The organism is Streptococcus sp. 1621 (genome assembly GCF_013276615.1).
In the GTDB taxonomy this organism is placed as follows: Bacteria; Bacillota; Bacilli; order Lactobacillales; family Streptococcaceae; genus Streptococcus.
Genome location: NZ_VMLJ01000034.1, coordinates 1 through 56997, shown reverse-complemented (window position 1 = coordinate 56997; position 56997 = coordinate 1). Strand labels below are relative to the sequence as shown.

63 protein-coding genes, 2 pseudogenes and 1 riboswitch (1 of these 66 only partly in view) are annotated in these 56997 nt (G+C 40.4%); of the genes and pseudogenes, 54 read left to right on the top strand and 11 right to left on the bottom strand.

The window, feature by feature from the left end:
- The 11 genes and pseudogenes from HT697_RS07870 to HT697_RS07820 all read left to right on the top strand — a co-directional run.
- Positions 1-912, top strand: partial view of an MFS transporter gene (locus tag HT697_RS07870; protein ID WP_173262811.1) — the 3' portion only. It extends 315 nt beyond the left edge of the window; the window shows 912 of its 1227 coding nt (coding positions 316-1227); its start codon lies off the left edge, out of view; its stop codon occupies positions 910-912.
- Between the two features lie 273 nt (positions 913-1185).
- Entirely contained in the window at positions 1186-1881 is a 696-nt protein-coding gene (locus HT697_RS07865) for an AzlC family ABC transporter permease (RefSeq protein WP_000659739.1), read from the top strand.
- Positions 1871-2194, top strand: a complete 324-nt coding sequence (locus HT697_RS07860; protein WP_125415531.1) for an AzlD domain-containing protein — start codon at positions 1871-1873, stop codon at positions 2192-2194. The genes HT697_RS07865 and HT697_RS07860 overlap by 11 nt, the downstream gene beginning before the upstream one ends.
- Before the next feature lie 246 nt (positions 2195-2440).
- On the top strand, positions 2441-3271 hold the full coding sequence (locus HT697_RS07855) for an amino acid ABC transporter substrate-binding protein (protein WP_173262809.1): 831 nt from the start codon (positions 2441-2443) through the stop codon (positions 3269-3271).
- A 153-nt stretch (positions 3272-3424) separates the two neighbouring features.
- Positions 3425-4279: a MetQ/NlpA family ABC transporter substrate-binding protein gene (locus tag HT697_RS07850; protein ID WP_049525119.1), complete on the top strand. Its 855-nt coding sequence runs from the start codon at positions 3425-3427 to the stop codon at positions 4277-4279.
- A 96-nt stretch (positions 4280-4375) separates the two neighbouring features.
- Positions 4376-5749 (top strand): M20/M25/M40 family metallo-hydrolase, encoded by a 1374-nt coding sequence (locus HT697_RS07845; protein ID WP_049525120.1) that lies wholly within the window; start codon positions 4376-4378, stop codon positions 5747-5749.
- On the top strand, positions 5742-6803 hold the full coding sequence (locus tag HT697_RS07840; RefSeq protein ID WP_049525121.1) for a methionine ABC transporter ATP-binding protein: 1062 nt from the start codon (positions 5742-5744) through the stop codon (positions 6801-6803). Before HT697_RS07845 ends, HT697_RS07840 begins: the two co-directional genes overlap by 8 nt.
- A gap of 1 nt (position 6804) precedes the next feature.
- Complete coding sequence (locus HT697_RS07835) at positions 6805-7497, top strand: methionine ABC transporter permease (protein WP_023932463.1); 693 nt, start codon at positions 6805-6807, stop codon at positions 7495-7497.
- A 219-nt stretch (positions 7498-7716) separates the two neighbouring features.
- A complete protein-coding gene (locus HT697_RS07830) occupies positions 7717-8496 on the top strand; it encodes an Rgg/GadR/MutR family transcriptional regulator (RefSeq protein WP_240149764.1) in 780 nt (259 codons plus the stop codon).
- Positions 8497-8681: 185 nt separating this feature from the next.
- Positions 8682-9926, top strand: coding sequence for a transporter (locus HT697_RS07825; protein WP_173262803.1), 1245 nt, complete (start codon positions 8682-8684; stop codon positions 9924-9926).
- A 22-nt stretch (positions 9927-9948) separates the two neighbouring features.
- Positions 9949-10149, top strand: a pseudogene (locus HT697_RS07820) (ABC transporter permease); the annotation flags it as partial.
- Positions 10150-10363: 214 nt separating this feature from the next.
- Here the strand turns inward: HT697_RS07820 and HT697_RS07815 are convergent.
- Positions 10364-10933 (bottom strand): MptD family putative ECF transporter S component, encoded by a 570-nt coding sequence (locus HT697_RS07815; RefSeq protein WP_173262801.1) that lies wholly within the window; start codon positions 10931-10933, stop codon positions 10364-10366.
- A gap of 134 nt (positions 10934-11067) precedes the next feature.
- On the opposite strand from HT697_RS07815, the gene HT697_RS07810 reads away from it, so the two are divergent.
- The 5 genes from HT697_RS07810 to nrdI all read left to right on the top strand — a co-directional run bounded on the left by HT697_RS07810 (position 11068) and on the right by nrdI (position 15770).
- Complete coding sequence (locus tag HT697_RS07810) at positions 11068-11682, top strand: YesL family protein (RefSeq protein WP_173262798.1); 615 nt, start codon at positions 11068-11070, stop codon at positions 11680-11682.
- On the top strand, positions 11660-13330 hold the full coding sequence (locus tag HT697_RS07805; protein WP_345789523.1) for a sensor histidine kinase: 1671 nt from the start codon (positions 11660-11662) through the stop codon (positions 13328-13330). The genes HT697_RS07810 and HT697_RS07805 overlap by 23 nt, the downstream gene beginning before the upstream one ends.
- An 11-nt stretch (positions 13331-13341) precedes the next feature.
- The gene (locus HT697_RS07800; RefSeq protein ID WP_173262795.1) at positions 13342-14628 is read left to right on the top strand and encodes a response regulator transcription factor; all 1287 of its coding nucleotides are present in this window, start codon (positions 13342-13344) and stop codon (positions 14626-14628) included.
- Between the two features lie 60 nt (positions 14629-14688).
- On the top strand, positions 14689-15222 hold the full coding sequence (locus HT697_RS07795) for an ABC transporter permease (protein WP_173262792.1): 534 nt from the start codon (positions 14689-14691) through the stop codon (positions 15220-15222).
- A 77-nt stretch (positions 15223-15299) separates the two neighbouring features.
- A complete protein-coding gene (gene nrdI, locus HT697_RS07790) occupies positions 15300-15770 on the top strand; it encodes a class Ib ribonucleoside-diphosphate reductase assembly flavoprotein NrdI (protein ID WP_054367909.1) in 471 nt (156 codons plus the stop codon).
- Between the two features lie 285 nt (positions 15771-16055).
- On the opposite strand, the gene HT697_RS07785 is transcribed toward nrdI, so the two are convergent.
- From HT697_RS07785 to HT697_RS07775, 3 genes are all read right to left on the bottom strand, one after another.
- Entirely contained in the window at positions 16056-17318 is a 1263-nt protein-coding gene (locus HT697_RS07785; protein ID WP_173262789.1) for an NRAMP family divalent metal transporter, read from the bottom strand.
- A gap of 213 nt (positions 17319-17531) precedes the next feature.
- The gene (locus HT697_RS07780; RefSeq protein ID WP_173262786.1) at positions 17532-17990 is read right to left on the bottom strand and encodes a DUF3021 domain-containing protein; all 459 of its coding nucleotides are present in this window, start codon (positions 17988-17990) and stop codon (positions 17532-17534) included.
- Entirely contained in the window at positions 17987-18427 is a 441-nt protein-coding gene (locus HT697_RS07775) for a LytTR family DNA-binding domain-containing protein (RefSeq protein ID WP_173262783.1), read from the bottom strand. Before HT697_RS07775 ends, HT697_RS07780 begins: the two co-directional genes overlap by 4 nt.
- Positions 18428-18738: 311 nt before the next feature.
- Here HT697_RS07775 and mutL point away from each other — a divergent pair, with 311 nt between their 5' ends.
- The 3 genes from mutL to HT697_RS07760 are packed head-to-tail and all read left to right on the top strand — an operon-like array spanning position 18739 to position 21870.
- Complete coding sequence (mutL, locus tag HT697_RS07770; protein ID WP_173262780.1) at positions 18739-20688, top strand: DNA mismatch repair endonuclease MutL; 1950 nt, start codon at positions 18739-18741, stop codon at positions 20686-20688.
- Between the two features lie 15 nt (positions 20689-20703).
- A complete protein-coding gene (ruvA, locus tag HT697_RS07765; RefSeq protein WP_173219189.1) occupies positions 20704-21297 on the top strand; it encodes a Holliday junction branch migration protein RuvA in 594 nt (197 codons plus the stop codon).
- Between the two features lie 9 nt (positions 21298-21306).
- Positions 21307-21870: a DNA-3-methyladenine glycosylase I gene (locus tag HT697_RS07760; protein ID WP_173219191.1), complete on the top strand. Its 564-nt coding sequence runs from the start codon at positions 21307-21309 to the stop codon at positions 21868-21870.
- 84 nt (positions 21871-21954) lie between these two features.
- Here the strand turns inward: HT697_RS07760 and HT697_RS07755 are convergent, their stop codons facing one another.
- From HT697_RS07755 to HT697_RS10380, 7 genes are all read right to left on the bottom strand, one after another.
- On the bottom strand, positions 21955-22218 hold the full coding sequence (locus tag HT697_RS07755; protein ID WP_000166114.1) for a SemiSWEET family transporter: 264 nt from the start codon (positions 22216-22218) through the stop codon (positions 21955-21957).
- A 105-nt stretch (positions 22219-22323) separates the two neighbouring features.
- On the bottom strand, positions 22324-23358 hold the full coding sequence (locus HT697_RS07750; RefSeq protein ID WP_173262778.1) for a S66 peptidase family protein: 1035 nt from the start codon (positions 23356-23358) through the stop codon (positions 22324-22326).
- Between the two features lie 264 nt (positions 23359-23622).
- Positions 23623-24300: a DUF1129 domain-containing protein gene (locus tag HT697_RS07745; protein ID WP_173219197.1), complete on the bottom strand. Its 678-nt coding sequence runs from the start codon at positions 24298-24300 to the stop codon at positions 23623-23625.
- 11 nt (positions 24301-24311) lie between these two features.
- The gene (locus HT697_RS07740; protein ID WP_000815623.1) at positions 24312-25256 is read right to left on the bottom strand and encodes a magnesium transporter CorA family protein; all 945 of its coding nucleotides are present in this window, start codon (positions 25254-25256) and stop codon (positions 24312-24314) included.
- A 160-nt stretch (positions 25257-25416) separates the two neighbouring features.
- Positions 25417-26583, bottom strand: coding sequence for a site-specific integrase (locus tag HT697_RS07735; protein ID WP_173219200.1), 1167 nt, complete (start codon positions 26581-26583; stop codon positions 25417-25419).
- Between the two features lie 160 nt (positions 26584-26743).
- A complete protein-coding gene (locus HT697_RS07730; protein ID WP_078748291.1) occupies positions 26744-27568 on the bottom strand; it encodes a KilA-N domain-containing protein in 825 nt (274 codons plus the stop codon).
- 477 nt (positions 27569-28045) lie between these two features.
- On the bottom strand, positions 28046-28603 hold the full coding sequence (locus tag HT697_RS10380) for a helix-turn-helix domain-containing protein (RefSeq protein WP_240147153.1): 558 nt from the start codon (positions 28601-28603) through the stop codon (positions 28046-28048).
- 207 nt (positions 28604-28810) lie between these two features.
- Here HT697_RS10380 and HT697_RS07720 point away from each other — a divergent pair, with 207 nt between their 5' ends.
- From HT697_RS07720 to HT697_RS07545, 35 genes and pseudogenes are all read left to right on the top strand, one after another.
- Positions 28811-29011: a helix-turn-helix domain-containing protein gene (locus HT697_RS07720; RefSeq protein ID WP_000040966.1), complete on the top strand. Its 201-nt coding sequence runs from the start codon at positions 28811-28813 to the stop codon at positions 29009-29011.
- Positions 29012-29025: 14 nt separating this feature from the next.
- On the top strand, positions 29026-29652 hold the full coding sequence (locus tag HT697_RS07715) for a Rha family transcriptional regulator (RefSeq protein ID WP_173219203.1): 627 nt from the start codon (positions 29026-29028) through the stop codon (positions 29650-29652).
- A 280-nt stretch (positions 29653-29932) separates the two neighbouring features.
- A complete protein-coding gene (locus tag HT697_RS07710; protein WP_173219205.1) occupies positions 29933-30442 on the top strand; it encodes a hypothetical protein in 510 nt (169 codons plus the stop codon).
- Between the two features lies 1 nt (position 30443).
- Positions 30444-30644 (top strand): hypothetical protein, encoded by a 201-nt coding sequence (locus HT697_RS07705; RefSeq protein ID WP_173219208.1) that lies wholly within the window; start codon positions 30444-30446, stop codon positions 30642-30644.
- A 1-nt stretch (position 30645) separates the two neighbouring features.
- Entirely contained in the window at positions 30646-30861 is a 216-nt protein-coding gene (locus HT697_RS07700) for a hypothetical protein (protein ID WP_173219211.1), read from the top strand.
- The gene (locus tag HT697_RS07695) at positions 30858-31199 is read left to right on the top strand and encodes a DNA-binding protein (protein ID WP_173219213.1); all 342 of its coding nucleotides are present in this window, start codon (positions 30858-30860) and stop codon (positions 31197-31199) included. The genes HT697_RS07700 and HT697_RS07695 overlap by 4 nt, the downstream gene beginning before the upstream one ends.
- The gene (locus HT697_RS07690) at positions 31192-31467 is read left to right on the top strand and encodes an XRE family transcriptional regulator (protein ID WP_173219216.1); all 276 of its coding nucleotides are present in this window, start codon (positions 31192-31194) and stop codon (positions 31465-31467) included. Before HT697_RS07695 ends, HT697_RS07690 begins: the two co-directional genes overlap by 8 nt.
- A complete protein-coding gene (locus tag HT697_RS07685; RefSeq protein ID WP_173219219.1) occupies positions 31460-31615 on the top strand; it encodes a hypothetical protein in 156 nt (51 codons plus the stop codon). Before HT697_RS07690 ends, HT697_RS07685 begins: the two co-directional genes overlap by 8 nt.
- A gap of 3 nt (positions 31616-31618) precedes the next feature.
- Entirely contained in the window at positions 31619-32848 is a 1230-nt protein-coding gene (locus HT697_RS07680) for an AAA family ATPase (RefSeq protein ID WP_173219222.1), read from the top strand.
- Between the two features lie 482 nt (positions 32849-33330).
- Complete coding sequence (locus tag HT697_RS07675) at positions 33331-33843, top strand: hypothetical protein (protein ID WP_173262775.1); 513 nt, start codon at positions 33331-33333, stop codon at positions 33841-33843.
- A gap of 420 nt (positions 33844-34263) precedes the next feature.
- On the top strand, positions 34264-34863 hold the full coding sequence (locus HT697_RS07665) for a hypothetical protein (RefSeq protein WP_240147154.1): 600 nt from the start codon (positions 34264-34266) through the stop codon (positions 34861-34863).
- On the top strand, positions 34863-35102 hold the full coding sequence (locus tag HT697_RS07660; RefSeq protein WP_023935898.1) for a hypothetical protein: 240 nt from the start codon (positions 34863-34865) through the stop codon (positions 35100-35102). Before HT697_RS07665 ends, HT697_RS07660 begins: the two co-directional genes overlap by 1 nt.
- A gap of 63 nt (positions 35103-35165) precedes the next feature.
- On the top strand, positions 35166-35432 hold the full coding sequence (locus HT697_RS07655; RefSeq protein WP_023935896.1) for a hypothetical protein: 267 nt from the start codon (positions 35166-35168) through the stop codon (positions 35430-35432).
- A gap of 130 nt (positions 35433-35562) precedes the next feature.
- A complete protein-coding gene (locus HT697_RS07650; protein ID WP_240147155.1) occupies positions 35563-35823 on the top strand; it encodes a replication protein in 261 nt (86 codons plus the stop codon).
- Positions 35810-36058: a hypothetical protein gene (locus HT697_RS07645; RefSeq protein WP_173219231.1), complete on the top strand. Its 249-nt coding sequence runs from the start codon at positions 35810-35812 to the stop codon at positions 36056-36058. The genes HT697_RS07650 and HT697_RS07645 overlap by 14 nt, the downstream gene beginning before the upstream one ends.
- A 303-nt stretch (positions 36059-36361) precedes the next feature.
- Positions 36362-36784 (top strand): DUF1492 domain-containing protein, encoded by a 423-nt coding sequence (locus tag HT697_RS07640; protein ID WP_173219234.1) that lies wholly within the window; start codon positions 36362-36364, stop codon positions 36782-36784.
- Positions 36771-37109: a hypothetical protein gene (locus HT697_RS07635; protein WP_173219237.1), complete on the top strand. Its 339-nt coding sequence runs from the start codon at positions 36771-36773 to the stop codon at positions 37107-37109. Before HT697_RS07640 ends, HT697_RS07635 begins: the two co-directional genes overlap by 14 nt.
- 94 nt (positions 37110-37203) lie before the next feature.
- Positions 37204-37362, top strand: coding sequence for a hypothetical protein (locus HT697_RS07630; RefSeq protein ID WP_173219240.1), 159 nt, complete (start codon positions 37204-37206; stop codon positions 37360-37362).
- Between the two features lie 373 nt (positions 37363-37735).
- Positions 37736-40567, top strand: a complete 2832-nt coding sequence (uvrA, locus tag HT697_RS07625) for an excinuclease ABC subunit UvrA (RefSeq protein ID WP_173262772.1) — start codon at positions 37736-37738, stop codon at positions 40565-40567.
- Positions 40560-41621 carry a Xaa-Pro peptidase family protein gene (locus HT697_RS07620; RefSeq protein ID WP_049515513.1) on the top strand — a complete coding sequence of 354 codons (1062 nt, stop codon included), beginning with the start codon at positions 40560-40562 and terminating at the stop codon, positions 41619-41621. Before uvrA ends, HT697_RS07620 begins: the two co-directional genes overlap by 8 nt.
- A gap of 57 nt (positions 41622-41678) precedes the next feature.
- A riboswitch (M-box (ykoK) riboswitch) is annotated at positions 41679-41829 on the top strand.
- Positions 41830-42023: 194 nt separating this feature from the next.
- Positions 42024-44684, top strand: a complete 2661-nt coding sequence (gene mgtA / locus HT697_RS07615) for a magnesium-translocating P-type ATPase (protein WP_173262769.1) — start codon at positions 42024-42026, stop codon at positions 44682-44684.
- Positions 44685-44819: 135 nt separating this feature from the next.
- The gene (gene spx, locus HT697_RS07610; protein WP_000591165.1) at positions 44820-45218 is read left to right on the top strand and encodes a transcriptional regulator Spx; all 399 of its coding nucleotides are present in this window, start codon (positions 44820-44822) and stop codon (positions 45216-45218) included.
- Positions 45219-45283: 65 nt separating this feature from the next.
- A complete protein-coding gene (locus tag HT697_RS07605) occupies positions 45284-45853 on the top strand; it encodes an SP0191 family lipoprotein (RefSeq protein WP_004269739.1) in 570 nt (189 codons plus the stop codon).
- Positions 45854-45939: 86 nt separating this feature from the next.
- The gene (locus tag HT697_RS07600) at positions 45940-46206 is read left to right on the top strand and encodes an IreB family regulatory phosphoprotein (protein WP_000507059.1); all 267 of its coding nucleotides are present in this window, start codon (positions 45940-45942) and stop codon (positions 46204-46206) included.
- A 3-nt stretch (positions 46207-46209) separates the two neighbouring features.
- Positions 46210-46629, top strand: a complete 420-nt coding sequence (gene ruvX, locus HT697_RS07595) for a Holliday junction resolvase RuvX (RefSeq protein ID WP_004239076.1) — start codon at positions 46210-46212, stop codon at positions 46627-46629.
- 20 nt (positions 46630-46649) lie between these two features.
- Positions 46650-46955: a DUF1292 domain-containing protein gene (locus tag HT697_RS07590; RefSeq protein ID WP_000017620.1), complete on the top strand. Its 306-nt coding sequence runs from the start codon at positions 46650-46652 to the stop codon at positions 46953-46955.
- A 356-nt stretch (positions 46956-47311) separates the two neighbouring features.
- Positions 47312-48562, top strand: coding sequence for a folylpolyglutamate synthase/dihydrofolate synthase family protein (locus HT697_RS07585; RefSeq protein ID WP_173219249.1), 1251 nt, complete (start codon positions 47312-47314; stop codon positions 48560-48562).
- Between the two features lie 83 nt (positions 48563-48645).
- Positions 48646-49110: pseudogene (locus tag HT697_RS07580) on the top strand (SP_0198 family lipoprotein).
- A 251-nt stretch (positions 49111-49361) separates the two neighbouring features.
- Positions 49362-50894, top strand: coding sequence for a cardiolipin synthase (gene cls / locus HT697_RS07575; RefSeq protein WP_173219252.1), 1533 nt, complete (start codon positions 49362-49364; stop codon positions 50892-50894).
- Between the two features lie 254 nt (positions 50895-51148).
- A complete protein-coding gene (locus HT697_RS07570) occupies positions 51149-52687 on the top strand; it encodes a damage-inducible protein CinA (RefSeq protein ID WP_173219255.1) in 1539 nt (512 codons plus the stop codon).
- A gap of 119 nt (positions 52688-52806) precedes the next feature.
- Positions 52807-55014: an anaerobic ribonucleoside-triphosphate reductase gene (nrdD, locus tag HT697_RS07565; protein ID WP_173219258.1), complete on the top strand. Its 2208-nt coding sequence runs from the start codon at positions 52807-52809 to the stop codon at positions 55012-55014.
- Between the two features lie 11 nt (positions 55015-55025).
- Positions 55026-55166 (top strand): hypothetical protein, encoded by a 141-nt coding sequence (locus HT697_RS07560; protein ID WP_000521614.1) that lies wholly within the window; start codon positions 55026-55028, stop codon positions 55164-55166.
- Positions 55167-55209: 43 nt separating this feature from the next.
- On the top strand, positions 55210-55716 hold the full coding sequence (locus HT697_RS07555; protein ID WP_050142609.1) for a GNAT family N-acetyltransferase: 507 nt from the start codon (positions 55210-55212) through the stop codon (positions 55714-55716).
- Positions 55709-56299, top strand: coding sequence for an anaerobic ribonucleoside-triphosphate reductase activating protein (nrdG, locus tag HT697_RS07550; protein ID WP_033678521.1), 591 nt, complete (start codon positions 55709-55711; stop codon positions 56297-56299). Before HT697_RS07555 ends, nrdG begins: the two co-directional genes overlap by 8 nt.
- Positions 56296-56922 carry a phosphoribulokinase gene (locus tag HT697_RS07545; RefSeq protein WP_173219261.1) on the top strand — a complete coding sequence of 209 codons (627 nt, stop codon included), beginning with the start codon at positions 56296-56298 and terminating at the stop codon, positions 56920-56922. Before nrdG ends, HT697_RS07545 begins: the two co-directional genes overlap by 4 nt.
- The last annotated feature ends 75 nt before the right edge of the window (positions 56923-56997 follow it).

Sequence of the window (56997 nt, the reverse complement as noted above, 5' to 3'; positions counted from 1 at the left end):
TTTATTTGTCTGATTAACCTCTTGTCTGACACATTGAGCTATTTTTCAGGCGCCATGCTCACTCCGATTTTCATTAGAATTATTGGGCAAGACCATTTGGCAGAAGCTATTGGGTTTAAACAGTCAACTGTTAGTTTAGTGAAAACAATCAGTAATATTTTAGGAGGAGTCTTACTAGGTATTCTATCCATCCAGTTTATTTCCTTACTGAACGCTCTTACATTTTTGATCGCATTTTTAGGTATCCTATTCATAAAAACTGACCTCTTGAAAGTAGAAAAAACGATTAGCTATCAAAAAGGACTCTCTGTAAAATCCTTTTGCCAGCATTTGCTCCAATCATCGAAATTGATATGGAATATGAATAAGGTGCTCTTGGTTTTGTTTATTATTTCTATTAGTCAAGCAGTGATAAATGTTACAGTTCCTGTTTCTACTCTGTTTTTGAGAAATCAACCCTTTTTGAATTTACAAACAGGTCAATCTCTTGCCTTGCTATCCACTTTTGAACTGTCAGCCCTGATTGTCGGAAGCCTTGTAAGTGGCTATCTGAAAAATATGATTTCTATAAAAACAGCTCTCTATGCCTCACTTGTCATCCAGTTGCTTCTTCTAGTAGGAGTTGCCACAGTTCGTTTTGACTGGATTCTCATCTTTAGTGCCTTGGATGCCTTTTTCGCAGGTGTTCTCTCTCCTAGATTGCAAGAACTCGTTTTTAAACAAATACCTGAGGAGTCAATGGGAGCAGTTCAATCTTCTATCGGTGCTATTACGGTTGTTTTACCTAGCTTATTTACAATAGCTTTGGTAACCATTGCTGCTAGCTTTGGAACTCTGGCAGTTAGCTTTGTTTTATTGCTATTTCTTCTAGTTGCCTTTGCCATGCTCTTGAATATTCGTGAAAGTATTTAGTGAAGAATTTCTATAATTTATGTTTGAGACTGGATTGCCAGTCTTTTTATGATGGTCAAAATCAGCAGACTTTTTTCTCTTTCCTGAATGTGTTATAATAGTCCATGCTATGGCTGGAGCCTTTTCAGCCTACTTATACTCTTCGAAAATCTCTTCAAACTGCGTCAGCTTCTATCTGCAACCTCAAAACAATGTTTTGAGCAACCTGTGGGTAGCTTTCTAGTTTGCTCTTTGATTTTCATTGAGTATTATTAAGACAATATGAGGAGAAAGATGAAAGAAAAAGGATTTTGGGAAGGGGCACAGGCAGCCATGCCAACGGCCCTTGGTTATGTCAGTATCGGGCTTGCCTGTGGGATTATCGGTGCGCCCTATGTGACACCTGTTGAGATGGGCTTGATGAGCCTCTTTGTTTATGCTGGGAGTGCCCAGTTTGCCATGCTGGCACTGATTGCGGTTCAAGCACCTGTGGCAGCTATTGCTATGACGGTCTTTTTGATTAATTTGCGTCTCTTTTTGTTGAGCTTGCACGCATCGACTTATTTCCGTCATACCAGTCTCTGGCAAAATATCGGTATGTCTAGTCTTTTGACGGATGAGACTTATGGCGTTTTGATGGGCGAATTGGCCCATGCAGACAAGGTCAATCCTATGTGGATGCACGGAAACAATCTCAACAGCTATGTGGCTTGGTTTGTGGGAACAGTTGTCGGAACGGCTCTGGGTGGCCTGCTGCCAAATCCAGAAATCTTTGGCTTGGATTTTGCCCTGGTTGGGATGTTCATCGGAATTTTTGCTTCGCAATTCCAGATTATGCAAAGACGGATTCCTGTCCGCAATCTGCTCATTATCCTAGCAGTTGTTGCGGTATCATTCTTTTTACTCTTGACAGTGGTGTCTCAGTCGCTAGCTGTTCTGTTTGCGACGCTACTTGGTTGTACAATGGGGGTGGTTTTAGATGGTCAGTAAGTATCTTTTATTAGCAGTTATTTTCTCTGGCTTGGTGACCTGGATTCCCCGTATGATTCCCTTCATCTTGGTCAAGTATAAGGGCTTGCCTGCAATCGTTGAGCGTTTTTTGAAATTTTTGCCCGTTTCCATTATCTTTGCCTTGATTCTTTCAAGCGTAGTGACAGGTAAGGTTGGGAGCCTTCCTCAAATTAAATGGCTAGACTTCTTAGCCGTCTTTCCAACAGCTTGGGTAGCCTTTCGCTACCGCAATCTAGTCGGAACAGTTCTCTTTGGAGTGGTCTTAATTGCAGTCTTGCGTTTGATCTTTTAATACTCTTCGAAAATCTCTTCAAACCACGTCAGCTTTGCCTTTCCGTAGGTATATGTAACTGACTTCGTCAGTTCTANNAAACAGTGTTTTGAGCAACCTACGGCTAGCTTTCTAGTTTGCTCTTTGATTTTCATTGAGTATAAATTAGCCATAAAGAAAACTTATCACAGAGATAGATATCATATAATGGCGTAAATGCTCTTTTTCTGTTAAGATTATAAGGTATTCTATTTTGGAGGAAATGACATGAAAAAAATCGTTAAATACTCATCTCTTGCTGCCCTAGGGCTTGTTGCTGCAGGTGTGCTTGCGGCTTGCTCAGGTGGTGCTAAGAAAGAAGGAGAAGTAGCTAGCAAGAAAGAAATCATCGTTGCAACCAATGGCTCGCCAAAACCATTTATTTATGAAGAAAATGGCGAATTGACTGGTTACGAGATTGAAGTCGTTCGCGCTATCTTTAAAGATTCTGACAAATATAATGTCAAGTTTGAAAAGACAGAATGGTCAGGTGTCTTTGCTGGTCTTGACGCTGACCGTTACAATATGGCTGTCAACAATCTTAGCTACACTAAAGAACGTGCGGAAAAATACCTTTATGCCGCACCAATTGCCCAAAACCCTAATGTCCTTGTAGTGAAGAAAGACGACTCTAGCATCAAGTCTCTTGCTGATATCGGTGGAAAATCGACGGAAGTCGTTCAAGCCACTACATCAGCTAAGCAGTTAGAAGCATACAACGCTGAACACCCGGACAACCCAACTATCCTTAACTATACTAAGGCAGACTTCCAACAAATCATGGTACGTTTGAGCGATGGCCAATTTGATTACAAGATTTTTGATAAAATCGGTGTTGAAACAGTGATCAAGAACCAAGGTTTGGATAACTTGAAAGTTATCGAACTTCCAAGCGACCAACAACCTTACGTTTACCCACTTCTTGCTCAAGGTCAAGATGAGTTGAAATCATTTGTAGACAAACGCATCAAAGAACTTTATAAAGATGGAACTCTTGAAAAATTGTCTAAACAATTCTTCGGCGACACTTATCTACCAGCAGAAGCTGATATTAAATAATTTTTTGAAGTCATCCATTCTGAGTAAGATGGGTGATTTCTCAGTTTTTAGGGATATAGCTTTAAACTATATATCTGACTATCTAATAACAATTTGTGAAATCAAACAAATTGTGAGATACTAGTACGGTATTATTTTTAAGGAGAAAGAATCATGAAAATCAAAAAATGGCTTGGTGTAGCAGCCCTTGCTACAGTCGCAGGTTTGGCTCTTGCAGCTTGCGGAAACTCAGAAAAGAAAGCAGACAATGCAACAACTATCAAAATCGCAACTGTTAACCGTAGCGGTTCTGAAGAAAAACGTTGGGACAAAATCCAAGAATTGGTTAAAAAAGACGGAATCACTTTGGAATTTACAGAGTTCACAGACTACTCACAACCAAACAAGGCAACTGCTGATGGCGAAGTAGACTTGAACGCTTTCCAACACTATAACTTCTTGAACAACTGGAACAAAGAAAACGGGAAAGACCTTGTAGCGATTGCAGATACTTACATCTCTCCAATCCGCCTTTACTCAGGTTTGAATGGAAGTGACAACAAGTACACTAAAGTAGAAGAAATTCCAGCAAACGGAGAAATTGCTGTACCGAACGATGCTACAAACGAAAGCCGTGCGCTTTACTTGCTTCAATCAGCTGGCTTGATTAAATTGGATGTTTCTGGAACTGCTCTTGCAACAGTTGCTAACATCAAAGAAAATCCAAAGAACTTGAAAATCACTGAATTGGACGCTAGCCAAACAGCTCGTTCATTGTCATCAGTTGACGCTGCTGTTGTAAACAATACCTTCGTTACAGAAGCAAAATTGGACTACAAGAAAGCACTTTTCAAAGAACAAGCTGATGAAAATTCAAAACAATGGTACAATATCATCGTTGCGAAAAAAGATTGGGAAACATCACCAAAAGCTGATGCTATCAAGAAAGTGATCGCAGCTTACCACACAGATGACGTGAAAAAAGTTATCGAAGAAACATCAGACGGTTTAGATCAACCAGTTTGGTAATAAGAAACAGGGAGGTGGGAGAGAGAATTCCACCTCTTGCTTTTGTATAGAGCATGGATTGTCAGGAAGAGTAGTTCATAGAAAGGTAGAGAGAATATGGTTTTTCCTAGCGAACAAGAACAGATTGAAAAATTTGAAAAGGATCATGTAGCCCAGCATTATTTTGAGGTTTTGCGTACCTTGATTTCTAAGAAGTCGGTCTTTGCCCAACAGGTGGGTCTCAAAGAAGTTGCCAACTATCTGGGTGAGATTTTTAAGCGTGTTGGGGCTGAAGTGGAGATTGATGAGACTTATACGGCGCCCTTTGTCATGGCACATTTCAAGAGTTCGCGTCCAGATGCCAAGACCTTGATTTTCTACAACCACTATGACACTGTGCCAGCGGATGGGGATCAGGTCTGGACAGAGGATCCCTTTACGCTTTCGGTGCGCAATGGCTTCATGTATGGGCGTGGGGTTGATGATGATAAGGGTCATATCACAGCTCGTTTGAGTGCTTTGAGAAAATATATGCAGTACCACGATGACCTGCCTGTCAATATCAGTTTTATCATGGAGGGAGCGGAGGAATCGGCCTCGACAGACCTAGACAAGTATCTGGAAAAACATGCGGATAAACTCCGTGGTGCGGATTTATTGGTCTGGGAACAAGGAACCAAAAATGCCTTGGAACAGTTGGAAATTTCTGGTGGAAATAAGGGGATTGTGACCTTTGATGCCAAGGTGAAAAGCGCTGATGTGGATATCCACTCGAGTTATGGTGGTGTTGTGGAATCGGCTCCTTGGTATCTCCTTCAAGCCCTACAGTCTCTTCGTGCCGCAGATGGACGTATCTTGGTTGAAGGCTTGTACGAAGAGGTGCAAGAGCCAAATGAACGAGAAATGGCCTTGCTAGAAACTTATGGTCAACGAAACCCAGAGGAAGTTAGTCGGATCTATGGATTGGAGTTGCCTCTCTTACAGGAGGAGCGGATGGCCTTTCTAAAACGTTTCTTTTTCGAGCCAGCCCTTAATATCGAAGGGATTCAGTCAGGTTATCAAGGACAAGGAGTTAAAACGATTTTGCCAGCAGAAGCCAGTGCTAAGCTAGAGGTTCGTCTGGTTCCGGGCTTAGAACCGCATGATGTTCTGGAAAAAATTCGGAAACAGCTAGACAAAAATGGCTTTGATAAGGTAGAATTATACTATACCTTGGGAGAGATGAGCTATCGAAGCGATATGAGCGCACCAGCCATTCTCAATGTGATCGAGTTGGCTAAGAAATTCTATCCACAGGGCGTTTCAGTCTTGCCGACGACAGCGGGGACAGGGCCTATGCATACGGTCTTTGATGCCCTAGAGGTGCCTATGGTAGCCTTCGGTCTAGGAAATGCCAACAGCCGAGACCACGGTGGAGATGAAAATGTGCGAATCGCCGATTACTACACCCATATTGAATTAGTAGAGGAGCTGATTAGAAGCTATGAGTAGAGATATTATCAAGTTAGATCAGATCGATGTGACTTTTCATCAAAAGAAGAGAACCATCACAGCGGTCAAGGATGTGACTATTCACATCCAAGAAGGGGATATCTACGGAATCGTTGGATATTCTGGAGCAGGGAAATCAACCCTTGTACGGGTGATTAACCTCTTGCAAAAACCATCTACAGGGAAAATTACCATTGACGACGATGTGATTTTTGATGGCAAGGTGACCTTGACGGCAGAACAGTTGCGTCGTAAACGTCAAGATATCGGGATGATTTTCCAGCATTTTAACCTGATGAGCCAAAAGACAGCAGAGGAGAATGTAGCCTTTGCCCTTAAACATTCTGGACTCAGCAAGGAAGAAAAGAAGGCTAAAGTAGCTAAGTTGTTGGACTTGGTCGGCTTGGCAGATCGTGCTGAAAACTACCCTTCACAACTATCTGGAGGGCAAAAACAGCGTGTGGCCATTGCGCGTGCTTTGGCAAATGATCCAAAAATCTTGATTTCAGACGAGTCAACTTCTGCCCTTGACCCTAAGACAACCAAGCAGATTTTGGCCTTGTTGCAAGATTTGAACCAAAAATTAGGCTTGACAGTTGTCTTGATTACGCATGAAATGCAGATTGTCAAAGACATTGCCAACCGTGTAGCAGTTATGCAGGACGGACATTTGATTGAAGAGGGTAGTGTCCTTGAAATCTTCTCAGACCCTAAACAACCTTTAACTCAAGACTTTATCTCAACAGCCACAGGTATTGACGAAGCCATGGTCAAAATCGAGAAGCAAGAAATCGTGGAACACTTGTCTGAAAATAGCATTTTGGTACAGCTCAAGTATGCAGGTGCTTCAACAGACGAGCCACTTTTGAATGAATTGTACAAGCATTATCAAGTAACGGCTAATATTCTCTATGGGAATATCGAAATTCTTGATGGTACTCCTGTTGGAGAATTAGTTGTGGTCTTGTCAGGTGAAAAAGCAGCCTTGGCAGGTGCCCAAGAAGCCATTCGTCAAGCAGGCGTACAGCTAAAAGTATTGAAGGGAGGACAGTAAGATGGAATCATTGATTCAAACCTATTTACCAAATGTCTATAAGATGGGTTGGTCTGGTCAAGCTGGCTGGGGGACAGCTATCTACTTGACTCTTTATATGACGGTTCTTTCCTTTATCATCGGAGGTTTCTTAGGACTGGTTGCAGGGCTTTTCCTTGTCTTGACAGCTCCAGGTGGTGTCTTGGAAAATAAGGTCGTTTTCTGGATTTTGGATAAAATCACCTCTATTTTCCGTGCGGTACCATTTATCATTCTCTTGGCAGTCTTGTCACCCTTCTCTCATCTAATCGTAGGAACAAGCATTGGTCCAAATGCGGCTATCGTACCGCTATCTTTTGCGGTCTTTGCCTTCTTTGCCCGTCAAGTGCAGGTTGTCTTGGCTGAGCTAGATGGTGGTGTCATTGAGGCGGCTCAAGCGAGCGGAGCGACTTTCTGGGACATCGTGGGTGTTTACCTATCAGAAGGTCTTCCAGACTTGATCCGCGTGACAACTGTGACCTTGATTTCCCTTGTTGGGGAAACAGCTATGGCTGGTGCGGTTGGAGCCGGTGGTATCGGTAACGTAGCCATCGCTTATGGATTTAACCGCTACAATCACGATGTGACCATCTTGGCAACCATCATTATCATTTTGATTATCTTTGCAATCCAATTCTTGGGAGATTTCCTGACCAAGAAATTAAGTCATAAATAAAGAGAACTAGGCAATCTGTACATCATTCATAGGAGTTGTCGTTATAGTCAAGACTTAAAATTCTCTGTACTGGTTGCTATCAACCGTTACTTTTATGAGTTAGAGAGTTAAGAATTGTGGGGAGTCAATATGCAAAATCTGGGAGAAGTTTTTAAAGAATTGAGAAAGAGCCGGAATGTATCTCTACAGGAGGCGACGGGAGGAGAGTTTACTTATTCCATGCTGAGCAAATTTGAGCGTGGAGAAGCAGATTTATCCTCTATGAAATTGATTACTGCCTTAGATAACATCCACTCTGATTTGAATGAATTTATGTACTTGGTACGTGGTTTTTCTCAGAAAAAGGTTTTGGCTTTTCAAGAAAATCTTTGGGATTTATATGACAGAGAAGGGATTGATTCTCTCCACTCCTTGTATGAAGAGACGACTCAAAAGTATAGTTCAAGTGGTAAAAAGAGCTATCTCTTACAAATGATTCGTATCAAAAGCCTTCTCGTGTTTTTTGATTCAGAAATAAGGGCAACGGATGAAGAACTGACTTTTCTCTATGACTATTTTTTTACTATTGACATCTGGGGAAATTATGAATTGGAACTATTTTCAACGATTTCTACTTTGTTTCCTCTGCCCCTCTATTTTAAATATTCTAGGGAGATGTTACAAAAGACGGATTTATTTGGCTCTTTACCTAGTAACAAAGCTGGTATTGATACCATTTTGATGAATGGACTCTTTAAAGCGATAGAGGAAAAGGATAAATTAAAAGCAGATTATTTTATCTTTCAGATTGAAAAACGAGAATTGCCAGAATCTCAAGCTTATCTGAAAATCATTTATATGATTGCTAAAGGGTATTATGATACTATTTTTAATGTAAAAAATAAGGGTCTTGAAAAAATCCAGAGAGGCATTACAATCTTACAAGATTTAGAGTATGTAGATGGTGCAAGATACTATGAAAACTATTTTGCAAATCAGCTTTCAAATGAAGAATTGTAATATATTCTCATTACATCGACCGGTGAAAAATAAATAGGCTTGTAGATGGATTGATAATTAGCAGTTTCTAGGCGCTAGAGTTTCTATTTTCAGAAAAAATATATTACAAAAAAGTGGGGGCTCCCGCTTTTTTTGTTAGACTGGTTTCAATAGAATGTTCTTTGAAATATGGAGAAAGGCCTGTTATGAAACTATTCTTAAGACATCATTTATTTAGGATACTTACCTTATCGAGGTTTTTGAGTTCAAGTGGAGCTTATATTTATAATCTGGTATTTATCGTTTATGCTGCGAGTCTACCCTTTAAAAATATAGCAGTATTTATGGCGAATATGATTACGATTTTACCTTTCCTATTTACTTTTTATGTTGGGATTAAGGCTGATCATACTCGGAATAAAGCAGGGACAATTATCTGGGTTGGTTGTGTGCAAAGTCTGCTATTTCTTTTGATTGCTAGTGTGATTCATGATCAGAACTTCGTGACGTTTGCTTTTATCTGTATGGTTAATATCTGTTCAGATATTTTATCGGATTATACAGCAGGCCTTCGTATGCCAATTATCCAGCATAATATTTCGGAAGATAAGCTCTATGAAGCTTATTCCTTTACTCAGTTTGTTTCCTATTTATCAAATCTAGGAGGTCAAGCCTTAGGAGTGTGGTTACTCACAACAAGCCACCAAAATTTTTCTTTTGTTGCAATTGTGAATGCCGGCTTCTTTTTACTATCTTCTCTTATTTTGTTCAAAAATAGAAGAGAATTGACGTATTTGTCTGTAACGGTAGAGAATGAGTCGATTAGTTTACTTCAACAAGTTAAGGCAATCTATGCGGACATGGATGATATATTTAGACAGAGAGAAAGTAAATCATTGTTTAAAATTATTCTTGTCATTTTGGTAATGAATACTTTGGGAGGAGCTGTTGGAGGTATTTATCACTTTTACTTATTAGACCATACTATCTATCATCTCAGCTATGCTCAAGCCCTATTTTTAATTGAATGTGTTAGCTTAGGAGGAGCTATTCTTGGTAGCCTAACTCCCCATGATTATTTTGGGAAATTGTCGTTTTCAAGTTTGCTATCGCTCAATGCAATTCTGTTTGTCTTATTTGCTACTGCTAATATTTTAGAGTTTTCTCCTCTAGTAGGTGTTGCCTGCTTAGCCTTTGTCATGTATTTGATGTCGAAATCAATGCCTAAATTAGATACTCTGTTACTGTCTAACTTGAGCGCGGATGTATTAGCTAGAAGTAATAATCTCTTGAGTATGATTTTTTCTTTAACATTACCCTTGGGGATGTCTGTATTTTCCTTCTTAGCTTTGCAAGATATCAGGCTTTGTTGGTGGGTGTTTTTGGTAGTGAGTGTGATAGGGTTGATTTTATCACTAGAAAAAAGAAGTTTTTCAGGTAAAAAAGTTTAGCCTAGAAAGCTCAGGATTACTAGAAGGCCTTCCAGATTTGATTCGTGTGACGACTGTGACCTTGATTTCCCTTGTTGGTGAAACAGCTATGGCTGGTGCGGTTGGAGCTGGTGGTATTGGTAACGTAGCCATCGCTTATGGATTTAACCGCTACAATCACGATGTGACCATCTTGGCAACCATTATTATCGTTTTGATTATCTTTGCAATTCATACTCAATGAAAATCAAAGAGCAAACTAGGAAACTAGCCGCAGGTTGCTCAAAACACTGTTTTGAGGTTGGAGATAAGACTGACGAAGTCAGTTACATATACCTACGGCAAGGCGACGTTGACGTGGTTTGAAGAGATTTTCGAAGAGTATCAATTCTTGGGAGACTTCTTGACCAAGTCTTGAGCCATAAATAAAAAAGAGCCGTCTGGCTCTTTTTTATTGACTAGATTTTCTGCGCAAATTTTTTACTCAAGGTTTGTCCAATCAAGGCACCCACTAGGGCTCCGATGACTACACTTGCAACAAATAGAAGGATGGTTCCAGGATTTGGTACGACCATGATACGGTCGATATATTCTTGCGATTTTCCTCTTGCTAGAAGGGTAGCCATATAGGCTTGGGGGGCAATCCACATAAGTAAGATGGGACCAGTTGAGCTAAAGGCAAAAATAATGAAAGAAAGCAAATTTTTTGTTTGGTCCTTGTATTTTCCGAGGTTAGCTACTGCATCTGCTAGCAGGCCACAGATAATTCCAGGAAGGAAGGCACCGGCACCGTGTTTAGTTCCCAAGAAAAAGAGAGCAATAACAAGGCCGATAGTGGTAATGGCTCCAAAGCGCGGAACTTTTGCGACTAGAATCATATAGACGCTACCGCCGACAAGGGCAGTAAAAGCAGGCGCATAAAACATGTTTCCAGTTTGGTCAAAGAGATTGCCCAAAAGGACACCAATCCCCATGCAGAGGAAGTAAAGAACTGCAAAAAGCAGTGTAGTTAAGATAGATTTCTTCATGAATTGTCTCCTGATAATTTTTTCACAATTCTCATTGTATCACGGTTTGATGGGATTGTAAATGGGCACTAGAATTTTTTGAAAACGCTTGAAATATGATATAATAGTTTCATAGTTATTTTTAGGAGGATATCATGGGGAGATTTTTAGACTTTGTCTTTAATCGTTTCTTTTTAGGGATGATTGCGACAGCCTTCTTTTGGTTATTAACCTTGGTGGGAGGGATTATCCTTGGTCTAGCGCCGGCTAGTGCCACCTTGATGAGCCTATATGCAGAACATGGTTATAGCTTTCGGGAATACAGTTTGAAGGAGGCGTGGTCTCTTTATAAGCAAAATTTTGTCTCAAGCAACCTGATTTTCTATAGCTTTCTAGGAGTGGATTTGATTTTGGTCTATGGCCTGTATCTCTTGGTACAATTGCCTCATCAGACTATTATTCATTTGATTGCGACCTTTTTGAATGTTCTAGTAGTTGCCCTGATCTTTTTGGCTTATACAGTATCTTTGAAATTACAAGTTTATTTTGACTTGTCTTATCGAAATAGTCTCAAACTATCCTTGATTGGTATCTTTATGAGTCTAGCAGCTGTGGCCAAGGTTCTCCTTGGGACAGTGCTACTTGTGGCAATTGGTTACTATATGCCTGCTCTTCTTTTCTTTGTAGGAATTGGGATGTGGCATTTCTTTATCAGTGATATGTTGGAACCGGTCTATGAAAGTATCCATGAAAAATTGGCGACAAAATAGAATGAAGCAGTTTTGGCTACATACGCTTCTGAGAACCTACAGTTCAGTGATGATCATTATTATTGCGAGTTTTGCAATCTTACTCTCTTACGCTGACTGGGATTCACGGGAAAAGGAAGCCCAGAGAGTAGCCCAGCGTGTAACTGCTAGAACAGTGAGTGAAATTGAATATTACCATAGAGAGTCAACCCAGATAGCTCAGGCTTTAGTTGAAAATCAAGCTCGTATTGAGGGAATCTATAAGTACTTTAGTCTTAGCATGCCAGACTATTTTTACTGGCAATTAGAGCGGAAAGCTTCGCCTTATATATCAGTCTCTCTGCATGAAAATGTTGATGACCTCTATGTTCGAAATGATTTTGTAACTGGGGTGGCCATTGCTTTTCAAGATTACAAGGAAGTCTATGTTTCTACTAAAGACAAACGTAGTGGAGAAAAAATCAGGGCTGAAGATTTCAAACCAGCAGGAAATAGTTTTGCCATTCCGGTGTCAGATCCAGTGTCAGATCAAGGTTTAGGAGTGATTTACATCTCCTTGGACCCTGCTGTTTTATACCATGCCATTGATAATACTAGAGGTCATACTCCGATGGCAGTAACAGTGACCTCACCTTTTGATACGGAGATTTTTCATATTGGTGAGACAGTTGATAAGGAGAGTGAAAATTGGCTAGTTGGCTTAACTTCTCATGGTTATCAGGTTCAGGTGGCAGTTCCCAAAAACTTTGTTTTACAAGGAACGGTGACCAGCTCTGCTTTGATTGTGAGCTTGAGCCTGCTCTTTATTGTCATTCTTTATCTGACTTTGAGGCAGACTTTTGCTAATTACCAAAAGCAGGTAGTGGATTTAGTGGAATCCATTCAAGTCATTGCTCAAGGCGAAGAGGGGCGTCGGATTGACATTTCCGAAAAAGATCAGGAATTACTCCTAATCGCGGAGACGACCAATGATATGTTGGATCGATTGGAAAAGAATATCCATGATATTTACCAGTTAGAGCTTAGTCAAAAAGATGCCAATATGCGAGCCTTGCAGGCGCAAATCAATCCTCATTTTATGTATAATACGCTGGAGTTCTTGCGCATGTATGCAGTTATGCAGAGTCAAGATGAGTTGGCAGATATCATTTATGAATTCAGTAGTCTCTTGCGTAACAATATTTCCGACGAAAGAGAGACCCTCCTCAAACAGGAATTAGAATTTTGCCGTAAATACAGCTATCTCTGCATGGTTCGCTATCCCAAGTCCATTGCCTATGGTTTCAAGATAGATCCAGAGTTAGAGAATATGAAGATTCCCAAGTTTACCTTGCAACCGCTGGTAGAAAACTATTTCGCGCATGGTGTTGACCACAGGCGGACAGATAATGTGATTAGCATCAAGGCTCTTAAACAGGATGGTTTTGTGGAAATTTTGGTGATCGATAATGGTAGAGGAATGTCGGCTGAAAAGTTGGCAAATATTCGAGAAAAATTAAGTCAGAGACAGTTTGAACACCAAGACAGTTACAGTGATCAAAGGAAGTCTATCGGGATTGCCAATGTACATGAGCGTTTTGTGCTCTATTTTGGAGACCGCTATGCCATTACTATAGAGTCTGCGGAGCAAGCCGGTGTTCAGTATCGTATTACAATTCAAGATGAGTAGAAAGGGAGAAAATGTATAAAGTATTATTAGTAGATGATGAGTACATGGTGACAGAAGGTCTGAAACGTTTGATTCCCTTTGATAAGTGGGATATGGAGGTCGTCGCAACAGCCAGTCATGCCGATGAAGCCCTAGAATATGTTCAGGAAAATCCTGTCGATGTCATCATTTCAGATGTCAATATGCCAGACAAAACAGGGCTTGATATGATTCGGGAGATGAAAGAAATCTTACCAGATGCTGCCTATATCCTGCTCTCAGGTTATCAGGAGTTTGATTATGTAAAAAGAGCTATGAACCTTAGTGTGGTGGACTATCTGGTTAAGCCTGTTGATAAGGTAGAACTGGGAAATCTGCTGGAGAAGATTGCAGATCAGCTCGGCGAGAGAGGGAAGAAAAGTCAGACTCTTAGTCAAGAATTAGACGAGGCTGGATTTGTTAGTTATTTAAGGGATAAGGAGAACTGGTGGATAGGTTTATCCAAGGAAAAACAAGGTTCCTTCACCATTCCCTACTATGTCTTGGGTCAAGACTGGCAGATTTTCATTTCTGACCAACCCCTAGATGGTTTAGTCGTTACACCTTTTGAAGCTCCTTATCAAGAACACTTTGAACGCTGGAAGCTGAATGCTGAGAAAGCCCTCTTTTACGGTTCTGTAAATCTAAAACAGTCTCAGAGTCTCTTTGCCTATTACGAACCGATTTATAGGGTTATCATTCAGGGGAATCTCAATCAAATCGTTGAAGAGTTGAACCTTTTGGAGAAGGTGGTTCTTGAAAATACACCGCGTGTTCCGATTACCAAACAGCTTTTTATCCAGTTTGTCATGGATGTCTTTCACTTGTTTGAACATCTCAAAGCTGATGATATGACGGACATTGTCAAAACGATTCATGCTATTCAATCCTTCGATGAATTGGTTTCTTATATCAAGGAAACTCTGACCAGCTTTTTCGGTCAATACCGTATGAATGAAAATGTGGTCAGTGTGCTGGAAGTCATTGGTCGTGATTATCAGAAAGAACTTTCTCTCAAGGATATTAGTAAGGATCTTTTTATCAATCCTGTCTATCTAGGGCAGTTGATTAAGCGAGAAACCGATTCGACCTTCGCAGAGTTACTAAACAAACAACGTATTAAGGCTGCCCAGCAGCTCTTGCTTTCAACCAGTGATAGTATCGAAGATATTTGTTATGCTGTTGGTTACAGTAACCTTGGATATTTCTATAAAGTGTTCCGAAAATTGTGCGGAAAATCGCCAAAAGCCTACCGAAAACAGGTAGAAACGATACTGTAAGATTTGTATTCCTTTACAAAATGTGCTATAATAAAAATAATATTATTAGGAGGTTCTATCATGAAAAAGAAACCGATTTATCTATGGGTCTTGCTAATCTTGTCTGCCCTTATTTCAGCTATGTCTCTGTTTGGAATGTTGAGTCCCTTACCTAGCAAAGAAGCCCTTCGTGCTGCTCAGAAACAAGTTGCAGGGGTCAGTGCTCAGCAATTAGAAGACCAGCTTAATTACAACTATGGAGTAGCAGAATCAACTCATTCTATTTTTAATATGGCCTTGATTGTGCTATCTGTTATTTTAGTGGTCGTAGCGATTGTCTTCCTTATTCGTAAGAATTTACAATATGCAAACTATACTTACGTTGGCTATGTTTTGTTAGCTATTATCGGTTCGATTTATGGCTATGTTGGTTTACAGGACGCTGTGCAGTTGGTTCAAGATGAAAGCATGCGTTTGACAATGAGTATTGGTTCAAAAGCTGTTAGCATTTTCTATATCGTCATCAATGTTCTCTTCCTAGCCCTTGTCTTCTATAAGATGTGGCGACAACAGAAAGCCTTGGCAGAAGAAGAGGAAGCAGAAAATCTTGCCTAAGTATTGACAAAAAAGAACTATCAAGATACAATCTTGGTAGTTCTTTTTCGATTAAAAATAAAATCATGGAGGAAAATATGAAGACAATTTCTTTAGTTTATATTAGTTTGAGTGGCAACACTGAAAGTTTTGTGACGCGCTTGAAAGACTATCTCTTGTCCCAGTACAAAGGGATTGAGGTTCAAAAGATTCATATCAAGGATTTGGTCAAGGAAGGTCACGATTTCTATGAAATGGACCATCCCTATGTCGCTTTTTTGCCGACCTATCTCGAAGGTGGGAATGGCGTTGATAACGGAGATGTCGAGATCTTGACGACACCCGTTGGGGATTTTATCGCCTATGGTGACAATGCTAGTAAGTGTTTTGGCGTGGTTGGCTCAGGAAATCGTAACTTTAATAACCAATACTGCCTGACAGCAAAGCAGTACAGTCAACGTTTTGGTTTCCCTGTCTTGGCTGACTTTGAAATGCGAGGTATGCTGGAAGATATCAAACATGTCGCAGCGATTATCGCAGATTTGTATGAGTTGGAAAAGGAGAATTAAAGTTGATATAAGAGGTGGTTGGAGTTTTTCAACTGCTTTTTTGAGTATAAACAGTCTTTGAGAACGTAAAAAAGCATAAGTTCAGGTATTTAAAACCTTGTTCTTATGCTTTTTATGATAGAAATATTTGCTGCATTTTCTCTTGAAAGGAAACCTTATACTCAATGAAAATCAAAGAGCAAACTAGGAAACTAGCCGCAGGCTGTACTTGAGTACGGTAAGGCGACGTTGATGTGGTTTGAATTTGATTTGCGAAGAGTATTATCTTCATCTCGCGCTTGTCAGTTAACCTGCTTTTCCGATTGCGAGTGCGTAGATAAAGAAGATGGCGAAGCCAAAGAGGAAAAGCAATCCTGCAATGGCAAGGTGTTTGAGCCAAGAAGGAAGATTTTTGTTTTCACGCGTTACCAAGGCATAATTCAAAAGAGCGAAGAATGGTGTTGTCAGGAAAGAACCAATCATAGCAAAGCGGAGCATGGTTGATACCTGACCAGCGAAGAACTTGATAATGACGATACCGATGATAGCAGTGATGGTCATCCAGATGTTCAAAGATTTACGATTGTCTTCTTTTTGACTGATTAGCAGTCGGAGAGATTCCTGATTGACACGAGAGTAACCATCAATAACGGTGATAACTGTTCCAAAGATACAGAGGAAGGCAATAAAGGTAATCAAGTAACGGGACCATTCGCCAAGAACAGAGGCATACATGCCCACGAATTGAGAGATGTATTTGGCTGAAGCAGCTTCAACCGCCTGCCCTGTAGGATATTGAATCAATGCTCCCAGTGCTACAAAGAAGACGGCTAGGATAGCTGTTCCAATATAACCAGTGTTAAAGTCAAACAGAGCGTCTTCTGTGTTAAAGTTGACGGTCTTTCTCTTTTCAGCTGACCAAAGTGAGTTGATGGCTGAAATTTCAATAGGAGCCGGCATCCATCCTAGGAGGGAGACGATGAAGGGCAGAGCTGCCATTTGCCAAGGTGTCTTCTCGACAAAATCAGAACTGTATTCTGGATGCTTGACCGCTGCGATGATAACTGCAAGAACAGTCGCAATGGTCAAAGCAGACATAATCCATTTGACCATGCCGTCTAAAAGTCTGTAGCCTCCAAAGAGTAGCATAGCCCAAATGATGGCAACGAGAATGAGGGACCACTGAGTAATGCTAAGTCCAATCATTGGGAAGGCACTGGCGATGATAGCTGAGCACAGAATGGCAACACCAGCCGTGTTGACCATAGCCGAAAAGACATTGAGGATAAAGAAAATCCAGAGATAGAGTTTCCCTTTTTCGGCATAACCTTCAACCAAAGTCTTTCCAGTATCAGCTGTGTATTCAGCACCAAAACGGAAAAATGGATATTTAAAGACATTGGCTAAGATGACCAAGAGAAGTAGAGACCAACCGTAAGAACCGCCAGCTTGAGTGGAAGATACAATGTGGGAACCGCCAACAGCGGCAGTTGCCATTAGGATTCCAGGTCCCATTGCTTTTAGTTTACTTGACCAGGTTGATTGATTTAAGGAAATAGCTTGCGACATGATAAATACTCCTTTTTGAATTTTCAGAATAATCTGGATATGTAATCTATATTCTACAAAAAACTTTGGGAAAATGCAAGAATATTTTGAAAAAAGATAGAAAATTACAGAAAATTTACAAAGAAGATCTGAAAATAACTGCTATGATAGTAAGGTGTAGCAGGATAAAAAAACCGAGAAGTTTCTTTCTCGGTCTTGCTTATTATGAGGTTCTTACTTTTTATGTTTCAAGAGTTGATTGATATGGTCCACTTTTTTAGCTTCTCTTTTATAGAGAATAGCCCAGATGATGAGATAGACAATCGCAAACTCGATAATGAGCTGGAGATAGAAGAACCAGTGGAAGGGGAACCAACCAGCCAGAGTTGCTAGTGGGACAAAGCCAGCCAGCATAAGGAAGAAATGGGAAAGCGTCGCACGGAGCATGCTCCAGTCACGGCTGAATAAGCGGTTACCAAAGTTGAAGAGAATACCGATAGCTGCCCAGATAAGTGTGCAGTAGAGCAAGACCAGGGCACCGTGAACCTGATGCTGAGCCATCACTTGGCCGATGATAGAGGAGGGATTTAGTGGTGCGTAGGTATTTGGTGCATAAATGAGTGAAAAGATGATAGAGAGGATGAGGCCGATGAGGACACCAGTAGCTGCGTCGTGGAAGATTTGTTTTTTCATAGTTCTAATTTCTCCTTGATGGTTTTTAGATAACGGCGTGAAGAGTAGGTGAAGCTTTCGTTTTTCAAGAAAATTTCAACCAGACCGTTGGGCGTGAGCTTGAGATGAGAGATAGAGTCGATATTGACGATTTCAGATTGGGAAATTTGGATAAAAGTGGTCGGCAGAATTTCAAGAACTTGATAGAGCCGCAAATCAATGCTGTAGGTCTGACTCGCGGTTTCTGCTAGAACCTTTCGATTCTCTATATAGAAACGCTGAATCTTGCCAATCTCAACGAGATAGACCTGATTTTCGACTTTCCCTTTGATTTTTTCTTTTTGGTCAAGATTTTCTGCGAATTCGATGACTTTTTGGACTTTTTCGGTCTCTTGAGGTGCTTGGACAATCAGCTTTTCCTCTTCGTAAGTTTCACTAATCTGTAGTTCTACTTTCATAAATTTCTCTCCTTGTTTTTCATACAAAATTGTGATCACTTCTTGTACACTTTTATTAATACTCTTCAAAAATCAAATTCAAACCACGTCAGCGTCGTCTTGCCGTACTAAAGTACTGTCTGCGCCTAGCTTTCTAGTTTGCTCTTTGATTTTTATTGAGTATACCACTATTTTATTCCCCCTGGCAAGGGGCTTTGTCTATGTGGAGGGATTTGGCTTCTATGTGGTGCTAGCTTTTCTGTCCTATCTGAAATATGGTATAATAGCACTAATCAATTTCTAGGAAAATAGATACGGAAAGGGGCTGAAAAATGTCTCATATTATTGAATTGCCAGAGGTGTTGGCAAACCAGATTGCAGCTGGGGAGGTCATTGAACGTCCTGCCAGTGTTGTTAAGGAGCTGGTAGAAAATGCCATTGACGCGGGCTCTAGCCAGATTATTGTTGAGATTGAGGAAGCAGGTCTTAAGAAGATTCAAATCACAGATAATGGTCATGGAATCGCCCACGATGAGGTGGAGTTGGCTCTGCGTCGTCATGCGACTAGTAAGATAAAAAATCAAGCAGACCTCTTTCGGATTCGGACGCTTGGTTTTCGTGGTGAAGCCCTGCCTTCTATAGCATCCGTCAGCGTTTTAACTCTGTTGACTGCGGTGGATGGTGCAAGTCATGGAACCAAGTTAGTCGCGCGTGGGGGTGAAGTTGAGGAAGTCATCCCAGCGACTAGTCCTGTGGGAACCAAGGTTTGTGTAGAGGATCTCTTCTTCAACACGCCTGCCCGTCTCAAGTATATGAAGAGCCAGCAGGCGGAGTTGTCTCATATCATTGATATTGTCAACCGTCTGGGCTTGGCCCATCCTGAGATTTCTTTCAGCTTGATTAGTGATGGCAAGGAAATGACGCGGACAGCTGGGACTGGTCAATTGCGCCAAGCTATCGCAGGGATTTACGGTTTGGCGAGTGCAAAGAAGATGATTGAAATTGAGAATTCTGACCTTGATTTCGAAATTTCAGGTTTTGTGTCCTTGCCTGAGTTGACTCGGGCCAATCGCAATTATATCAGCCTCTTCATCAATGGCCGTTATATCAAGAACTTCCTGCTCAATCGTGCTATTCTTGACGGCTATGGCAGTAAGCTCATGGTGGGGCGTTTTCCACTGGCTGTCATTCACATCCATATCGACCCTTATCTAGCGGATGTCAATGTTCATCCAACCAAGCAAGAGGTGCGGATTTCCAAGGAAAAAGAATTGATGACGCTGGTCTCAGAAGCTATTTCCAACAGTCTCAAGGAACAAACCTTGATACCAGATGCCTTGGAAAATCTTGCCAAATCGACCGTCCGCAATCGTGAGAAGGTGGAGCAAACTATTCTCCCACTCAAAGAAAATACGCTCTACTATGAGCAAACAGAGCCGACAAGACCTAGCCAAGCTGAGGTGGCTGATTATCAGGTAGAATTGACTGATGAAGGACAGGATTTGACCCTGTTTGCCAAGGGAACCTTGGACCAATTGACCAAGCCAGCAAAATTGCATTTTGCAGAGCGAAAACCTGCTAACTACGATCAACTAGACCATCCAGAGTTAGATCTTGCTAGTCTTGATAAGGCCTATGACAAGCTGGAGCGAGAAGAATCATCAAGCTTTCCAGAGTTGGAATTTTTCGGGCAAATGCATGGAACCTATCTCTTTGCCCAAGGGCGAGATGGGCTCTATATCATAGACCAGCACGCGGCTCAGGAACGGGTCAAGTACGAGGAGTATCGTGAAAGCATTGGCAATGTTGACCAGAGCCAGCAGCAACTCCTAGTGCCCTATATTTTTGAATTTCCTGCGGATGATGCCCTTCGTCTTAAGGAAAGAATGGCACTTTTAGAGGAAGTTGGAGTCTTTCTAGCAGAGTACGGAGAAAATCAATTTATCTTACGTGAACATCCTATTTGGATGGCAGAAGAAGAGATTGAGTCAGGCATCTATGAAATGTGTGATATGCTACTCTTGACCAAGGAAGTTTCTATCAAGAAATACCGGGCAGAGCTGGCTATCATGATGTCCTGCAAGCGGTCTATCAAGGCCAATCATCGTATCGATGACCATTCGGCCAGACAGCTCCTTTATCAACTTTCTCAATGTGACAATCCCTATAACTGTCCCCATGGACGTCCTGTTTTGGTGCATTTTACTAAGTCGGATATGGAAAAGATGTTCCGACGCATTCAGGAAAATCACACCAGTCTCCGTGAGTTGGGGAAATATTAAACTAAAAGGAAAACTATGTACGAATATTTAAAAGGAATCATTACCAAAATCACTGCTAAATACATTGTTCTTGAAACCAACGGTATCGGTTATATCCTGCATGTGGCCAATCCCTATGCTTACTCGGGACAGGTCAATCAGGAGGCTCAGATTTATGTGCATCAAGTCGTGCGTGAGGACGCTCATCTGCTTTATGGATTTCGCTCAGAAGACGAGAAAAAACTCTTTCTCAGTCTGATTTCGGTCTCTGGGATTGGTCCTGTATCAGCTCTTGCTATTATCGCTGCTGATGACAATGCTGGCTTGGTTCAAGCCATTGAAACCAAGAACATCACCTACTTGACCAAATTCCCTAAAATTGGCAAGAAAACAGCCCAGCAGATGGTGCTGGACTTGGAAGGCAAGGTAGTAGTTGCAGGAGATGACCTTCCTGCTAAGGTGGCAGTGCAAGCTAGCACTGAAAACCAAGAACTGGAAGAAGCCATGGAAGCTATGCTGGCTCTGGGCTACAAGGCAACAGAACTCAAGAAAATCAAGAAATTCTTTGAAGGAACGACAGATACAGCTGAGAACTATATCAAGTCGGCCCTTAAAATGTTGGTCAAATAGGAGTAGAGCATGACAAAACGTTGTTCGTGGGTCAAGATGACCAATCCGCTCTACATTGCCTATCATGATGAGGAGTGGGGCCAGCCTCTCCATGATGACCAAGCATTGTTTGAGTTATTGTGTATGGAAACCTATCAGGCAGGCCTATCTTGGGAAACGGTGCTCAACAAACGTCAAGCTTTCCGAGAAGCCTTTCATGGCTATCAAATTCAAGCAGTTGCAGAGATGACCGACACCGAATTGGAAGCCTTGTTAGACAATCCAGCCATCATCCGAAATAGAGCCAAGATTTTTTCTACACGCGCTAATGCTCAAGCCTTTCTACGACTACAGGCAGAGTACGGCTCTTTTGATGCCTATCTTTGGTCTTTTGTTGAGGGGAAAACGATCGTTAATGATGTTCCCGACTACCGCCAAGCCCCAGCTAAAACACCCTTGTCTGAAAAATTAGCCAAAGATCTCAAAAAAAGAGGTTTCAAGTTCACAGGCCCAGTCGCTATCTTGTCTTTTCTACAGGCTGCAGGGCTAGTTGATGACCATGAGAATGATTGTGAGTGGAAAAGCGGCAATTAGTGAGTATAGGTAATTAGAATATCTGAGAATATAGAAAAAAGCTGAGAAACTCTTCCCAGCTTTTTATATATACTATTAGATTTGTTAGAGTGAAGTCAAAAAAGTGATTCCACCTAAAATAACACCAGCTGAATTTGGAATGATTAGTATCCAATCCTTCTTAGGTTCCTTTGTCCATCCATAAATAACCCAGATTAAGCAAGATATAGCAGCTGATAAAGGTTGAAATGGTTGAGCTTTATTTCCCTGTAAATTAGCGATAATTTGAGGTATGTAGGCAATAAATACTATAATTCCAATAAAGGCACCAATAGAACCTACGATTCGATTAATTTTTTGTTTTGTCATATACACCTCCTTCAAAAGGATAACATAGAAATTAGCGAAATGCAATAAATTCAGATACAAATTGTAACGAAAACGAATACAAAAGCACAAAAATAGAGAAACTATTTATTTTTTGTTATAGTCAAAGCGAATGACTTGCTCCTGTGCATCTACATGGGCATGGACGCCAAAGGGGACAATTGCTCTCGGAGTTGCGTGGCCGACATTTAGATTATAGATAATCGGGATATTGCTGTCAATAATATCCAATAGTGCCTCTTTATAGTCGTCATAGAAAGTTTCATCCATAGGTTTTCCGACCAGGAGTCCACTGATGACCTCGAATATACCAGTGTCCTTTAAAGTCCGCAACATCTTTTTGAAGTATTCCGGATCAGGCTTTTCTTCGCTTGTTTCTAGCAAGAGGATCTTTCCTTCCCAGTCTGACAAGTCAGGGAAAAGTTTGTATTCTTGGCAGAGCTCCGTGCTATCTGTGTATCGAGAGTTGTCAAAGATATCATAGAGGGACTCAAGACACCCACCGAGGATTTTTCCCTCGAACTGGGCATTTCCTTGCAACAACTCCAAACCAGTATTTGCATGACTGATACGATGTGTCCCCAGAGCCTTGGGACTAAAATCCGTTCGTTCCTCATACCAAACATTGCTAGGGCGGATTTTTGAAATTCTTCCAGTCTCAATCAATTCTTTAAAGTAGTGAAAGCTATAGGGCAACATCTCCTTGTCTAATTCACAAATGTCTGCTAAGAAGGATTGACCATAAAAAGTCTTGATTCCTAGTTTATGCAACATGAGATGGTTCATGGTTGTATCCGAGAAGCCAAGAAAAATTTTTTGTTTGATAACCTTTTGGAGTTGGTCATTTTCAAAAAGATAAGGTAGTAAGCGATAGGTATCGTCCCCACCGATGGCACATAGGATTATGTCGATGTTATCATCAGAAAAGGCATGAATCAAATCCTCTGCACGAGCTTCAGGATGGTTCTTGATAAAGTCTAATCCTTTTAGCGAATGGGGCAAAAAGATAGGATTGAGTCCCAGGTCCTTGAGACGTTGGACACCCAAGTCCACTTCGTGTTTGACAAAGTCCTCTCCGATAATGCCACTAGATAAACTAACAATACCAATAGTAGAAATCATATCTCATCCTCCTAGAAATAGATTGATACTCTTCGAAAATCTCTTCAAACCACGTCAGCTTTGCCTTGACGTATGTATGGTTACTGACTTCGTNNTTGAGCAACCTGCGGCTAACTTCCTAGTTTGCTCTTTGATTTTCATTGAGTATGAGCCTATTTTATCACAAAAGATTAGATAGAGCTATGTGGGATTTCAGAAGAATGCTTTTAAATCAAGAAAGTAGTGAAAAAGCAACCGCACCTGCAGTTGCTTTTATGATTCTTCTTAATAACGTGTTGGTCCTGCACTTGCGCTGCGGATGTTCAAGCGTTTCTTGAGATAGAAGCGAAGGGCTAGGAGGGCTACTCCGATAATAGCCAGCGGCACTGGAGCAAGTACTGGGTTAAGGCTAGCTGGTAGGAAGCTTGTTGCAAAGAAGACAAGCAACCAAAGGAACATAGAAGCTAGGATAACCAGTACAGATTTCCAGAAAGGTGGGCGTTGACTGCGGTCCATATCTGGTCCATAGTATTGGTAAACGAAGTAGTACATCAAGTAGAAGGCAAATCCACCAACCAGTCCAACTAGCAGGAGGGTAATCAAACCGTAACCGATAGCCTGATCTGCTGAGAAGAAGGTTGTGAGGGCGCTGACGAGGGCGAAGAGGCTAGTGATGAAAAGGGCTGAGTCCATAATCATGAGTTTTGGATCATCATTTTCTTTTGGATGCTCTTTTTCATATTGCTCCTTGACAGTGAAGCTGTGAACCCAGTGAGTTGGTGCACCGTAGAGGGAACGAGCAGTAGTGCCTTTGGCTTGCTCTTCAAGGATTTGGGGAATAACTTCCTCAAAAATAGCCTTAATTTCAGCATCTGTTTTTCCATCTTTGATGAATTGTTGGGTAGCGATGTGGACAAATTCTTGGTTTTTCTTAGTTAATTTTTGTAGATCAATCTGAGACATAGGAACTCCTCTTAGAACCATTTTTTATGGATGAGATAGAGAGTGAGCGAGACACTCATAGCAAAGGCGATAAAGACGATTAACCAGAAGGCATTTGGCTCTCCGTTTAGGGGGATTTCATTATCCTTAAAGTTCATCCCGTAGGCAGAAAAGACCATGGTTGGGATGGACATAACGATGGTCACAAGGGCCAAGGTTTTCATGATGTTGTTCTGGTTGTTAGAAATGATAGAGGCGAAGGTCTCTGTCATAGAATGCAAGACGTTTCCATAAATATCTGCCATCTCGATGGCCTGTTGAGTTTCAATCAGGGTATCTTCAAGCAGGTCTTCGTCTTCAAGGTATTTCTTGATATTGCTGGTTGAGCTGGTCAATTTTTTAATCACACGCTCATTTGTTTTGAGGGAAGCCTTGAAATAGACGATGGTTTTTTCCAATTCCATGAGCTCAATCAATTCTTCATTACGAGTTGATTGATGCAGTTGACTTTCGATTTGTTCACTCTTGCGGTCAATCGAACGAAGGGCTGTTAGGTAAAGTTCTGCATTGCGATAGAGAATCTGGAAGATGAAACGCGAACGCATGAAGGTGTAGAAATTACGCAATCGACGGTTGATAAAGACATCGAGGACCGGTAATGGTTCCAAACACGTAGTGATAATGGTTTCCTCGGTGATGATAATACCAAGCGGGATGGTTACGTAGTAGGTGCGGTTATTTCTTTCTTCTGTGACCGGCACGTCAACGATAATCAGGGTGTACTCGTCTTCAATCGTAATACGAGACATTTCTTCCGCATCGAGCGGTGCTCGAAGGTCGGCAATATCAATATCGAAGGCGTTAGCGATTTCGAGTGATTCATTTTGAGTCGGATTGACGAGATTGATCCAAGTACCCGGTTCAAGCGTATCGATCTCTTTAAATTCAGTTGTTGTAGAGAGAAAAACTTGTTTCATATCCCTTATCCTTTCTCATTTTTCATATTTTTTCACACCGTACTATTATACTATAAAATCGGCCTTTTTCAAAATAAATCTAACAAAAATCCTGTTGCTATTGGATTTTTACTTTGTCTTGAAATGTTGATTTTAAAATTTGCTCCCCTTTTTGCTCCCCCTATAGTGCTTTTAGTGCAGTTTCGTAGAATGAGACTGCTTTTTTTGCGTTCTCTTTTGAGAGGTGGCTATATATATCCATGGTCATTGATAAAGTGGAATGACCTAGGCGGTACTGGAGTTCCTTGTATGGTATTCCAGAGTTAAGCAAGAGACTAGCGTGAGTGTGACGGAATCCGTGAAATCCAATGTTAGGAACATCAGCACGCTTAAAATGTGTTTGCAATCTTCTTTTAAGTCTTGAACTGCTAGGATACTCATGAATGAAATCAGAAAATACTACACTTTCACGTTGCCCTATCTTCCAGGCCTCTTTAGTTTGGCGTAGTTTGTACTGTTTTAGCATGCTAACAGTCGCTTGATCTATATCTATATCCCGATAACTAGTCTTAGATTTTGGGCTATTGATTTCTAAATCCCGATTTAGTGTTTTGGTAACATGTACCACGGCATTATCTAAATCTATATCAGACCAGGAAAGAGCTAAAGCTTCATTGATACGGCAACCAGTAGCCAATAGGAACTTATAGAGCGTTGTCTCATAGTAGTAACGATATCTATCGCTATCTAAATTATCGAGATAACCAAGAAACTTTTTTAGTTCTTGATTTTCAAAGTGTTTTACCTTTCGGCGCTTTGCTTTCTGAGTGTTGCGAGGTAAAACAACATCACGCGCAGGATTAGACGGTATAGCTTGCATGGTTACGCCATACTGTAAGATACGTTTATTTAAAGCGTGTATCTTGTCATAGTGTAGAAAAGCCCCCTTTTCCCCTCTATTAGTCTTGTCAGCAAGTTCGTTGATAATTGACTGGATAAGTGGAGTAGTGAGTTTATCGAGCTTGTAAGCCCCGAAAATGGGCAATATATGATTATCGATTAACTTTCTAACATTGCCTTGAGTGTTTGGCTTAACCGTATTCTTATAACTTTCTAACCAGAGATTGGCTAATTCTTGATAGTTTTTTATGGTGCTAGCCTTTTGTCTAGTAGATCCTGTTTTTTGAAAAGCTATTTTTTCTTGAGTAGCTTTCTGCTTAACTTCTTTTTGTGTCCGCCCCGTTACCTTAGTTTTAACTTTCTTTCCTGTTACCTGGTCAACTCCTAGATATACATTAGCACGATAGACTTTACTACCGTCTTTTTTTATAACTTCAGTTATTTTCATGATTTAAACCTTTCTAAAATACATCAGCAGGCAAGCTATTATCAAAAAGGTTTTAGATTGTGGTTTATATCATGCTAGGGCTTCACAGATTGCCCTGTATTCAATTTTAAATAGTCAGACGGTAAATAATACCAGAGTAGGAAACAAGGCGGATATGGGGCTATTTATCGGCTAGGCGTTTTAGATTGTCCAGAGCTTTTTGATTGTTTTTGTAAAGTACCTCTAACTGTTCTTTGGCGATTCTATTGAGTTCAGTTAGGCGGTTGCTTTGTGATAGCCCTTGTTTTATCATTTCAGCGTTAAGACTTTGTAAATTATTAAGAACTAATAACTGTTCAATAGTGGCATTATCTCGCTGATTGCCGTCTTTTTCTGGGAAAGCTTTCTTGTATTCTTTGGCAGTCATACCGAACAAGGCAACATTAACCAAGTCAGCTTCAGAGGAGTAAGCGTATGATATTTGAGACGGCTGGAGTGTTGGGACAATATTTTCTTTAATTGCATCAGTTTGTATTGTGTAATTGAGTTTTGAAATATAGCGGTTCACTTGCCAATCTAACTGATTTCTATAGGCCTCTTCTTGTTTAAGCCGTTGATAGTCTTGAATGATGTAGAGTTTGAACTCTGGGGAAATCCAAGAAGCAAACTCAAAGGCTATGTCTGAGTGGGCATATGTTCCACCGTAACGGCCAGCTTTTGAAGTGATACCGATGGCGTTCATTCTTTCTATCCATTGTTTAGAAGTCATTACAAGCCTACCAGGTTCATTTCTAACCGTATGGAATTCCATACGGTTAAAATTTGGGTTATTAATACTTTCCCAAGTTGCTAAAAAATCTATAGTAGCGTAACTACTAAGCCAGTTTGATATGACTATTCTAGGATCTTCGCTATTTTTATATTTAGCTATATCGGTCAAGCTGATATAATCAGTATTATTGGCTAGTAAAGTGATTTCTTTACCGTTTGCGTTGATTTTAACCATGGTAGTCCTTTCTAAAACATTGTAAGTGGTTGATATTTGTTGACATCAATAAAATTAGTAGATATGGGGCTTATATAGGCTTGAAGCACGAACGAACCACGAGAATCCACGCGCTTCAGGATTGTTGAACATTGTGGCGCGTGGGCATGCTATAGGTCGCATTTTAAATTCAAGAGTGGTATAATAATGTTGTAATCATCTTATCGGGAGCGTCCTCTATAGTGTATAGAGAGTTAGCACCATCTGGTTCAATTAGGTTGATTATATTAGTCTTGATTAAAGGTAAGGGTATTGACTTACCTTTTTTTGTTGCTATTCTTCAATTTCGCTCATTTTTGCGCTTTAGTCTGTAAAATTGGCTTTCTATTCTTCAATTTCCCCCGTTTTTGCACAATAGACCATGAAAAGATGGTTGATATTGGCAAATATGGGGGATTTTTATCTATATAGACTTACGACTTTGCTGATGGCGTGATATTAGTCATCGTTATATGATTTATCGAAGAAGATAGTGTATCCGTTATTTTCTAAGAAATCAACAGCTTTAGTAAAGTCTTCATCTGCCACTTTTTCAAATAATTTCTTTTTATTTCCACTGTTTAAATCAGCAGTTAAAAGCATATTGTAAAAATTTTCAATTTCTTCATCGTTTAAAACGATTATATTTGATTTTAAGAACTTAACAAAGTTTCTAAATTTTTTGTTGTTTTGCTTTTCTTTTTTTAATTCAGCTTGATACATTAATTCAGCGAGTAAGTCACCTTCTTCTGTAAAAGCAAAATTCATTGCCTCTGTACCGGACATTTTAGAAATTTTTTGGCCTAATTCTTTTATTAAGCTAGAGTCATCCTCATACCCCAGCAGATACCCAACGCTTACCCCGAAGTAGTCAGCTAGTTGCTGGGCTTTTTCTGGTTTAATTTGGCGTTCCTCGTTTTCCCATCGCAATACGGTGATTTTAGATACAGAAATTTCATCAGCTAATCCTTGTTGGGTTAGCCCTTTTTGTTTTCTCAGTTCTTTCAATCTATTCATAATTTATCACACCTTTCACAGATGATTATATCTGATTTTTATAAAAGTATCAAGAAATGATACAAAAAATTCTAAAAAACAGTTGACAATTAACCGAAATGGATATATAATAAAACGAAAGTTATCCAAATTGGATACCACTCCCTTCAACCTTTCACACTTTCAATCTATTCATGGAGGGGGATTTTTTTAGAAAGGAGCAAATCTATGAGCAAACTACGAGGCTATCGGGTTATGTTAGGACTAACTCAGCAACAAATGGCGGACAAGCTAAAAATTTCTTTGCAGTCGTACAACAACAAAGAATTAGGTAAAACGCCATTCAATGACAAAGAACGCCTAGCGATTAAGTCAATGGTTGCAGAAATCAAATCAGATATAACCATAGATGAACTATTTTATAGCTAGAAAGGAGCAAACCGATGGAACTAGTCTATATGGACGGTAAAAAAGAGCCGTATACTACGAGTGCAATCATAGCTGAATGCGCTGGAATAAAACACCACGCAATACAGGAACACATTAGAAAACAAATTGGACGACTGGAGCAATTTGGAAAGGTGTCATTTAAAATGCGACCTTTACAAAGTGGCCAGAATACCAAGGACTATATTTTGAATGAGCAACAAGCAACCTTGTTAGTTACATTCTTAAAGAATACCGAGCAAGTGGCCAACTTCAAAACCAACCTAGTCAAAGCATTCTTTGAAATGCGTGAGGAACTTTCTAAGTTTCGTATGCAGAGGGCGCTAGAAAAGCCAAAAAGAAAAACCTTGCATGACAGTATTGAGAATTGGGAACAAGCCCCAAAGTACCCGCATAGCACCATGAACAACCTGCTACTAAAAGCAGTAACCGACAGGAACGCTAAGCAGTTAAGGGAAGAACGTGGGGGCTATAATGGCATTGATAGCTTGACCAGTGACGAGCTGGAGCAATACCAAGCATTTGAGGATATGGTAATAGCCATGATTGGCTTGAATATGAGTTATCAGGAAATCAAAGCTATGGCATTCAGAAATAAAAAAACACGCCAAAGAAGCGCGTGATTGCAACAAAAAAGGCTTAGCAATAACCACACCGCAAAGCCTTTCACACTAACACTAAAACGAATTTAACAAAAAGCAGGCAAGCTATTATCAAAGAGGTTTTAGTAAAGATTTATACCTAGATTATAGCATATCTAGGGCATTTTGACCATACGGAGAGCGCTAATTCTTTAAACTGGACACCACTTCCAAGCGTTCGCCAACTTGGGGCAATCGCCCAGCGTTTGGAGTGGTGCCAATCCTGTATAAGAAACGACATTAAAGGCCAACGGAGGAAAATATGATAGCAGATAAATTAGAAGCTATTTCAACAAATTTAGAAGAAATACAAGAAAGTCTTGTAGGGGCTGAAACTGCATTAGCTAAAAGAGAAATCAGTAGGGTATTGAACGACTTGGATGATGTTTACAATGAACTAAACAGTACAGAATATCGTGAAAAACAGCAAACACTTAAGGAACAGAAGGAAAGGATGAAACAGAGAGTAGTTTCTGAGGTAATAGGAGAATTGGAGTGGGAAGAACGCTCATTTTATGGAAATTATTGGGGTAACACTGATTTTATAAAACTGGTTTCTAGATTTGATGGATTTCTTTTCTTAACCACTTATCTAGCAGAATTGACCAAAGAGAATGTTTATCCTATGGATCAAAGTCAATTATTAAATTATGTATGGGAACTTTTAGCAGTTGATATTGCCAAGAAAAAACGAGGTAAAAAAAATCTCTTGGACTTATGGACAAGTTCGATTGGGTACACCCGTGGAATGATGATTCATGAGGAGGGTTAAAATGACACTAGACCTAGACAACATGACACAGGCAGAATTTGATGAAGTAATGGCTGAGATTAAAGCGAAACGCCCAAACCTCTTCCAGTTTATTGCTGATTTTGTAGATAGAAAGGTAAGCACCGAAGAGGTGGACGAGTTCCTGAAGATGGAGCGAACTGATCAAGTGGACTATATCAAGAATTACAAAGCGAGGGCATAACATGAATGAATTAGATTTGACCAACACACAAGCGGTAATCTTTATGGTGGTATCGATTGGCATATTGCTTTATCTAAACCACCGAGACCGCAAAAAAAGCGCCCAATTTGAGCGAGAAAACCAACAGACGATAGAAACACCTAGCGAGGATTTAAACCCTGATTATGGGCGATATATCCAGCTTGCAGGGGTAAGAGTTTACGGAGGAACTGAATGAGTCTATCAGAGAATGACAAACGAGTATTAAGACTAATCAAGGTAGGGGCTGAGAACTCCATAACAGGGGCAGAAATCAGCCTGATCACTAAGCTGGCAGAAAGAACCGTGCAAGATATTATCAGCCGTCTGATCACGCGCTACGGTGTTCCTATCATCGGGGTACGTCATGGGACATTTAGAGGATATTTTATCCCTGCTAACAAAGAGGAGTTACTGGACGGAGCAAAAGCATTCTATAACCAAGTACAGGAAGAACAGAAACGCCTAACCGTCCTTTTAAATGCTGATTTAGAGAGCTACAAGCAACTACTGAAGGGAGCTGATGAATATGTTTAGTCTTAGTAAAGAGAGCGAATATGAGCTAACTCATGGCGTTCTGGAGCTTGTGGAGAATTACCTGGAGGCGCGTGATACAGTCAAACCACGTTTGACAGGGTTAATCTCAGCCCAGGAGGCTATGGACGAGTTAGATATAAAGTACAAGACACTCCAAAAGTGGGAAGATGCTGGGCTAAGACGATACCAGCCCCCACTAGAAGACACTAGGAAAATCTATTATAAAATATCTGACATCTGGAAGTTTATGGGGGTGGAAAATGGCTAGCTTTGAAAGATTCCCCGGACAGAGAAAATCTGTCCGGACTACCAACGGCTACACTTGGAAAAATAGACAATTAACGCTTGAGCAACGAAAAGAGTTACAACAATTAAAGAAACTGAAAAAGAAACGATTGAAAAACCAGAAAGGATAACCAATGACAGAAATTAAAAAACTAGGACAAGTTCCTGCCGAGACAATAGGGCCATCTGCTAGCATTTTGACAGGATTGTTGAGACGCGGGCAAGTATTGGGTATATCGGCGCCAAGAAGATCCTTAAAGACTAGCGTAGTTATTTCCCTAGCTCTATCTTTAGCCCAGGGGAGTAATTGGCTAGAGTGGAAGAGTAAAAGAGCTTTCAACGTCTTGTATATCAATACGAATCATAAAGAAAACGACTGTTTTAGTAAGTTCATGCAGATTGCCCAACTTTTAGAAGTTGAGCAAAAAGATCTTGACAATATTTCTATCTTAACTCTTCCAAAGTCAACGGCCTTAGAAGATTTAGCCAAAGTTGTAAAAGATAAAGTACCAAACAACGCTTTTCAAGTGGTTATTATTGATAGTATTGATAATTTGAAACTACTGCAGTTCGGGGGCTCCTTAGGGGATTATTTGCAACAGATTAACCAACACGTAGGCGGTGGCCTGATCTATACACAAAGTCATAGAGATAGACCGAAAGGGACTACGGAAAGTTCAGACTTTGCCCAGTGGTCAGAGTCCCTAGCTCATTGCGATAGCTTGTTAGAATTTTTCAAGATGGAATTAGATCCCGAATTGTTACGCCTAGAGAGATTAGAAGCTGTCTGGGATTTGGCCAAGAATGTAATAACTACGCACAATAAAAGATATTTTCAGCTAAATGTAACAAATGACTATATCAATTTCAAAAACAAGAGAGCAACAAGCGAGGATTTACGAAACCATATAGAGGTAGCGCTGGAACATTTACCTACTGAACAAACGCGAGAAATTCTACAAAATTTTGATAACATAGATTTGCCATTAAAAACACGAACTTATTGGAGACTTGAAGCGGTCACCTCGGAAGTTGATTATGACGGGGAGAAAAATTTTCTTTTCTACTATCCACAGTTGATAAACGATAAGGAGAAAATATTAGCTTACCACGAACCAGGAATACCATTACCAAAGGATATTAAAGAAAAGGTGTTGGCTAATGAAGAAATTAGAGAAAGAGCGACGAATAAATTAAAATCTATGATAGCAGACTTTGAACAGGTAAATAATAGATTACCAAGAAAATCAGAGCTTTCACGTTTCGCAAAAATTAGTAGACCTAGCTTAGATAAACTAATTGAGGAATCTGATAATAATGTGGTGGTTATAGATGGATTGATACAAGAAAACCCAACTTATTAACAATTCAAAATGTGTAAAGACTTGTAAATTTTACAATGTAAAGACTTGTAAATTTTACAATGTAAAGACTTGTAAAAAGTTGTAAAAAAAGTGTAAAAATTTTACAAGATTTTACACCTTTACAAACGTAAAATTTACAACTCTTTACAACTCGGTGTAAAAGATGTAAAATAGCGTTTTTTTACATTTGTAAACTAATAAATAATACCTTTAAACCATTGGTTTTATGGGGTTTGTTGGAATATGTAAAGACTTGTAAAGCGTTGTAAAATTTTACAATGTAAACAGGGACAAAATCAGGGACACGACTAGAATAGCCTAGCGTCAATTCTAGTTTGTCCAAGTGTCCGTGAATTGTGGAAGTAAGAACAGGTACAGGAACAGGGGCGATTGAGCTACGCCCCCTGTAACCCTGTAACCCTGTCCTTCAACACTTCCACGGTGCGCGGGTGTAACTTGTAAAGAAATGGAGTAGGTAACTAGTGGTAAAGAAGAGATTAAAAAAACGAGTTATCCAGGATAAGCACTTTTTAGCATTCAAGACAATGCCCTACATGGAAAATATTGGAGAAGTTATTAAGTGGACTGGTGATAACGAACCGATGAGGTATATTTTTGATAAAGCAAGAAAATATCTAGTGTTCGATAAGCTAACCTGTACATGGCAAGGTATGAACTTTGGAAATCCATCTAGGGAATTGCTGTCTAAAACTCCACGATTAAGGCATAGCACAAAAAGGATATACGAGAAGATGGAGGAAAGAAAGTTGGATCTTCTTTCACCACAAGATGGAGAATCTGCTTCTTATATTTCTGACTGGGAAACTTTTAAAAACAGTGAGCTTATTCAGACTTTGAAGCATGAAGACCAACTACTAAAACATTTTGTAATTATAGCCATACAACAGGGATATATTATCCACGATGAACGTAAAAAACTTGTGGGGATTGACTATCGGAGTATAAAAAAGGAGGAAAAACAACATGAAAATTAAACTATTTTATCAGAAATACAAGTAAAGCCTAGAGGATTTTGAAAGCCGGGTAAATGGTTTTATGGCAGGCGTTGAAGTTATTGACGTGAAATATACAGAGGCAACAGTGGGGAATAGTGAGGATATGGATACACTAACCAGTATGATGGTTCTATACAAATAGCATGAGAGGCTAAACATGGAAATACAAGAAGGCTTTATTTATTTCAAAAGTTATGGTATAATAAAACTGTTAGAGGTTCCAAGGTTTGGGAGTATCACGCTTAAAATACAAGACGGCGAGATTGTCTCCAGCGTGGAATCTAAAACAACAATATTTAAAAAGAATACTGACTGAAAAAATCAGAGGTATAGCATAAAGTAGAGTAATCTATTTTGGCTATGCCTCTTTTGTTTTTGGAAAGATTGGAGGAAAAAGAAATGCCAACATTGCAAGAAGTCAAAAACCAGATGGACAAAGTACGGACTCAATTAGAGATTTTTGATCGCTTTGATGAGGAAATCAAGAAAACCGAAAAAGAAGTTGAGGCTATTAAATCTAAGAAAGCTGAGTTACAAACTTTTGAAGATTTTAAGGCAGTCAATTCTAAAGAGAAATATATTGCTGATATGAAAGCACAAAGAACAAAACTCGAAAAAGAACGAATTGACTCAATAGTGGCAGACGCTAGAAAAATTAATGCGAAAGGTTATTTAGAGACAGCATTAGAACAAGATGAAACAGTGAAACGCCAGCGTCAAGAAATCAAACAGAAATCTATTGAGCTTTTAGAGTTGATTGCAAATTATAACGAAAACTACAAAAACACTGCTAAGAGATTGGCTGATGAGGTAAGAGAAACAGGTATCGAAGAGTTATTTGACCGCCTGAATACATCTCCAGAATATAGTGGAGTAAGTAAGCCTTACATTTACAGTGGTGTAGCTGGTTATATGGGAAACCAGCACCGCTATTTAGATCCGAGTGATGATTTGGCGTATTTTGTGAATCGTATTAACTATTTTGAGGGAGAACAATAATGAAAGATGAACATAAACAACTGTTTCAAGAAATCGAAGAAGAGAAGAGACAAGCTGACTTACTGCAGGGGCTTGCCAAGAACGTAGAAAGTATTTCAAAATCTTACGAAGAGGAAGCTGTAACCCTTGAAGAGTTTAAGGCTATGGGCTACAAGCGTAGACATGAACTATATGAGAAAGATAAAGCCTTGTATGATAAGCTACTGGGCAAAGAAAGACGTGGTTTATTAGGTTTGTGATGTGGAGGGGAGCAATCCCCTTTTTTTACATAAATCAGACAGAATTACACACGAGGTAGGGGAATGGTTAGAAGTTTAAAAGCAAGACTAGAAAAGTTAGAAGAGTATGCTGGAAAGACGGAATATGCAACAACTGATGAATGTATATCTTTATATGTGGATTGTTTAAGATTTGCTTTTCAGCAAGATGAAATAAAGATAGATATGGATGATTTTATTAAAACACCATTTAAAGATATTAAGCTAGCAGACTATAAGAAATCAAAAAAACGTATGGATGAACTTAGGGAAATGACTGGGATAAGTGAGTTTCCAGAATTAGACCAATAAAGTGAGGTGACTAGTATTTGACAGAATTAAGCAGAAAAAAAGAAATATTTATGGCCAATTATCTCATGACTGGGAATGTAAAAAAGCTAGTGAATTAAGTGGAATAACCAGAAGGACGGCTTACAATTACTTGAACGATGTAACTTTTAAGAGGGTTTACCGTGAAAGACGTAGCGAACAACTCAAGGAGTCTACTACGCTGTTACAGAATGCGAGTGTTGAGGCTGTAACCGTATTGAGGGAAATTATGCTAGATGAGACAGTAAGCCCTTACGCTAGACAACAAAGCGCCCAGAGCATTCTAAACATGGCTTATAAGGCGGTTGAAATGGTTGAAGTAGTAGAGCAATTAGAAATATTAGAGGCGAAGATACTAGATGAAGGCGATTAAAAACCGTTTAAATAAGTTGAATAAGTTAGCGGTGGTTGATGAAGTTGATACCGTGTTTTTGACGCAGATTGATACTGGACATTTTGAGGTAAGATATAGGATAGGTGGAAAAAATCCCAAAGATATTATAGAAGTCTATCCGACAAAAGAAGAAGCAGAAAAAGCTATTTCAGAAATTAAAAATACAAAAGGATTGCGGATATTCTGGGACAATATAGGTTTTTGTAATGAATAGAGCTTATCAGTTATCAAGCAGATAAGAGCAATAAAAACCCTCCTTAACTCCCTGAGAAATGACAAGCAGATAAGCAAAGAAATAACTTGCCTTAATTGCTTGCAGAATGACAAGGAAATAAGAGAGATAAAAACATCCCTTAATTGCTTATCAAACCACAAGGAGATATGGGGGGCTATCTCCCTCCCCACGCGCTTCTATGAGCTTCACACCGTCACTGTACATTTTTTCTCACGGGAAAGCATTTGAAGCTAGAGCGAACATAGAGAAAACGCAAATATTACACCAAAAAGGAGAGTCAACTTGACCATTAAAGAAATAGAGGAACAACTAAAAAGAGTAAAGAAAGGGAACGACCTTATCCAGAGACTGCAACTAAAGTACCAAAGTTTAGACAATGGACTATTATCTGGATCCAATCAATTCACTACAAGGGTAAAAACTAGCAAAACCAATACTACTGAGGATAAGATACTTGAAATCTTGGAACAAAAAGATGAGATAGTGGAGCAAATGAGCGCCCTTATAGACGAGCGGATAGCAACAATGAAATTAATAGATCAGCTAGATGAAATTGAAGAATGTTTGGTATTGACAATGATATATGTGAATAACCTACCTATGGCTGAGGTTTGTAAGGAGTTAAATTTTAGCAAAGTACAAATTTACAGAATTAAGAAAAAAGCCATTGAGAACTTGGCCAAGGTTAAAAATGCCAATCGATAAAGAAGAGACAACAAAGCAGGCCTACAGATTTCTGAAAAGCTATCACTCACTGGTTAAATTGAGCCTATACGGTCAAGATGGAGCATTTGAAGCCAAAGCGCTGGAATTGGTGCGCGTGATTGAAGCCTTCAGGGACAATCTGGACGATGTAAGGCGTGATATATTCTCCAATCTCTTTACAAGGCGAACTGGAGAGAGGTTAAAGATATGGCAGTTATACGAGGCATTGGGCATTGATAAGGCTGAGTATGAAAGTCTCAAAGCTGAGATACTGCTAGACTTTGCTAAAAGCTATCGAGACGGTGTATTGTTGATTGAATATTAGGATAGGAAAGTTTATAATGAAGTCATAGCGTAAGAGAAAATACTTAAAATTTTATGTGAAGTGTTTAAATTTGAATTTGGAAGGATTGAATGATATGGTTAAAAAAGATATTTATGATTGGCCAGAAGCCGAAGACGACAATCTGGATGAATTGTTAAAAAAAGCCTATGAACGAAATAAAAACAAAACTGTTGAGGAGTTAGATGACGAATGGGATGAATTTGTCAGGAGTCTAAAACTAGAATCAATTTAATTAAGCACCTAGAGAAATCTAAGTGCTTTTTGATATGAGTTATTTTTGCCTTTTATATACTACGTGGTATAATGAACTTATCAGCAATAAAAAAGCACGTTTGACCGTGCTAGTTTCTTGCCTGCTGAACTCATCGATTGATTGCCCTTTTGTGGGGCTTTTTTGCTCCCCTTTTTGCGTACTTTGGGGGAGCAAGTAGTAAAAAGTAATGTTAGTATTTTTTGTTCAAAAGCGCGTGATATAAGGGTTAGGAAGCCCTAAGGAAACATAAAATAAGAAGTTTTTTATTATACTATAAATTCATCCTTTTGGGTAATAGAATCTCACTTTTTTTGGTATAATGGTAAGCAATAATGGACTAGAAAGAACAAAGATGCAAGATAAAATTGTCATTCATGGGGCGCGTGCCCATAATTTAAAAAATATTGATGTGGAGATTCCGCGAGACAAGTTGGTTGTCGTGACCGGCTTGTCAGGTTCAGGGAAATCCAGTCTGGCCTTTGATACCCTCTATGCTGAGGGGCAACGTCGCTATGTAGAGAGTCTATCAGCCTATGCTCGTCAATTCTTAGGAAATATGGAGAAGCCGGATGTAGATGCTATTGATGGTCTGAGCCCAGCTATTTCCATCGACCAGAAAACGACTAGCAAAAATCCTCGCTCGACGGTGGGAACCACGACTGAAATCAATGACTATCTGCGTCTCCTCTACGCGCGTGTGGGGACGCCTTACTGTATCAACGGGCATGGGGCTATCAAGGCTTCTTCTGTGGAGCAAATTGTGGATAAGGTTTTGGAGTTACCTGAACGCCAGCGTCTGCAAATTTTAGCTCCTGTCATCCGTAAGAAAAAAGGCCAACATAAGAGTGTTATTGAGAAAGTTCAGAAAGATGGGTATGTCCGTGTCCGTGTGGATGGGGAAGTCTATGATGTGACCGAAGTGCCAGACTTGTCTAAGAGCAAGCAACACAATATTGATGTCGTAGTTGACCGTATTGTCATCAAGGAGGGCATTCGTAGTCGTCTCTTTGATTCCATTGAGGCTGCCCTTCGTATCGCAGAAGGTTATGTCATTATCGATACTATGGACGATTCTGAGTTGCTCTTCTCTGAGCATTATGCCTGTCCAGTTTGTGGCTTTACTGTTCCAGAGTTAGAGCCACGACTCTTCTCATTCAATGCTCCTTTTGGTTCTTGTAGTGAGTGTGACGGCTTGGGCATCAAGCTGGAGGTGGATACTGATTTGGTAGTGCCAGATGCCAGCAAAACCTTACATGAGGGAGCGCTGGCACCTTGGAATCCTATCTCATCCAACTACTATCCAAACATGCTAGAGCAGGCTATGACAGCTTTTGGAGTGGATATGGATAAGCCTTTTGAGGATTTGTCAGAAGAAGATAAGAACTTGATTCTCTACGGATCAGATGGCAAGGAATTCCATTTCCACTATGAGAATGAATTTGGTGGTGTGCGCGATATTGACATTCCTTTTGAGGGAGTTGTCAATAATATCAAGCGTCGCTATCACGAGACAAACAGCGACTACACCCGCACCCAGATGCGCCTCTACATGAATGAGCTGACCTGCGGAACCTGTCACGGCTATCGTCTCAATGACCAGGCCTTGTCTGTCCGTGTTGGTGGTGAGAAAGGACCACATATCGGAGAAATTTCAGACCTGTCTATCGCTGATCACTTGGAATTAGTCAGTCAGTTGACTCTATCTGAAAATGAATCCATCATTGCTCGGCCTATTCTCAAGGAAATCAAGGATCGTTTGACCTTCCTTAATAACGTGGGACTCAACTATCTGACTCTGTCACGCTCAGCAGGAACCCTTTCAGGTGGGGAAAGTCAGCGTATTCGCTTGGCAACTCAGATTGGTTCTAACCTATCAGGCGTCCTCTATATCCTAGATGAGCCGTCAATCGGTCTTCATCAGAGGGATAATGATCGCCTGATTGCCAGTCTCAAAAAGATGCGTGATTTGGGCAATACTCTCATAGTAGTGGAACATGACGAAGATACCATGCGTGAGGCTGATTATCTGATTGATGTTGGTCCCGGTGCCGGTGTTTTTGGTGGGGAAATTGTTGCGGCAGGTACGCCTAAACAGGTAGCTCGTAACAGTAAGTCTATCACAGGCCAGTACTTGTCAGGCAAACGTGCTATTCCAGTGCCAACAGAGCGCCGTGTGGGAAATGGTCGTTTTATCGAAGTGACAGGAGCGCGTGAAAACAACCTGCAAAATGTTACTGCTCGCTTTCCACTAGGAAAATTCATCGCCGTTACAGGGGTATCTGGCTCAGGGAAATCGACCCTCATCAACAGCATTCTTAAAAAAGCTATTGCCCAGAAGCTCAATCGTAATTCAGACAAACCTGGTAAATTCAAAACCATTACAGGGATTGAGCATGTAGACCGCTTGATTGATATTGATCAGAGCCCTATCGGACGAACGCCGAGGTCTAACCCTGCTACCTATACAGGAGTTTTTGACGATATACGTGACCTTTTTGCTCAGACAAATGAAGCCAAGATTCGAGGCTACAAGAAGGGCCGTTTCAGTTTCAACGTCAAGGGTGGTCGCTGTGAAGCCTGCTCAGGTGACGGGATTATCAAGATTGAGATGCACTTCTTGCCAGATGTTTACGTGGCTTGTGAAGTCTGCCACGGAACCCGCTATAACAGTGAAACCCTAGAAGTTCACTACAAGGAAAAGAATATTTCGCAGGTCTTGGATATGACTGTCAACGATGCGGTGGAATTCTTCCAACACATTCCGAAAATTCAACGTAAACTCCAAACCATCAAGGATGTGGGACTGGGATATGTAACGCTAGGGCAACCAGCTACCACCCTTTCTGGGGGAGAAGCCCAGCGTATGAAGTTGGCTAGTGAACTCCACAAACGATCGACAGGAAAATCTTTCTACATTCTGGATGAGCCGACGACAGGACTCCATACAGAGGATATCGCTCGCTTGCTTAAGGTTTTAGCTCGCTTTGTAGACGATGGCAATACAGTTCTTGTCATTGAGCACAATCTGGATGTCATTAAGACAGCAGACCATATTATTGACTTGGGACCTGAAGGTGGTGTCGGTGGTGGAACCATCATCGCAACAGGAACTCCAGAAGAAGTAGCGGCCAATGAAGCCAGCTACACAGGACATTATTTGAAAGGAAAGTTACATCATGAATAAACGTGTACAAGCATTTCTAGCTAAAATGCAAGAAAAAGAACTAGATGGTATCATCATCAATAACCTTAAAAACGTCTATTATTTGACTGGTTTTTGGGGCTCAAACGGAACAGTCTTTATCAGCCGTGACCGTCAGGTCTTGGTGACAGACTCTCGCTATATCATTGCAGCCAAGCAAGAAACCAGTGGCTTTGAGATTGTAGCTGACCGCGATGAATTAGCTGTTATTGCAGGAATTGTTAAGGACATGGGCTTGTCTCGAATCGGTTTTGAAGATGAGATTTCGGTCTCTTATTATCATCGTATGCAGGCAACCTTTGAAGGAATTGACTTGCTTCCACAGACTCAGTTTGTTGAGGGTCTTCGAATGATTAAGGATGAGGCGGAGATTGCAGCTATTCGCAAGGCTTGTTCTATCTCAGACCAAGCTTTTCGCGATGCGCTTGACTTTATTAAGCCAGGAAAGACTGAAATTGAGATTGCCAACTTCCTTGACTTCCGCATGCGTGAGTTGGGAGCATCTGGCTTGTCTTTTGACACAATTCTAGCTAGCGGTATCAATTCTTCCAAACCCCATGCCCATCCCATGCACAAACCAGTGGAATTGGGAGAAGCCATTACCATGGATTTCGGCTGCCTATATGACCACTATGTCAGTGATATGACACGAACTATCTACTTGGGGCATGTTAGCGACGAGCAGGCAGAGATTTACAATACGGTTTTGAAAGCCAACCAAGCCTTGATTGACCAGGCTAAGGCTGGCTTAGGTTTCCGTGACTTTGACAAAATTCCTCGTGATATTATCATCGAGGCAGGCTATGGCGACTACTTTACCCACGGTATTGGACACGGTATTGGACTGGATATCCATGAAGAGCCTTACTTTAGCCAAACTTCTACAGAAACTATTAAGGCAGGTATGGCATTGACAGATGAGCCAGGTATCTATATCGAAGGCAAATATGGCGTTCGTATCGAGGATGATATTCTGATTACAGAGACAGGTTGTGAATTATTGACCCTTGCTCCAAAAGAGTTGATAGTTATTTAAGAGTTAAACAACTCAAATGATTGACTTTTAAATTTTAAAGGTTTATACTGAAAGACGAAAACGGTAGGTGAGGCTACCATAGGGATACGGATGACTACCGCAAAGCAGTGGAGACACTACTCGTTGGTCAACAGTCCTGGTCGCGAAGGCCAAGACTAAGCTCATTACATTGCCCTATGGAGTTAAAGCTTGAACGAAAAACAGATAATTAGTTTTTTAATCCTGCCATTTTATGGTGGGATTTTCTACTGTTTAAATCAAAGAAAGGAGATAAACGATGCAAATTGACGATCATCCGGAACCGCACATACACAGCCAATCGCTGATTTGTGTCGTTCTGTCCTTATAAAGTGATTGGTCTCTGTGTATGAAACACATCATTCATACAGATAGGAGAAACCAATGAAAACTACAAAAGAAAGATTAGCAACAGCTATTCATACATCTTTAAACGAAACTCTATCTTTTTATAAGACAAGTCTAACAGGCTTGACTGAGGAGCAGGTGGAGAAAAATCGTGACCTATATGGCGAAAATACCATCACAAAGGGTCAAGAAGACAGTATCCTCAAAAAGATTTACGAATCCATTATCAATCCTTTTACGATTATCTTACTGGTCATCGCCGTGATTTCCTTGGTGACCAATGTCTGGTTGGCAAAACCAGGTCAAGAGGATCCGACGACTTCTATTATCATCGTTGTCCTAGTCCTCATTTCTGGTGGCATACGCTTTGTCCAAGAACTCCGTAGTGATAAGGCTGCGACCAATCTATCAAAAATGATTGTCAACACAGCGACTGTCATTCGTCAAGGAGAAATTCAAGAAGTACCTATCGATGATTTGGTAGTGGGTGACGTGGTTAAATTAAGCGCTGGAGACATGATTCCAGCAGATCTTCTTTTATTTGAGTCGCGCGATTTCTTTGTACAACAGTCGGGCTTGACAGGTGAAAGTGAATCGGTTGAAAAATTGGCCTTGACCAAGGCAACAGTTCAACAATCTGATAGTCTGCTAGAAGCAGAAGCGCTCTCCTTTATGGGAACCAATGTCTTGTCTGGTAGTGCCAAGGCCGTGGTTTTAGCAGTTGGTGATGATACCATGATGGGGGCCATTGAGCAGACTTTGAACACCTATGATGAGCCTACTTCGTTTGAACGGGAGATGAATAGTATTTCGTGGCTCTTGATTCGTTTGATGCTGGTCATGGTGCCTATCGTTTTCTTGTCCAATGGTTTAACAGATGGAGATTGGTTAGAAGCTGGCGTATTTGCTTTGAGTGTTGGTGTTGGATTGACACCTGAGATGCTTCCTATGATTATCACGGCCAGTCTAGCAAAGGGCTCCATCATTATGGCCAAGGAAAAAGTGGTTATCAAGAAACTCAATGCCATACAGGACTTAGGGGCGATTGATATTTTGTGTACAGATAAGACAGGAACTCTAACCCAAGACGAAATTGTCCTTGAATATCCCTTGGACATCCACGGACGCTTGGATTTGACCGTCTTGAGACGAGCTTATCTCAATTCTTATTTTCAAACGGGCTTGAAAAATTTGATGGACAGAGCCATCATCAAACGGACTGAAAAGGAAGCCAAAGAACACACCCTCTTACAAAATCTGGATCAAACTTTTCAAAAAATAGATGAGCTTCCCTTTGATTTTGAACGTAGACGGATGAGTGTTATCGTTAAGGATGAACACGAAGTTGTTAGTTTGGTAACCAAGGGTGCCCTAGAGGAAATGTTGACGATTTCCAGTTATGCGGAATACCAAGGAGTGATTACTCCCTTGACAGATGTTATTAGAGAAGAAATTTTAGCAGAAGTCAGACAACTAAATCAACAAGGTTTGCGTGTCTTGGGAGTGGCCTATAAGTCAGGTTTGAGGGAAGGCCATGCCTATACAGTTGATGATGAAGGGGAGATGATTCTAACTGGTTATTTAGCCTTCCTAGATCCTCCTAAACCATCTGCAGCACCAGCAATTAAGGCTCTATTAGAACATGGAGTTCAAACAAAAATTTTGACGGGAGACAACGAAAAAGTTACCCAAGCAGTCTGTGAAAAGGTTGGTTTGGATATCAATCAGATGCTGTTAGGATCTGAAATCGATCAGATGAGTGATCAAGAATTGGCTCAAGCCGTGGAGGAGGTAACCGTCTTTGCCAAGCTTTCACCTGACCAAAAAGCAAGGATTATTTTGCAATTTAAGGCTAATGGTCATGCTGTAGGCTATATGGGAGATGGGATCAATGATGCTCCTTCTATGAAAGTTGCAGATGTGGGAATTTCTGTTGATACAGCAGTAGATATTGCCAAAGAAACAGCTGATGTTATCCTACTTGATAAGGATCTCATGGTGCTTGAAAAAGGACTTGTTGAAGGGCGTAAGGTCTATGCCAATATGACCAAATATATCAAAATGACAGTGAGTTCTAATTTTGGAAATATCTTATCCCTATTGGTCTCTGGAATCTTTTTGCCATTTTTACCAATGGCACCAGTCCATTTGATTATCCTAAATCTAGTCTATGATTTGTCTTGTATTGCCTTGCCTTTTGACAAGGTGGATAAAGATTTTTTGAGAAATCCGCATACCTGGGAAGCTAAGTCCATCACACGTTTCATGATTTGGATGGGGCCTATATCTTCTGCCTTTGATATTTTGACCTTTATTTTGCTCTATTTTATCATTGTACCCATGACGACAGGTCAAGTTTATGTTCATGGGGCAGAGTCTGCCGTAGGATTTATTGTCTTGTTTCAGACAGGTTGGTTTATCGAGTCCATGTGGTCACAGACCATGGTTATTCATATGCTGCGTTCAGCTAAAATTCCCTTTTTACAAAGTCGTCCGGCTTGGCTAGTCCTTGTGACAACCTTATTGGCTGCAGCCTTTGTGACCTTCCTTCCCTACAGTCCACTCGCAATCCTACTTCATCTAACTCCTTTAAAACCGATTTATTTCATCTTTTTACTTTTCATCATTATTTTGTATATGATTAGCGTGACAATTGTGAAAAAAATTTATATCAAGAAATATCAAGAATGGCTGTAAATTTTATTTTGTCAAGAAAAAAGTACGAAAATGACGAAAAAAGTCAAAAAAATTTAAAAATAGGTCGCAAGTCGGATGTTTTTTATGGTATAATAGACTAAACTGATAGTAACATGTAGCGAAAGGGGTAGGTACATGATTAAAATTTATACAGTCTCAAGTTGTACTAGCTGTAAAAAAGCAAAAACCTGGCTCAATGCCCACCAGTTAAGTTATAAAGAACAAAACCTTGGTAAAGAAGGAATTACGAGAGAAGAATTACTGGATATTCTAACCAAAACAGATAACGGAATAGCCAGCATCGTTTCGTCTAAAAATCGCTATGCCAAAGCCCTTGGAGTGGATATTGAAGATTTGAGTGTCAATGAAGTCCTTAATCTGATTATGGAAACACCGAGAATTTTAAAGAGCCCAATCCTTGTGGATGAAAAACGCCTGCAAGTTGGCTATAAGGAAGACGATATTCGTGCCTTCCTACCACGCTCTGTCCGTAATGTAGAAAATGCAGAAGCACGTTTGCGTGCAGCTCTATAAACATCAAGGCTGGGAGCAATTCCCAGTCTTATTCTATTTTAATTTCAAAAAGAAAGAAGAAAGAAATGAAAAAAATAGTTCTTGTTAGTCTAGCTTTCCTTTTTGTCCTGGTTGGTTGCGGACAGAAAAAGGAAACTGGACCAGCTACAAAAACAGAAAAGGATACGCTTCAGTCGGCATTGCCAGTTATTGAGAATGCTGAGAAGAATACAGTTGTGACCAAGACTTTGGTCTTGCCCAAGTCAGATGATGGTAGCCAGCAGACACAAACCATTACTTACAAAGACAAGACTTTTTTGAGCTTAACGATTCAACAAAAACGTCCAGTCTCAGATGAGTTGAAGACCTATATTGACCAACATGGAGTGGAAGAAACTCAAAAAGCTCTTCTTGAGGCGGAGGAGAAGGATGAGTCCATCATAGAAGCTCGTAAATTGGCAGGATTTAAGCTTGAAACCAAATTATTGAGTGCAACAGAACTTCAAACAACAACTAGTTTTGATTTTCAAGTTCTGGATGTCAAGAAGGCTTCTCAGTTAGAATATTTGAAGAATATTGGCTTAGAAAATCTCTTGAAGAATGAACCAAGCAAATATATTTCAGACAGATTGGCAAATGGCGCGACAGAACAATAGAAAATCCAAATAAATAGACTGCCTGAATTGTAGAACGTAAGGAATTATGCTATAATGGTACTATTCTAAGGAAAGAGGGTGTTAGAATGGGATTTACTGAAGAAACAGTACGTTTTAAATTGGACGATTCCAATAAAAAAGAAATTAGCGAAACTTTGACTGATGTCTATGCTTCGTTGAACGATAAGGGCTACAACCCAATCAACCAAATCGTAGGTTACGTATTGAGTGGAGACCCTGCCTACGTTCCTCGTTATAATAATGCACGAAATCAAATCCGTAAGTATGAGCGTGATGAAATCGTTGAGGAATTGGTCCGCTACTACCTTAAAGGACAAGGAGTCGATCTGTAACCTATGAGAATTATGGGATTGGACGTCGGTTCAAAAACGGTAGGGGTGGCGATTAGCGATCCGCTCGGTTTTACGGCTCAAGGACTTGAAATCATCCAAATCAATGAGGAGCAAGGCCAATTTGGTTTTGACCGCGTTAAGGAGTTGGTTGATACTTATAAGGTGGAACGATTTGTAGTGGGCTTGCCTAAAAACATGAACAATACAAGCGGACCGCGCGTAGAAGCTAGTCAAGCATACGGAGCAAAGCTAGAAGAGCTTTTTGGTTTACCAGTAGACTATCAAGATGAACGCTTGACAACAGTGGCCGCTGAGCGTATGTTGATTGAACAAGCAGATATCAGTCGCAATAAGCGCAAGAAAGTCATTGATAAGTTAGCAGCTCAGCTGATTTTACAAAATTATTTAGATAGAAAATTTTAATATAATATAAAGGAGAGGCTATGTCACACGATCATAACCACGACCACGAAGAACGTGAACTAATTACACTAGTAGATGAGCAAGGAAATGAAACCTTGTTTGAAATCCTTTTGACGATTGATGGAAAAGAAGAATTTGGTAAAAACTATGTTCTTCTAGTACCAGTTAACGCAGAAGAAGACGAAGACGGACAAGTTGAAATCCAAGCTTACTCATTCATCGAAAACGAAGATGGAACAGAAGGCGAATTGCAACCAATCCCAGAAGACTCAGAAGACGAATGGAACATGATTGAAGAAGTCTTCAACAGCTTTATGGAGGAGTAAAAACATCCAGTGGACGTGTTTAGCCCTGCGCTAGAAAATAGAAACGCAGGCATATCCAGTGAACATTTTTACCCCAGTTCCTTAAAATAAGAGAGAACTGGTAAGTCCGGGGGACGTTTTTAGCCTGACGCTAAAAATAAAGACCGTAAGTAAGTCTGGGAGACTGTATCAGCCCAACTCCTAGAAATTGGAAGAGTTGGAACGTCCGGAGGACGTTTTTACCCCAAGTTAATATTCATAGTTGCTAGTGATTAGCTAACCAGGTGAGAGGTCGGGACGAAAATCCTGGCCTCGTTTTTGTTAGTTATGAGACTTTATTGAGGCAGTTGATTGAACCTGTAATTAAGGAGATGTATATGTTTGAAGTAGAAGAATGGCTCCATAGTCGGATTGGTTTGAATTTTCGATCAGGTTTGGGTCGAATGCAGCAAGCGGTGGATTTGTTAGGAAATCCCGAGCAGTCTTATCCTATTATCCATGTAACAGGGACTAATGGGAAAGGATCTACCATTGCTTTTATGAGGGAGTTATTTATGGGGCATGGTAAAAAAGTCGCGACCTTTACCTCCCCTCATATCGTCTCTATCAATGACCGAATCTGCATTAATGGGCAACCTATAGCAGACGCAGACTTTATCCGTTTGGCTGAGCAGGTCAAGGAGATGGAGAAAACGCTTCTGCAAACCCATGACCAGTTGTCCTTTTTTGAATTGCTGACCTTGATTGCTTTCCTCTACTTTAGGGAGCAAGAGGTGGACTTGGTTTTACTAGAAGTGGGAATTGGTGGCTTACTTGATACGACTAATGTGGTAACTGGAGAGCTTGCTGTCATCACTTCCATCGGGTTCGATCATCAAGAAACTTTGGGCGATAGTCTAGAAGCAATCGCAGAGCAGAAAGCTGGTATTTTCAAGGCTGGTAAGAAGGCAGTGATTGCGAAATTGGCTCCAGAAGCTAGGCTTGTCTGTCAGAAAAAAGCAGGATTTTTAACTGTTGACCTTTATCAGGCAGGTCAAGATTTTTCAATGCTGAATGGGGATTTTTCAAGTTCTTTACTAAATATTTCGCAGTTGAAAATAGGCTTAGAAGGAGCTTATCAGCAGGAAAATGCAGCCTTGGCGTTGCAAACTTTTCTTCTTTTTATGGGAGAAAGAAAGGAATCTGTTGATGAGCAGGTTGTAAGAAAGGCTTTGGAGAAGACCCATTGGGCTGGCCGTTTGGAGCGTATTTGTCCTCAGATTTACTTGGACGGTGCTCATAACCTTCCTGCCTTGACTCGCCTGGTGGAGTTTATCAAAGAAAAAGAGCAGGAAGGCTATCGTCCTCAAATCCTATTTGGAGCCTTGAAACGTAAGGATTATCAAGGGATGTTGGCTTATCTGACTGAGAATTTGCCTCAGGTGGAACTCAAGGTGACTGGTTTTGACTATCAGGGAGCTTTGGACGAAAGGGATGTGACAGGTTACGATATAGTTTCTTCTTACCGAGAATTTATCAGCAGTTTTGAAGAAAGAGCAGATACGCAGGACTTGTTATTCATTACAGGGTCTCTCTATTTTATCTCAGAAGTACGGGGCTACCTACTGGGGCATGAGCAGATGAATTGAACTCCTTTTTTGAACTTGTTATACTAGGGGAATTGCTGGTTAGAGAAAATTTCTCTAAATTGGTAGCAGAAAGGAAATCCATCATGAAATTAAAAAGATTCACACTTTCTCTTGCTTCTCTAGCAAGTCTTAGTCTCTTAGTAGCTTGTTCACAAAGAGCTCAACAGATTCAACAACCAGCAGCTCAAGCGCAAACACAACAAACTCAGCAATCACAACCTGCTGCTTCATCGTCTACAGAAAATACAAACTAGGTAGCAACAAGTTCTTCACAAAATGCGCCCGAGGCTCAACCGACCGATATTGATGGAACTTATACTGGTCAGGATGAAGGAGGCCGTATCACTTTGGTAGTGACTGGTACAACTGGTACATGGACTGAGTTCGAATCTGACGGGAATCAGAAAGTCAAACAGCTCACATTTGATGCAGCAAATCAACGCATGATTATTGGCGATGATGTCAAAATTTACACTGTAAACGGTAATCAAATCGTCGTAGATGATATGGATAGAGACCCATCGGACCAAATCGTTTTAGCTAAATAAGACTATGCAAGTAGAAAGTGCTGGATTTTTCATCCTTTTTACTTTTACCTAGAAAATAATCATAAATACTTGCCTTCTGTCGAATACCTGAGTTATACTAGTATCAATTACCTGTTTTTAGCATTCATACTCTTCGAAAATCAAATTCAAACCGCGTTAACGTCGCCTTGCCGTACTCAAGTACAGCCTGCGGCTAGTTTCCTAGTTTGCTCTTTGATTTTCATTGAGTATCAAAATATCAAGGAGGGGATATGAAATATAGAAAATTTCAATTATTGATGTCCAAGTATGGCTTTAGTCTTTCGATTATGCTACTTGAACTGTGTCTTGTTTTTGGTCTCTTTCTTTATTTAGGACGCATGGCTCCCATTTTATGGATTACTGTCCTCATTCTACTGAGTATCATCACAATCATTTCGATAGTCAACCGTAATACGACTCCTGAGAATAAGGTAACCTGGTTATTAGTAGCCTTTGTGCCAGTATTTGGCCCCTTGCTCTATCTGATGTTTGGTGAGAGGAGATTGTCCAAAAAAGAAATCAAACAACTGAAGAAGCTAGGCTCCATGCATTTCCAAGAAGCAAATAGCCAGCTACTAAAAGAGGAATTAAAAGAAAGTGACAAGGCGGCATATGGCGTCATCAAGTCCTTATTGAGTATGGATACCAATGCCGATGTCTATGATCAAACTGCCTCTACATATTTTCCTAGCGGAGAAGCCATGTGGAAAAAGATGGTAGAAGATCTTAAAAAGGCTGAGAAATTTATTTTCTTGGAATATTACATTATAGAAGAAGGTTTGATGTGGAATCGTATTCTAGAAATCTTGGAGCAAAAGGTCGCTCAAGGCATTGAGGTTAAACTGCTCTATGATGATATTGGCTGTATGGCTACTTTAACAGGAGATTATGCACATCGACTTCGTCAGCTGGGCATCGAGGCCCATAAATTCAATAAAGTTATTCCTCGTTTGACAGTGGCCTATAATAACAGAGATCATAGAAAAATATTGATTATTGATGGTCAGATAGCTTATACAGGAGGCATTAACTTAGCCGATGAGTACATTAACCACGTCGAGAGATTTGGTTATTGGAAGGATAGTGGAATTCGCTTGGACGGACTAGCAGTAAAAGCCCTGACACGCTTGTTTTTAACCACTTGGTACATCAATCGAGGAGAGATTAGTGATTTTGATCAATATCATTTAGAAAATCATTCTATCCCAAGTGACGGTTTAACCATTCCATACGGGAGTGGACCCAAGCCAATTTTTCGAACGCAGGTAGGAAAAAAAGTTTATCAGAGTTTGATCAATCAAGCAACGGAATCGGTCTATATTACGACACCTTATTTGATCATAGACTATGATTTAACAGAGACAATCAAAAATGCTGCTATGAGAGGGGTCGATGTTCGGATTATCACCCCTTACATACCAGATAAGAAGTTCATTCAGTTAGTCACAAGAGGGGCTTATCCAGACCTTCTTTCTGCTGGAGTTCGGATTTATGAGTATAGTCCAGGTTTTATTCATAGTAAGCAGATGTTGGTAGACGAAGATTTTGCGGTGGTGGGGACAATCAATCTCGACTACCGAAGCTTGGTACACCATTATGAAAATGCAGTCTTACTCTATAAAACTCCTTCTATAATGGAAATAGCCCGAGATTTTCAAAATATATTTGCAGATTCTCAGGAAGTCTATCCTCATTCTATCAAAACAAGCTGGTATCAAAAACTTGTAAAAGAAATCGCCCAGTTATTCGCTCCAATCTTATAAGAAATCTAGGACTGAGGACACAAACCAGTCCTATTTTTCTTGCCTTTTACGAATAGAAAGATATAGGAGGAACGATGCTGACTCAGAAAGAATTGGATTATATCATAACATTTAAACAGACACATTTACACCGTTTTCGGGAAATTGAAACCTTTGTGAAACTATGCAAAAAATCACTCAAACAGCCATCGCAAGCTGACAATCCTAGGACTTTTTGATATACTAAGACAGATAAATTGAATAGGAGAAACGATATGAGTGTGTATGGTAGAGTAGAAGAAGTTCATCAGGAGAATCGTGAACCTCTAGAATACCAAATCAAACAAGAATCGCATCATCGTGAATCAAGTCGTCTTCCTTTGGTGAAAATTTTACTATGGAGTACGCTTGTAACGGGGATAACTCTAGGAGTACCGCTATTACTCGATTTAATGAGTGCACAGGAAGTGCAGGATTTTTATACAGGTTGGGCCCTTCATCAGGCAGGGAAGATTTACAGCGATTATTATGGAAGTCAAGGTTTGCTTTATTATTTGCTGACTTACGTGACTCAGGGCGGATTTTTCTTTGCCATCTTTGAGTGGTTAGCCTTGGTAGCAGGAGGATTTTTCCTCTTTCGATCGGCAGACACCTTGACAGAGCAAGGAGACCAAGCTGGACAAGTGGTGACTATTTTTTACATGCTAGTTACAGGTCTTGCTTTTGGTGGAGGTTATGCGACTCTTTTAGCGCTTCCTTTCTTATTAGCAGCCTTTAGTTTAGTTGCGACTTATCTAAGCAATCCAAGCCATGATAAGGGATTTGTACGGATTGGGCTGGCTTTGGCAGGAGGATTTTTCTTTGCTCCCTTATCATCGCTCCTGTTTATTGCTGTAGTGAGTTTAGGCTTGTTGGTCTTTAACCTTGGGCATAGACGCTTTGCGCATGGGTTTTATCAGTTTCTTGCAGTGGCTTTAGGTTTTTCACTTATCTTTTATCCAACTGCCTACTATAGTGTTGCAACAGGAAGTTTTGGGGATGCCATTAGTGGTATTCGTTATCCTATTGACAGTATTAGCTTTGATTTCACTTCTAAAATTTTAGAGAATATGGCTTTTTATGGCTTGTTGTCCCTTGGTTTGGGATTTGTGGTTTGTATCTTTTTAGGTCTCTTTCAATCCAAGCCCTCTAAACTATACGTCATTTCGGTTCCTGCAAGTCTTGTGACAATTTTAGGTTTGATTTTGCTTTTCTTTTCACAAGAGCCTCTGCACGCTTCTTATTTGATGGTCGTCTTCCCTGTTTTCCTACTTTTATTGGTAACCAATATTAAGAGTCAACAGAGGGGGCGTAGTGTTAGAAGAAGACGAAGAGAAACGCCAGTTAGCCTATGGAGTCGTTTCTTCAAAGGAAATCTATATCTGCCAGTTTTAGGGCTTGTCTATCTTTTGTCTGTTCCTTTTTTGATGAAGTTTGTTCTTTATCCGGTACCTTATCAAGAACGTGATCGTCTTGCTGATTTGGTAAAAGAGGAGACAAATACGGAAGATGCTATCTATGCATGGGATGATACTGCGACTCTTTATCGTAAGAGTGAGCGCTTGTCGCCATCGGCGATTTTGTCTCCCGTGCACTATACAGCAACTGAGGAAAATCGGAATAAGTTACTCAATGACTTGAAAGAAAAACAACCTAAGGTGATTGTGGTAAATGACAAGGTGCCAGTCTGGTCTGAAGTAGAAACAATCTTGAAAGAAAATTACCAACAAGTAAAGACTGATTACTCAGAGTTTAAAGTCTATAAAATCAAATAACCAAATCAATATCTTGTGTATTTTTAAAAATTTTAGGATTTTTAACACAAGATATTGATTTTTCTTTTTAGAGTGGTATAATACTTTTTAGAAAGAACATTTTAGAAAAGAGCATGCATATGATTGCACTAGAAGAAAAAATTACAATTTTGCCAACTCTCTTCGTCGAGAAACGAGATGGGAGACGTGTTGTATTTGATGTGGATAAGATTGACAAGGCTCTCCACAAGGCGGCAGACAAGGTTATGGATGTGACACCCTTAGTCGAAAAGCGCCTAAATGCTCTGACCGAGCGTATTGTCACAGAAATTCATAGTCGCTTTCCACAGGGAGTTAAGATTTACGAAATTCAAAATATCGTAGAACATGAACTGCTTGAAGCCAAAGAATATGCGCTGGCTGAGGAGTATATTACTTATCGGACACAGAGGGATTTTGAGCGTTCAAAAGCGACGGATATCAACTTTAGTATCCATAAACTACTCAACAAAGACCAGGCAGTTGTCAATGAAAATGCCAATAAAGACAGCGATGTCTTTAATACCCAGCGTGATTTGACAGCGGGTATTGTTGGGAAATCAATCGGACTGCAAATGCTTCCTAAGCATGTAGCCAATGCCCACCAAAAAGGGGATATCCATTATCACGATCTGGACTACAGCCCCTATACACCTATGACCAACTGCTGTTTGATTGATTTCAAGGGGATGTTGGAAAATGGTTTTAAGATTGGAAATGCAGAGGTAGAAAGTCCCAAGTCTATCCAGACTGCGACAGCTCAGATTTCGCAAATCATCGCAAACGTTGCTTCTAGCCAGTATGGCGGCTGTTCAGCTGACCGTATCGATGAAGTTTTGGCGCCTTATGCAGAGAAGAATTATCAAAAACATCTCAAAGATGCAGAAGAATGGGTCTTGCCTGAAAAACGGGAAGATTATGCTTGGGAGAAAACTCAAAAAGACATCTATGATGCTATGCAATCTCTCGAGTATGAAATCAATACTCTCTTCACTTCAAACGGACAAACGCCTTTTACTTCTCTAGGCTTTGGTCTAGGAACTAGTCGCTTTGAGAGGGAAATTCAAAAAGCTATCTTGACCATTCGGATCAAGGGGCTCGGTTCAGAACACCGCACAGCTATCTTCCCTAAACTTATCTTCACGCTTAAAAGAGGACTCAACTTGGAGGAAGGGACACCCAACTACGACATCAAGCAGTTGGCTCTAGAGTGCGCAACCAAACGGATGTACCCAGATGTTTTGTCCTATGATAAGATTGTTGACTTGACAGGTTCTTTTAAGGTACCTATGGGTTGCCGTTCTTTCCTTCAAGGATGGAAAGACGAGAATGGCGTAGAAGTCAATTCAGGTCGGATGAATTTAGGTGTTGTGACGGTCAACCTTCCTCGTATTGCCCTCGAGTCTGAGGGTGACATGAATAAGTTCTGGGAAATCTTTAACGAGCGTATGAATATCGCTGAAGATGCTCTGGTTTACCGTGTCGAACGAACTAAGGAAGCAACACCAGCAAATGCTCCTATCCTGTATCAATACGGTGCTTTTGGTCATCGTCTAGGTAAAGAAGAAAGCGTTGACCAGCTCTTTAAGAATCGTCGTGCGACAGTTTCACTGGGCTATATCGGCTTGTATGAAGTAGCGACAGTTTTCTTTGGTAACAGCTGGGAAAGCAATCCAGATGCTAAGGAATTCACGCTAGACATTATTCGAGATATGAAACGCCGTGTAGAAGAGTGGTCTGACCAATATGGATATCATTTTTCTATCTACTCAACACCGTCTGAAAGTTTGACAGACCGTTTCTGCCGACTAGATACAGAGAAGTTTGGTTCTATTCCTGATATTACAGATAAGGAATACTACACTAACTCTTTCCACTACGATGTTCGTAAAAATCCAACACCGTTTGAAAAATTAGACTTTGAGAAAGTCTATCCAGAAGCGGGTGCGTCAGGTGGTTTCATTCATTATTGTGAGTATCCAGTCCTCCAGCAAAATCCAAAGGCCTTGGAAGCTGTCTGGGATTACGCTTATGATCGTGTGGGATATTTGGGAACCAATACTCCGATTGATCGTTGCTATAAGTGTGATTTTGAAGGAGATTTTGAACCAACTGAGAGGGGCTTTGCTTGTCCTAACTGTGGCAATAGCGACCCTAAAACAGTAGACGTTGTTAAACGGACTTGTGGCTATTTAGGCAATCCTCAAGCAAGACCTATGGTCAACGGCCGTCACAAGGAAATCGCTGCGCGTGTCAAACATATGAATGGCTCAACGATTAAAATAGCTGGCCACCAAGTAACAAATTAGAAAGAAATAAAATGGGGAAATATCAATTAGACGATAAGGGTCGCGCACAAGTGACTCGTTATCACGAGAAACACTCTAAAGGTGGAGCTGATAAGAAAGAACGCTTGCTCAGCCTCAGAGAACAATTTTTAAACAAGAACAAGAAAAAATAAAAGTGAGAGTCAGCTCTCGCTTTTCTCATAGTGGGAGGTAAGGATGGAATTACGCAGACCAAGATTAGCAGATGAAGAAACAGTTTTAGAGATGATGGCAGAGTTTGAAAAGAGCCAATCAGCCCATGATGGCGGATTTTGGGATACAGAGAACTTTGTGTATGAAGAGTGGTTGGAAACAAATATGCAAAAAGAAATGGGAATAAACTTGCCTGAAAATCGTGTTCCTTCTATTCAATTTGTATCATTTGATGATGCAGGTCATGCTCTAGGATTTTTGAATCTGCGATTGAGACTGAATGAGGGTTTACTGAATTATGCTGGCCACATTGGCTACTCCATTCGTCCATCTGAAAGAGGCAAGGGTTATGCAAAAGAGACTCTCCGTCAGGGCTTGCAAGTTGCTAAGGAAAAGAACATCAAGAAAGCTCTAGTGACCTGTAGCGTGAAGAATCCTGCTAGCAGAGTAGTTATTCTAGCAAATGGAGGTCTCATTGAGGATGTTCGCAATGGTGTGGAGCGTTATTGGATAGAGGTAGCGAATGAATAATCCAAAACCACAAGAATGGAAAAGTGAGGAACTCAGTCAAGGGCGTATTATTGATTACAAGGCCTTCAACTTTGTGGATGGAGAGGGTGTGCGTAACTCTCTCTATGTATCAGGCTGCATGTTTCACTGCGAGGGGTGTTATAATGTTGCGACTTGGTCTTTCAATGCAGGAATTCCCTACACAGCAGAATTAGAAGAGCAAATCATGGCAGATCTTGCCCAGCCTTATGTTCAGGGGTTAACCTTACTGGGAGGGGAACCCTTTCTCAATACGGGAATTCTCTTGCCACTCGTGAAACGTATCCGGAAGGAATTGCCAGATAAAGACATCTGGTCCTGGACGGGCTATACTTGGGAAGAAATGATGTTGGAAACTCCAGATAAATTGGAACTCTTATCACTGATTGACATTCTTGTCGATGGACGATATGATCGAACTAAGAGGAATCTTATGCTCCAGTTTCGAGGTTCGTCCAATCAACGCATCATAGATGTGCAAAAATCGCTCCAAAGTGGGCAAGTAGTGATTTGGGACAAGCTTAATGATGGAAAAGAAAGCTATGAACAGGTGAAGAGAGAATGAAGAAAAAAGACCTGATAAAACAACTGGTTTCAGAGATAGAAGCTGGAAAAGTCAAAACACTGGGAATATACGGTCATGGAGCTTCAGGTAAATCAACCTTTGCACAGGAATTGTACCAAACCCTAGATTCTGCAAAGGTAAACTTATTGGAAACCGATCCTTACATTGCTTCAAATCGTCATTTAGTGGTGCCAAAGGAGACTCCAGACCAAAAAGTGACCGCTTGTTTACCTGTGGCACATGAATTGGCAAGTTTAGAAAGAGACATTCTCGCTTTAAAGGCTGACATGGATGTCTTAACAATTGAAGAACCTTGGAAGGCTAGTGAGGTCTTGTCTGGAGCAAAACCGATTTTGATTGTCGAAGGGATGTCTGTTGGCTTTTTACCCAAAGAACTCTTTGACAAAACCATCTGTTTCTACACGGATGAGGAGACCGAATTAAAGCGGCGCCTTGCTAGAGATACGACTGTGAGAAATCGCGATGCATCCTTTATATTGGCTAGCCATCAGATGAGACGGGAGCAGTATCTGCTATACTATAAAGAAACTGAGTCAAGGGCGGACATTCTAGTGGACCAATCAGAAGGTAAATTTGAGGTCAAGAGGAGTCAGTTTATATAGAAGAAAATCCCTAATTTTAAAAAGAAAAAATAGGAAAACAGTTTCATCGCAAAAAAAGCTAACTTCTCAAAGTAA

Bases quoted from the DNA above. Each gene is read 5' to 3' on its own strand.
- HT697_RS07865 (WP_000659739.1), top strand. From the start codon at position 1,186: ATGAAAGAAAAAGGATTTTGGGAAGGGGCACAGGCAGCCATGCCAACG.
- HT697_RS07860 (WP_125415531.1), top strand. From the start codon at position 1,871: ATGGTCAGTAAGTATCTTTTATTAGCAGTTATTTTCTCTGGCTTGGTG.
- HT697_RS07855 (WP_173262809.1), top strand. From the start codon at position 2,441: ATGAAAAAAATCGTTAAATACTCATCTCTTGCTGCCCTAGGGCTTGTT.
- HT697_RS07850 (WP_049525119.1), top strand. From the start codon at position 3,425: ATGAAAATCAAAAAATGGCTTGGTGTAGCAGCCCTTGCTACAGTCGCA.
- HT697_RS07845 (WP_049525120.1), top strand. From the start codon at position 4,376: ATGGTTTTTCCTAGCGAACAAGAACAGATTGAAAAATTTGAAAAGGAT.
- HT697_RS07840 (WP_049525121.1), top strand. From the start codon at position 5,742: ATGAGTAGAGATATTATCAAGTTAGATCAGATCGATGTGACTTTTCAT.
- HT697_RS07835 (WP_023932463.1), top strand. From the start codon at position 6,805: ATGGAATCATTGATTCAAACCTATTTACCAAATGTCTATAAGATGGGT.
- HT697_RS07830 (WP_240149764.1), top strand. From the start codon at position 7,717: ATGCTGAGCAAATTTGAGCGTGGAGAAGCAGATTTATCCTCTATGAAA.
- HT697_RS07825 (WP_173262803.1), top strand. From the start codon at position 8,682: ATGAAACTATTCTTAAGACATCATTTATTTAGGATACTTACCTTATCG.
- HT697_RS07815 (WP_173262801.1), bottom strand. From the start codon at position 10,933: ATGAAGAAATCTATCTTAACTACACTGCTTTTTGCAGTTCTTTACTTC.
- HT697_RS07810 (WP_173262798.1), top strand. From the start codon at position 11,068: ATGGGGAGATTTTTAGACTTTGTCTTTAATCGTTTCTTTTTAGGGATG.
- HT697_RS07805 (WP_345789523.1), top strand. From the start codon at position 11,660: ATGAAAAATTGGCGACAAAATAGAATGAAGCAGTTTTGGCTACATACG.
- HT697_RS07800 (WP_173262795.1), top strand. From the start codon at position 13,342: ATGTATAAAGTATTATTAGTAGATGATGAGTACATGGTGACAGAAGGT.
- HT697_RS07795 (WP_173262792.1), top strand. From the start codon at position 14,689: ATGAAAAAGAAACCGATTTATCTATGGGTCTTGCTAATCTTGTCTGCC.
- nrdI (WP_054367909.1), top strand. From the start codon at position 15,300: ATGAAGACAATTTCTTTAGTTTATATTAGTTTGAGTGGCAACACTGAA.
- HT697_RS07785 (WP_173262789.1), bottom strand. From the start codon at position 17,318: ATGTCGCAAGCTATTTCCTTAAATCAATCAACCTGGTCAAGTAAACTA.
- HT697_RS07780 (WP_173262786.1), bottom strand. From the start codon at position 17,990: ATGAAAAAACAAATCTTCCACGACGCAGCTACTGGTGTCCTCATCGGC.
- HT697_RS07775 (WP_173262783.1), bottom strand. From the start codon at position 18,427: ATGAAAGTAGAACTACAGATTAGTGAAACTTACGAAGAGGAAAAGCTG.
- mutL (WP_173262780.1), top strand. From the start codon at position 18,739: ATGTCTCATATTATTGAATTGCCAGAGGTGTTGGCAAACCAGATTGCA.
- ruvA (WP_173219189.1), top strand. From the start codon at position 20,704: ATGTACGAATATTTAAAAGGAATCATTACCAAAATCACTGCTAAATAC.
- HT697_RS07760 (WP_173219191.1), top strand. From the start codon at position 21,307: ATGACAAAACGTTGTTCGTGGGTCAAGATGACCAATCCGCTCTACATT.
- HT697_RS07755 (WP_000166114.1), bottom strand. From the start codon at position 22,218: ATGACAAAACAAAAAATTAATCGAATCGTAGGTTCTATTGGTGCCTTT.
- HT697_RS07750 (WP_173262778.1), bottom strand. From the start codon at position 23,358: ATGATTTCTACTATTGGTATTGTTAGTTTATCTAGTGGCATTATCGGA.
- HT697_RS07745 (WP_173219197.1), bottom strand. From the start codon at position 24,300: ATGTCTCAGATTGATCTACAAAAATTAACTAAGAAAAACCAAGAATTT.
- HT697_RS07740 (WP_000815623.1), bottom strand. From the start codon at position 25,256: ATGAAACAAGTTTTTCTCTCTACAACAACTGAATTTAAAGAGATCGAT.
- HT697_RS07735 (WP_173219200.1), bottom strand. From the start codon at position 26,583: ATGAAAATAACTGAAGTTATAAAAAAAGACGGTAGTAAAGTCTATCGT.
- HT697_RS07730 (WP_078748291.1), bottom strand. From the start codon at position 27,568: ATGGTTAAAATCAACGCAAACGGTAAAGAAATCACTTTACTAGCCAAT.
- HT697_RS10380 (WP_240147153.1), bottom strand. From the start codon at position 28,603: ATGAATAGATTGAAAGAACTGAGAAAACAAAAAGGGCTAACCCAACAA.
- HT697_RS07720 (WP_000040966.1), top strand. From the start codon at position 28,811: ATGAGCAAACTACGAGGCTATCGGGTTATGTTAGGACTAACTCAGCAA.
- HT697_RS07715 (WP_173219203.1), top strand. From the start codon at position 29,026: ATGGAACTAGTCTATATGGACGGTAAAAAAGAGCCGTATACTACGAGT.
- HT697_RS07710 (WP_173219205.1), top strand. From the start codon at position 29,933: ATGATAGCAGATAAATTAGAAGCTATTTCAACAAATTTAGAAGAAATA.
- HT697_RS07705 (WP_173219208.1), top strand. From the start codon at position 30,444: ATGACACTAGACCTAGACAACATGACACAGGCAGAATTTGATGAAGTA.
- HT697_RS07700 (WP_173219211.1), top strand. From the start codon at position 30,646: ATGAATGAATTAGATTTGACCAACACACAAGCGGTAATCTTTATGGTG.
- HT697_RS07695 (WP_173219213.1), top strand. From the start codon at position 30,858: ATGAGTCTATCAGAGAATGACAAACGAGTATTAAGACTAATCAAGGTA.
- HT697_RS07690 (WP_173219216.1), top strand. From the start codon at position 31,192: ATGTTTAGTCTTAGTAAAGAGAGCGAATATGAGCTAACTCATGGCGTT.
- HT697_RS07685 (WP_173219219.1), top strand. From the start codon at position 31,460: ATGGCTAGCTTTGAAAGATTCCCCGGACAGAGAAAATCTGTCCGGACT.
- HT697_RS07680 (WP_173219222.1), top strand. From the start codon at position 31,619: ATGACAGAAATTAAAAAACTAGGACAAGTTCCTGCCGAGACAATAGGG.
- HT697_RS07665 (WP_240147154.1), top strand. From the start codon at position 34,264: ATGCCAACATTGCAAGAAGTCAAAAACCAGATGGACAAAGTACGGACT.
- HT697_RS07660 (WP_023935898.1), top strand. From the start codon at position 34,863: ATGAAAGATGAACATAAACAACTGTTTCAAGAAATCGAAGAAGAGAAG.
- HT697_RS07655 (WP_023935896.1), top strand. From the start codon at position 35,166: ATGGTTAGAAGTTTAAAAGCAAGACTAGAAAAGTTAGAAGAGTATGCT.
- HT697_RS07645 (WP_173219231.1), top strand. From the start codon at position 35,810: ATGAAGGCGATTAAAAACCGTTTAAATAAGTTGAATAAGTTAGCGGTG.
- HT697_RS07635 (WP_173219237.1), top strand. From the start codon at position 36,771: ATGCCAATCGATAAAGAAGAGACAACAAAGCAGGCCTACAGATTTCTG.
- HT697_RS07630 (WP_173219240.1), top strand. From the start codon at position 37,204: ATGGTTAAAAAAGATATTTATGATTGGCCAGAAGCCGAAGACGACAAT.
- uvrA (WP_173262772.1), top strand. From the start codon at position 37,736: ATGCAAGATAAAATTGTCATTCATGGGGCGCGTGCCCATAATTTAAAA.
- HT697_RS07620 (WP_049515513.1), top strand. From the start codon at position 40,560: ATGAATAAACGTGTACAAGCATTTCTAGCTAAAATGCAAGAAAAAGAA.
- mgtA (WP_173262769.1), top strand. From the start codon at position 42,024: ATGAAAACTACAAAAGAAAGATTAGCAACAGCTATTCATACATCTTTA.
- spx (WP_000591165.1), top strand. From the start codon at position 44,820: ATGATTAAAATTTATACAGTCTCAAGTTGTACTAGCTGTAAAAAAGCA.
- HT697_RS07605 (WP_004269739.1), top strand. From the start codon at position 45,284: ATGAAAAAAATAGTTCTTGTTAGTCTAGCTTTCCTTTTTGTCCTGGTT.
- HT697_RS07600 (WP_000507059.1), top strand. From the start codon at position 45,940: ATGGGATTTACTGAAGAAACAGTACGTTTTAAATTGGACGATTCCAAT.
- ruvX (WP_004239076.1), top strand. From the start codon at position 46,210: ATGAGAATTATGGGATTGGACGTCGGTTCAAAAACGGTAGGGGTGGCG.
- HT697_RS07590 (WP_000017620.1), top strand. From the start codon at position 46,650: ATGTCACACGATCATAACCACGACCACGAAGAACGTGAACTAATTACA.
- HT697_RS07585 (WP_173219249.1), top strand. From the start codon at position 47,312: ATGTTTGAAGTAGAAGAATGGCTCCATAGTCGGATTGGTTTGAATTTT.
- cls (WP_173219252.1), top strand. From the start codon at position 49,362: ATGAAATATAGAAAATTTCAATTATTGATGTCCAAGTATGGCTTTAGT.
- HT697_RS07570 (WP_173219255.1), top strand. From the start codon at position 51,149: ATGAGTGTGTATGGTAGAGTAGAAGAAGTTCATCAGGAGAATCGTGAA.
- nrdD (WP_173219258.1), top strand. From the start codon at position 52,807: ATGATTGCACTAGAAGAAAAAATTACAATTTTGCCAACTCTCTTCGTC.
- HT697_RS07560 (WP_000521614.1), top strand. From the start codon at position 55,026: ATGGGGAAATATCAATTAGACGATAAGGGTCGCGCACAAGTGACTCGT.
- HT697_RS07555 (WP_050142609.1), top strand. From the start codon at position 55,210: ATGGAATTACGCAGACCAAGATTAGCAGATGAAGAAACAGTTTTAGAG.
- nrdG (WP_033678521.1), top strand. From the start codon at position 55,709: ATGAATAATCCAAAACCACAAGAATGGAAAAGTGAGGAACTCAGTCAA.
- HT697_RS07545 (WP_173219261.1), top strand. From the start codon at position 56,296: ATGAAGAAAAAAGACCTGATAAAACAACTGGTTTCAGAGATAGAAGCT.